Genomic DNA, 57,671 nt, shown 5'->3' with positions numbered 1-57,671 from the left:
GATAAAAATGATGAAGACACACTTTGGATACGTACTTATTATTCTGAATGGGATCGAGTAGAAATAGACAATAGTTTAAAGAAAATATACATGATGTTGCTTTCTGATGGAAGTGATGCGACACTACCTTTTTTAAATGTAGATGCTATAGATTTCTGTACGTTTGGGAATTCTAAACCCTTTAGAATTAAAGTAAGAAATATTTTAAATGATAATTTTACCTATTTCTATGTAAAAAAAGCAGATGCTTCTCGTGTGTATGGTTTAGAATTAGAACACATATTATCTCCACATAATATCAATTTTCTGGTGTATAAAGACACATTAATAGAAGAGCATATTGTAGGAATTCCGGGAGATGATTTTATCAAAAACTTCCTACCAAAATGTACAGAGTCAGAAAAATCTCAAATCGCCAAAGAATTTGTAAAGTTTAAAGAACGTTGCTTGGTACGTTTGCTAGGAGACATGCGTTCTTACAATTATGTGGTTACGCCAACACACGATTTTTTTAGCATCATTTATAAGATTAGGGCCATCGATTTCGATCAACAATCTTTTGAAGGGAATTTAAAAGTTTACAACCTACAATTTATGAAGGAAAACTTTAAAATGGTAGAAATGGTAAGTAAAAAGTTACAAAATAGTTCTATAGAACAATATAAAATAGAAGAACGCTCCTTTATGGCAAAACGTATGATTACAGCGCCAAGAAGAACAGAATTTTTAATAAGATGTATGAAAAACGATACCATTTCTTATCCAGAAAATGTAGCGTTATTAAAGAAGCAATTAATGAAATATGTGGGAGATGTAAAGTTTAAAGACTGTACTAATATGGGAGAAATCTTAGAAGCCATTCTTTCTTTTGTGAAACGTAATTATTTAGACATTAGTAATAAAGAATTGTTTTAGAAGCTATTTCCAGCTTTCCGTTATATCTTTTTTTGAAAAAACAAAAAAAGGATGCCACTTCAATCTGGGCTAGACTTGTTTGTATACTTTTTTACTTAAAGAATTTCAAACATCAATATAAGAAAGGTTTTTAACTGAAAAAAAGGACGGAAAAATTAATTTACGTCCTTTTGCTTTTTATCTAATATTTAAAAAGAAATTTAGTTAAAAAAGACCAATATAAGATGCGTCTGTAGTACCTGTTTTTAACGTAGCTCCTTTTGTAAAACCATTTGCCGTAGCGTCTTCAGGATTAAAAATATATACATTTCCTTCACCACCTAAAGAAGTTAAAGCCATGTATAATTTACCATCAATTACACTTGCCCATTGGTATTGGCGCAACCATAAATCTAAAGGAATATTCATGGTAATTGCGGTTTTGTTATAGATATCTACACGAACAACATCCCAATTAGAACTTGCATTATCACCTTTATCAGTATTTAATACAGGAACATATCCAATTCCGTTACCAACATAAAACCAACCTGTATTGGCTTCTGCACCATGTCCTAAAAGAGATTTAATGTCAAATTTACCATAAGAAGTATCATAAGTGCCATTTGTAATTTTCATCATAGAAACATCACCATTTGTAACCAATTGATAAGTGTCTCCATTTTCATCCTTATGTGCAACAGGAGTTCTATATCCGTTTGTAGAACCTTGTGCTAAAGTAGAAGTAATTGTTGTTTCATTATCTAAAGTTGGGTAATCTACCACTAAAGTCTCTATATTCTCATAAACCATTGTACCTTTTTCTCCTGTTGTTGCATCGTAAAAACTTTTAGCAACCCCATAGTATAGTTTTCCATTTGTTACAACGGGTGCATCAATTCTAGAAACATAAATACCGGCTGCAGCTTCTGTTTCACTTATCGGAAATTTAAAAGAATTGTCTTCTAAAATAGACATTGTTTTTAAGTCTACACGCGCTAAAGTAATGGTTGCTTCCGTTTTTAAGTATGTAGAAGTTTCATCATTTGGGTCTTCATAAATGTTTTCTGTACTTACGTTTTGTAACATGGCGTAATTTTCATCAATTTTAGTCCAACGAGGATATGCAGTTCCCATAACAGCTTCAACTTGCGTTGTTGCAGTTAAATTATAGTTTTGACCACTTAAATAATCATACTTTGTAACGGTACCACCACCATAATTTAAATTGTATAAAACATTTCCATCATTAGAAGCGTATACTCTTGCAGTACGTGTAGAAGGTATTTCGTATCCAAAGCCACTAAATGTAAATGTTTTGTTAGGGTTGTTAAGTTCTGTAACAGTTGCTCCTTGTGCATATGTTGCAGAGTTGCCTGTAGAGCTAGAACCTAATACTAAATGATAGGTGCGTTCTGTTGATGGATCTGGAGTTAAGGAGCCTTCATCATCATTACTCGTACAAGAAAAAGTTGATGCTGTTAAAGCCGATAAACAGGCTAGTTTTAATAAAGATTTAAAATTGAAATTCATAATACTTGTTTTTAATAGTTGTGGTTATAAAATTGAAAATGTAAGTTTTGTATAAAACCCTCTTCCAGGTTTTTGTAAAGCGTAATTATCAAAGAGTTGATTATCAAATATATTTTTAACATCAAAACTTAGTGTTACTTTGTTTTTAGGAAAAGTGTATGCAAAACCAGCATTTAAAGATTTTTGAGTTGGTATGGTTGTTTTGTTTGCGCCACCAAGTTTAGTTCCGTGGCGTAGAAAATCGTGCACATACAAAAAGTTGGTAATTAAAGAGAAGTTAGATCCTTTTTGTATGAGGTCTTTTTTAATAAACCTCACATTATAATTCATAGTAAAATAAGGTGTGTTTTTAAGTCTGTCATAAGATTCTAAAATAGCTTTTCCATCTGTATTAAAAGTAGTTGTGTATTCTCTAGCATTAAAAAAAGAGGTATTACCATTAAAGAATAAAGCTTTATTGTAATTGTAGTTTAACTCAAAATCGAAACCTCTTGTTTGTACTTTTCCGATGTTGGTACTTTCAAAAAACTCTTCATCGTTTCCTACGGGAAATTTCATAATTAAATCTTTGGTATCACGTATAAACAGGTTAGAGGTTACACCAACGGTATGTTTTTTATAAGTAATATTGGTAACGGAAACTCCTAAGTTGTAATTATTACTGTGCTCTGGCTTTAGGTTTAATGCGGCATATTCTCCTGCAGCAGCATTACCAAAAACTTCATCTTCATTTGGTAAACGAATGGCTTTTTCTGCAGAACCAAATACTGTCAGTTTAGGAGAAATTGTATAAGAAATTGCTCCTCCATACCCAAAATTGTTAGATTTTATATTGTTTTCTTCAATTTCTATGGTTGCGCCTGATGTGTTTGAAGTTCGGGTGCGTATTTTAGAAGTTCTATCCATAAAATACGACTTTGCAAAAGCAGTTGTACGTAATTTTTTTTCAAAAGATAAATTTTCAAAAGAAAGAGCTGTAATGTTTTTGGTATATTTCCGTTCTTCTTTTAATGCACTTTCTGCAGCCGGAAGTATTGGGTCGTTAGAATCTCTATTAAATGTATTTAGTAAATTGTTTAATTGCAATGTATTGTTTTCTTTAATTTTGTAAGCTAAATTAACTCGCGAGTTAAAGGTTTGGTCAATGTCTTTTTGTAACGTAGGTTTACTAGCTTCTGCACCTTCTGTCCATTCTGTAATTTGGTTTTTATCATTAACAATTGGTGTGCCTAACCAATTAAATTGTGTAGCAATTGTGTCAATTACTTTTCTGTTAAGAGTAGATAAAGAAGCAAAAGCACTAATGTCTAAATTTTTAAAAACATCTTTCTTAGCATATTCTAAACTATACATATTAGTGTGCTGTTCTGTAAATCTGTTACCGTAAACAATTTCCATAGTAGCACCTGTTTGTATTTGCTTATCCATGTTAGACAGTAAAGCGCCAAATAAAAATTTGTCTGCCCAATCTACGTTGGTATACCCAATTTCTGCTTTTCCGCCTTGCGACCTGTATCTGTCATGAAAACGTTTTGCTTTTATTAAAACACTAGGACCTTTATAAACTGGGGTTACCCTTACTTGGTCTCCCCAAACCTTATAATCGTTATCTGCATAATTAACAAAGGCAGAACCTCTTGCCGTAAATCCGTTTTTATTATTTCTGTAACCACCAATTACGTCTGAGCGATAGGTGCCAAACGAACCCGCAGAAACGGAAGCTCGCAATTCATTTTTTGTAACTCCATTTAATACAATGTTTATGGCGCCTCCCATTGCATCATCTGACAAATGAGGAGGAACTACTCCTTTGTAAACTTCAATACGCTTTATTAATGATGGAGGAATGCTGTTTAAAGAAAACGAAGGGCCAAAATTTCTGATAGGAACACCGTCAATAAATATTTTAACAGAATTACCTGTCATTCCGTTTAAATTGTAATGAGTATGAGAACCTAAACCACCAGATTGTCTAACTCTTACACCTGCAGATTGGTCTAAAAGTTCATTAACTTGAATAGATTGTACGGCTACTTTTTTGGTTTCAATTACATTTACGGCAAAACCCTTTTCTTCAATCTTCTTTTTTCTTGTTTTAGATACAATAAGAACTTCGTCTAATTGGTTTGCTGTATAATCGAGTACTACATTTACTTCTTTTTGTGGGGAGTTTAGAGTAATATTAATTTTTTTAATTTTTGAATTTAAAGAGGTAAAGTGAATTGTATAATCGCCAAAAGGAACTTTTCTTAAATAAAAATCACCATTTATGTCTGAAGTTGTTTCCTTAAAAAAATCTTGACCACTTATTACAATGTAAGCATCAACTGCAATTTCATTATTATTAAATTTTACTTTTCCGTAAAAATCTCCTTCTTGACCAAAAGTAGTGTATGATATAAATAGTAGTATAAAAGTTTTAAAAAAAGAAGGCATTTGTTTTTATTTTTCGGCAAATATAAGAACTATTTATAATTGGTCTAAATAAACTTAATAAATTTTACAAATTATTTTTCAGGATGATTCTAAGAGAAATAGGGTTCTTTTTTAGTATTAAGATGTGGAATTATTAAAAATAAGTCTATTTTATTAATGATTGTGTAAAATAAGAGTTGTGAGTTTGTCGTTTTTTAGGAGGGTTATCTTCTAAAAAAAACAGTTAATGATGTATTTTAGGAGATGCCTACAATAAGAAAACTAAATTAGTTGGGTAGTAATAGCTAGTTAAGTAATTTTACTTTTTACTTCTAATACTTTCAATTATAACTGTAGATAAAATTAAACCACCACCAATAAAAGTATTAAAACTAGGTATCTCGTTTACAAAAAGATAGGCAATTATAATTCCAAAAATTGGTTGAACACTACTAATAATACTAGCGGTAGCAACAGAGAAATGTTTTAGAGAGTGTACCATCATTGTATGTCCAATAGAAGTGGTTAGTAAGGCTACTAGTATTAAAAGCGGAATTTGACTTTGTAGGTTTGTAAAATCACTAAAAAATAAAGTAGGAATTAAAAGTACTGCAACTACAACCATTTGATGTAGCATTAACATACTGCCATCATACTCTTTTACGTGTTTTTTTATGGTAAGGTTTCTAAGTGCATAACAGAACGCAGAAAAAATTCCGAATAAAATTCCTTTTAAATGATCATTTTCTAAAGAAAAATCAGGTACTAGAATGTACACGCCAATTAAAACGATAACGGCTAAAAATACATGCACAGGATTTAATTTTTGTTTAGAGAAAAAAGGTTCTAAGAAAGCTGTAATTACAGGGAAAGTATAAATAGAGAGCATTCCTAGAGCTACGTTAGAGAGTTTTAGGGCGATAAAATAAGTAACCCAATGGGCTGTCATAAAAAAACCACTAATGATAAAAGAAATAAAATCTGCTCTCGATTTTATTTTTAAATCTATCTTTTTAATTTTACAAAAGATAAAAATAAAAATAGTTGCTAAAATAGCTCTGCAGAAAATGATAGCTTCTGCTGGTAAAGCAATATATTTTCCTAATACACCAGAAGTGCTTACAAAAAGAGTTCCTAAAAGTAAAAATGATAAATTTTTGCCGTGTGAGTTTTCCATTTTTATTTTTGGGGGTGGGGTAAGAAAGTGGTGAGTGGTATTTAAGTTATTGTTTCCATTCTAAAGTTTCTATTAAGCGTAAAATATCTTCTTTAATATAACTTACAGCAGGTAAAATAGAATCGTAGTTTGGTTTTGCGTAAAAATACAAAGAACCTTTTATAAAGTTTTTGGTACTATCTGTTAAATGAAATTGAATTTGAGAGGCGGCATTTCCAGTAATGTCATAAATACTTCCAAAAACTCTTTTTTTTGGGTTTATAAAATCTTTTGGAATAATTTGATCTGCTTTTATAGTGTGTTTAAAAACTAGTTTTTCTGCCTCCGTTAACAGTTCTTTAATGTTATTTTCTACCGGTCTGTAAGTAATATCAATAGAAGCTTTTAAATTTGGGTATTTAATAGTTAACCAATTATTTGCTTCATTAATAACTTGGGTGTTTTCTAAAACATCAAAAGAGTAAGGTCTTTCTAAATCTAATTTTTTGTAAGATTTTGTAGGATACGTTAAACTTAAGTATCCTTTTGGTTTTGGTAAAATATCATCTTTACATGAAAGAAAAAGTATTGTAAATAGTAAGGGTAAAATGTTACGCATTTCTAGTAGCTTTAACTTGTTTAATGCGTTTTTTATCTAACGCTTGTATTGTAAACGTGTAATTCTTGAAATTTATTTTCTCCCCTTTTTTAGGGAACTTACCAGAAATTTCTAAAATAAAACCAGCTAAGGTTTCGCTCTCGCCTTTTTCTTCTTCAAATATTTCTTCATCTTCATCATCTAAAACCCTACAAAAATCTTTAATAGAAGTTTTTCCTTCAAAAATATAATTGTTTTCATCAATTTTAGAGTACGATAAATCTTCATCATCAAACTCATCATTTATATCGCCAACAATTTCTTCTATTACATCTTCTAAGGTAACTAATCCGCTTGTTCCTCCATATTCATCAACAACGATGGCTAAGTGATTTTTTTTCTCTCTAAAGTCGGCTAATAAATCATCTAACTTTTTATTTTCTGGCACAAAAAAAGGTTCTCTTACTAATTCTTGCCATTTAAAGGTTTTTTTATTTAAATGAGCAAGTAAATCTTTGGCATACAAAACCCCAACTATATTGTCTATGTTGTCTTTATAAACAGGGTTTCTAGAATAGCCGTTTTTTAGAATTTTGTTTAAAACATCTTCGTAAGATTCGTCGTCAGAAAGTGCAAATATATCTATACGAGGTACCATAATTTGTACCGTTTCTGTGTTTCCAAAAGTAACAATGCCTTCTAGTATTTTTTGTTCATCTTTTGTGGTAGCGCCTTCAGAAGTTAATTCTAATGCTTGTGATAACCTTTCTACAGAAAAATTAGAATTTTTACTACCCAGTTTGTTCTCAATCCATTTTGTAAGGGTTATTAAGGGCAAACTAAAAGGTGTTAGCAAAATATTTATTGCATGTATAAATTTAGACATTGTTTTAGAAAAACGAAGCGCATTTCTAGAAGCGTAAACCTTTGGTAATACTTCACCAAATAAAAGGATTAAGAAGGTTACTAAAACAATTTCTAATAAAAAACGAATAGGAACTGTAAAGAAATAAAGATTTAGTTGATAGTTAAAATTGCCAAACATTGTATCTGCCAAGGATGCAAATAATAAAACAATTAAAATGTTTATAAAATTGTTGGTTATTAATATTGTAGCTAATAATTTTCTGGGTCTTTCTAATAAAGATACAACTATGTTTTGTTCTTTTCCGTGGTTAGAAAGTTCATTTAAATCTGTCTGAGAAAGAGAGAAAAAGGCAACTTCTGCTCCAGAAACTAATGCGGAACTTACTAGTAAAACAATTAGAAAAACTGCATTTAAGGTAGTTACAAGATCTATTGAAGCAAAAAATAAAAATTCGGGATCTGGGTCCAATTGTTATAGGTTAGATTAATTAAAATGGTAAATCATCGTCTTCTTCTGGGGCAGCAGCTTTTGGAGCAGGAGCAACAGGTTTTGGGTCTTGTTGTGGTGTAATTGGTGCTACATTATCTGCATTCTTTTTGGTAGACAACATGGTCATTTCATTTACATGAATTTCTGTAGCATAACGTTTAACACCATCTTGTTCCCATTGTCGGTTTCTTAATTTACCCTCAACATATACTTTATCTCCTTTAGATAAGTATTTTTCACACACTTTTGCCAATCCATTTCTTACCACAAGGTTGTGCCAATCGGTAGAGGTAACTTTTTCTCCGTTTTGTTTGTTTGTATAACTTTCACTAGTTGCTATTGGAAATCTACCAATACAGTTTTGATCATCAAAATAATGCATTTTAACGTCATCACCTAAATTACCAATTAAAATTACTTTATTTATAGTTCCTGCAGCCATCCCTTTTTTGTTGTTAGATCTTGCGTAGTCTAGATCTATTGGTTTTAAACTCCCGAAAAACTACGTTCTTACTTTCAGTCAAATTATATTTTTGATTTCAGTATTGTTCGAGGAGGTAAATATATTATGCTCAATAATAATACCTCAAAAGTACTAAAAATATCAATTACTTTTTAGCTCGAAAAGTTTCTAAAAAATTTGCAATCAAAATAGGAACAGGATATTTTTCAATTTCACTCCATTTTATAGTTGTTTCGGTAGAATTTGCAGTTTCTACAATCCAAAATTGGGTATATAAATGTTGATGAGATAATTTATGTACAATCTCTTTTGGATTAAAAAGTGATATGGTGGTTTCTAAAGGGAATAGATTGATAAATTCTTTGGATGCAATTAATTGATCTTTATTAATAATTGTATCACTTTCTATTAATGGAAACTGATACAAACCTTGCCAAATCCCTTTTCCTTTTCTTTCGGATAAAATAGTTTTATCATCATTGGTTTTTATCACAAGAAAATTAAAATAACGTTTTCTAACTTTTATTTTCTTCTCTTTTACGGGTAATTCTTTGGTTAACTTTTTTTCTACTGCCACGCAGCTATCTGCAAAAGGACAGGTTTCGCATAACGGATTTTGAGGTTTACAGTGCAGTGCGCCAAAATCCATAATAGCTTGGTTATAAGTTCCGGGTTGCGTTTTGTCAATTAATGATTGCGCTAATGTTTTAAACTCTTTAATTCCTGCGGATGAGTTAATAGGTGTGTTTATACCATAATAACGAGAAAGCACTCTGTAAACGTTACCATCTACAACTGCGGTTGGCTCGTTAAAGCAAATAGAGGCAATTGCAGAGGCGGTATAATCTCCAATTCCTTTTAGTTTTATAATCTCTTTATAGGTAGTAGGGAATTCGCCATTAAGTTCGTTTGCAATTAGTTTTGCAGAAAAGTGAAGGTTTCTGGCTCTGGAATAATATCCTAACCCTTGCCACATTTTTAAAACGGTACTTTCATCCGCTTTAGCGAGGTTAAAAACAGTTGGAAAATCTGTGGTAAATTTTAAATAATAAGACAAACCTTGGGCAACTCTTGTTTGTTGTAACATGATTTCTGACAGCCAAATAAAATATGGATTTTTGGTTTTTCGCCAGGGTAAATCTCTGTTATTTTGTAAGTACCAGTATATTAGTGTTTTATGAAATTTCAATTTTTATTAAATTTTATGTTAAAATATGGTTTTATCTTAAAACACATGTGGTATTTTAGTTAATTTGGCAATTTTTGGTAATTATCACTAATTATTTTGTTAAAATTAACATTTGTCTTGTTTTATTGTCAGTAAATTATGATGTTTACGGAAATTAATTCAAACAAGATATAAATGAAATTAAAAACAAACTTTATTTTAACGCTATTTTTGGCGTTTGTAGTGCAAGTTACTTTTGCGCAAGATAAAAAAATCTCTGGAACTGTTTCAGATAAAACAGGTGTTCTGCCAGGGGTATCGGTGATTTTGAAAAGCACCAATAAAGGAACGGAATCTGATTTTGATGGTAAATATTCGATCTTTGCGAAAACTGGCGATGTATTGGTGTTTAGGTATTTGGGAATGAAGACTTTAGAAATAAAAGTTGGGAGTGGAAGTATTGTTAATGCAGTACTTGAAGAGGATTCACAAAGTTTAGATGAGGTTGTAATTACTGGTATTACTACAACAGACAAACGTTTATTTACTGGTTCTGCTACATCTATAAAAGCTTCTGAAGTGAAGTTAGATGGTGTGCCAGAAATTGGTAGAGCCTTAGAAGGAAGAGCGGCAGGAGTTACTGTGCAAAATGTTTCGGGTACTTTTGGTGCGGCACCAAAAATTAGAATACGTGGTGCAACTTCAATTTATGGTAGTTCAAAACCATTATGGGTTGTAGATGGGGTAATTATGGAAGATGTAATAGAATTAACTTCAGATGATCTTTCTTCTGGAGATGCGACTACTTTAATAAGTTCTGCTATCTCGGGTTTAAACCCTGATGATATTCAGAGTTTTGAAGTTTTAAAAGATGGTTCTGCAACTTCTATTTATGGAGCAAGAGCAATGGCTGGTGTAATTGTTATTACAACTAAAAAAGGTAAAGCAGGTGTAAGTTCTTTTAATTATACAAATGAAACTACCTTTAGAATGAGACCTTCTTATAATAATTTTAACATTATGAATTCTCAAGACCAAATGTCTGTGTACGAAGAAATGCGTTCTGCAGGTTGGTTAAATTATTCAGATATTGGAAATGCATCAGAAAGTGGGGTTTATGGAGAAATGTATAAAGGGTACAATGAGTATAACTCAAGTGGAGCTCCGCTTGTAGAAAATACTCCTGAAGGAAGAGCTGCTTTTCTTAAAAAAGCAGAACTTAGAAATACCAATTGGTTTAAAGAGTTGTTTAATATTAATGCAATGCAAAGTCATTCTATTAGTATGTCTTCTGGTACGGATAGAGCAAATTATTATGGTTCTGTAAGTGCTTTGGTAGATCCGGGTTGGACTAAATCTAGTAGCGTAAATCGTTATACAGCTAATTTTAAATCGATATTTAAAATAACAGATAAGTTAACTTTAACAGCTATCAGTAATGCTTCTTTTAGAAAACAAAGAGCTCCAGGAACTTTGTCTCAAGACACAGATGTGGTAACGGGTGAGGTTAAAAGAGATTTTGATATTAATCCATATTCTTTTGCTTTAAACTCTTCTAGAGCTTTAGATCCAGATAAATTTTACACAAGAAATTATGCAGATTTTAATATCGTAAAAGAGTTAGAAGAAAATTATATTGATATTAATAATACCGATTTAAGATTTCAAGGGCAGTTAAACTATAAAATTAATCCACAAATGGAAATTTCTGTTTTAGGTGCTGTAAAATCTCAAAATACTTCTATAGAGCATAATACTACAGAATTCTCTAACCAAGCAAATGCTTATAGAGCAATGGGTAATGAAGTTGTAAGAGATAGTAATCCTTTCTTATACTCAAATCCGGATGATGAATTTGCTGTACCTGTTAGTGTTTTATCAGAAGGAGGTATATATAGACGTACAGATTACGATTTATTTGGGTATGATTTTAGAGCAATGTATTCTTATAAAAATATATTTAACGAAGACCATACTGTTAACTTTTATGGGGGTGCCGAATTAAATGCTGTTGATAGAAAAAATACAAATTTTACAGGTTGGGGATTACAATACTCTTTAGGAGAGATTCCTTTTTATGATTACAATCTGTTTAAACAAGGTATTGAAGAAAACAATTTGTATTATGGAATGGAAAATACAAGAAAAAGAAATTTAGCTTTTTATGGTAATGCGTTATATTCTTGGAAAAGACGTTATACTATTTTAGGGACATTACGTTATGAAGGTTCTAATAAATTAGGAAAATCTACTAGTGCTAGATGGTTGCCTACTTGGAATGTTTCTGGTGCTTGGAATGCTCATGAAGAAGAGTTTTTTGAAAATTTACGACCAATTATAAATAGTTTCACTTTAAAAGCTTCTTATAGTTTAACAGCAGATAGCGGACCATATTACGTTACAAATTCTATAGCAGAAATTAAGAGTGAAAATCCTTGGAGACCTTCTGCTGGTTCAAAAGAAAGTTCTTTGTATATCAGTTCTTTGGCTAACGGAGAATTAACTTATGAAAAGAAACATGAAATTAATATTGGAGCTGAAGCATCATTTTTAAAAGGTGATCGTTTAAGTGTAGCTGTAGATTGGTATAAGAGAGATAACTTTGATTTGATTGGTAGAGTAAATACCCAAGGTATTGGTGGTGAGTTAACAAAGTATGGAAATGTAGCTTCTATGACTTCAGATGGGCTAGAACTATCTATTTCAGCGGTACCATTTAAAAATGACGATTTTAGCTGGCAAACAAGTTTTATTTATTCAAAAATAACAAACAAGGTAACAGAATTAGAAACAAGACAAAGAGTTATCGATTTAGTTACAGGTAATGGTTTTGCAAGAGAAGGTTACCCAGTTAGATCTATATTTTCAATACCATTCGAAGGTTTAAATGCAGAAGGGTTGCCTACTTTTAAAGACCAAGATGGTAATGTTACTGTAGGAGATATCTATTTTCAAGAAAGAGATAAATTAGATTTCTTAAAATACTCTGGTTCTGCAGACCCAACAGATGTAGGTAGTTTTGGAAATATTTTTAAATATAAAAACTTAAGTTTAAATGTATTTACTACGTTTTCTTTTGGAAACGTTGTAAGGTTAAATCCTGTTTTTAGTTCAGAATATTCAGATCTTGCGTCTTTACCAAAAGAATATCAAGATAGATGGGTTGTGCCAGGAGATGAAAACACAACAAATGTACCTGTAATTGCAACGCAAAGACAAGAGTATAATTATGGTAACACTGTTTTAGCTACAGCGTATAATGCATATAATTATTCTGATGCACGTATTGCAAAAGGAGACTTTATACGTTTAAAACAAGTTTCTTTAGCATATAATTTTCCTAAAGATGTTGTAGAGAGCTTAAATGTAAATAGTTTGTCTCTTAAATTGCAGGCAACAAATTTATTTTTATTGTATTCGGATGATAAACTAAATGGGCAAGATCCTGAGTTTTTTAACTCTGGAGGTGTTGCAAGTCCTTTAGCTAAACAAATAACATTTACATTAAGATTAGGTCTGTAATATAAAAAATATATAAAATGAAAAACAATAAAAAAATATTATTTACAATCTTCTTTTTATCTCTGTTTGCTGTTTCTTGTAACGATTTTTTAGATGAATTACCTGATAATAGAACAGAAGTAGATAATCAGAATAAAATTAGAAAACTGTTAGTTTCTGCATATCCATCAACAGGAGAAGATGTAGTAGCAGAAATGTCTTCAGATAACTTTCAAGATTTAGGGGATACAAACCCAGATTGGGAAAGAGTGCATAAACAAATGGTTTATTGGGAAGATGTTACAGAAACAGATAATGACGGACCAGATTCAGTTTGGGAAGGTTGTTATGGCGCAATTGCTGCAGCTAATCAAGCCTTAGAAGGAATTAATTCTGTTGGTGACGTAGATTTTTCTGCAGAAAGAGGAGAAGCTTTAATAACGAGAGCGTATGCACATTTTATTTTAGTTAATGTTTTTAGTAAGCATTATAATGAGCAAACTAGTGATTCTGATTTAGGAATTCCTTATTTAGAAGCTCCTGAAATAAGCTTAAACCCTCAGTACGAAAGAGGAACAGTAAAAGATGTTTACGAGAAAATTAATAAAGATATAGAAGAAGCATTGCCATTAATTAGAGATGATATTTACGATGTTCCTAAATACCATTTTACATCTAAAGCAGCTTATGCTTTTGCAGCAAGGTTTAATTTATATTATCAAAATTGGGAAAAGGCAAGAACCTATGCTTCTGTGGTGTTAACACAAAACCCATTAAGCGTCTTAAGAGATTGGGCTGCTCAGGGGTTAGTAAATAGAGATCAAGATCCATTAACAAATGCTTACATAAATGATAATAGTAGTCTTTTAAATGTAACGTCTGCCTCTAATGCTGGTTTAATATTTGGGCCATACAGGGTAGTTACACGTTTTAATCATACGCGTAATATTGCAGATACAGAAACCATGTATGCTCCTTTGCCTTTTGGTAATGTAAGTTCTGCTAATTATAACTACCGTCCATCAAATTATTCAGCAAGTAATTTTGATAAAGTAGTATACTTTAAAATGCCTTATTTATTTGAGTATACCGATGCAGTAGCTAAAATTGGTTTTAGAAGAACGGTATATGTACCGTTTACAACAGATGAAACTTTATTGGTAAGAGCAGAGGCAAATGTAATGTTAAAACAATATGGAGATGCTATAAATGATTTAAATACATGGACAAGGAATTTTTTCAGAAATAGCGAAACTACAGTGGCAGATGTAAATACTTTTTATGATGGCTTAGCATACTCGTCAGAGGATGTTCCGAATCAAAAGAAAACCTTAGCGCCTAAATTTACTATAGAAGCAGGTACACAAGAAAATATGATTCATTACACACTTCAGTGTAGAAGAATTTTAACTATTCATGAAGGGTTAAGATGGTTTGATATTAAAAGATATGGAATTACTGTACCTCGTTATAAAAGTGATTTGGTTGGAAACATTAGTGTAGTAGATGTATTAAAAGCAGATGATGCTCGTAAAGCTATTCAATTACCTAAAGATGTTATTTCTGCAGGATTAACACCAAACCCTAGATAAACTAATTAAAAGAATTATGAGAAAAATAATATATATATTCATAGCAGCAATGTGTTCTACGGCTATTTTTACTAGTTGTGAAGAAACAGATTTGCCGTCGCCAGATAAAAGTGTAATTAAAGTAGAGAATGGTATTGAAAACCAATTTGATGTTTTTTTAAGAAAAGAGTTTGTATCTCAGTATAATGTAGAATTGCTATATAAATTACCAGATATTGAATCGGATTTAAATTACTATGTAGTGCCATCAGATTATGAGAAATCTATAAAGATGGCCAATTTAATAAATTACTACTTTTTTGAACCTTTTAAAGAAGTAGGTTCGTTAGAGTTTATTAAAAAAACAACACCTAAAATGTTTGTTTTGGTGGGGTCTGGAGCATATAATAACAATGGTACAGTACTTTTGGGTACTGCAGAAGGTGGTTTAAAAGTTGTTTTATATGATATAAATAACATAGATGTAACAGATATAGAGCGTTTAAATGATCGTTATTTTAGAACTGTCTATCATGAGTTTGGGCATATTTTACATCAAAATAAACCATATACAAGAGATTTTGAAAAAATTACAGGTACTACTTATGTTCAAGATGAATGGAATACAATTTGGGATGCAGGAGAATCTTTAGAGGCAGGGTATATTAGTGATTATGCTAGTAATCAACCAAATGATGATTTTGTAGAATTGATAGCGCATTACTTAACTAAATCATCTACAGAATGGTCAGATATCATTACAGCTGCAGGCGATGAAGGTGGTCCAATAATTACACAAAAATTGACAATTGTAAAAAATTATCTAAAAGAAAGTTGGAATATTGATATGGATGATTTACGAGATAATATTCTAGTAAGACAGCAAAACTTAAATAACTTAGATTTAGATAACATAAATTAATTTAATATGAAAAAATATATAATAAAGTCTTTTCTACTTATCTTCATTAGCATTCTAATTACTTCATGTGAAGATAATGAAACAAGAGTATTTGATACATCTCCCTCTGAAAGAATAGATGCATCAATTGATCAATATTCAACCTTACTAAACTCATCAGAGAATGGTTGGGTGTTAGAATATTATCCAGAATCTAACCAGCAATTTGGGGGGTTTAATTATGTTGTTAAATTTGAAGAGAATGAAGTGTCAACTGTTTTTTATGAAGGAGCAGATGATATCACAGAATCAAAATCCTCTACGTATGATATAATTGCTTATGGTGGTGCTGTTTTAACTTTTAATACATATAATGAATATATGCATGAGTTTGCAAACCCTAGTGGTTCTTTATATCAAGCGAAACAAGGAGATTATGAATTTGCTTTTCAATCAAACGAAAATGATGAAATTACTCTTAGGGGAATAAAATCTGGAAATACAATGAGAATGTTAAGACTTACAGAATCTCCAGAAGAGTATTTAACAAAAGTAAATGATGTTGAATACACTATTTCACTTGCTTCTGGTATTGCTGTTAATGGAGAGGATTACTCTGTAAATTTAGCGAACCGTCATATTGCTTTTTCAATAGAAGGAGAGGAAGATATTAATATGGCATATATTTTTACTACTACTGGTATTAAATTGTATGAACCTATTACTTTTGATGGTAATGAGGTAAAGGGATTTACTTTAGATAAAACTCTAAACCAATTAATATCTCTTGATGGAACCATTGTTATTGATTTAATTGTAGCTCCTTTTAATGTAAATCAAGATTGGAGTATTGATACAACTGATTTTTCTGCTATTTCTGTAGGCTTTTTTAATAAATATGTAGAAGTATATAATGCTAACATTGCACTTGGAGAAACTTTGCAAAGATCTATTTCAATTGGAACTATTAGTAGCGGTAGCGGTATCGGATTTTATTCATTAGCACCACCTACACAGATATGGACTGCAGAATATAATTTAGCTTTTTCTCCTATTATGGGTGAATCAGATCAGTTAGCTATATCTCCTGTGGGTGAAGGTTTAAATTGGTCTTATTATAGACACCTTAACCCATTGCTTATTTATATTCTTAATAATGCGCCATATATAGCAGAGCCAAATACACCAACAAATCCAACCGAAGTTAAATTAACTAGTACTGTTGATGCAAATGCTTGGTTTGTAATTAAATTATAATCTAAATAATACATAAATTATAAGTGAAAAAATCTAAGATTTTAATCTTAGATTTTTTTTCGCTTAATACTTTTGTTTTTTTTACTTTTAATTACTTGGAATTGATTAATTATCATATATTTGCATCCGCATTTTTGAAAGTAAATTAATAAAAATATAGTAAAAATAGAGACATGACGAAAGCAGATATCGTATCGAAAATATCAGATAAATCAGGAATCGAAAAGACAGATGTATTAGCAACTGTAGAGGCATTCATGACTGAAGTGAAAGATGCATTAGAAAATGGTGATAACGTTTATTTGAGAGGTTTTGGTAGTTTTATTATCAAAACAAGAGCAGAAAAAACTGGTAGAAATATTTCTAAGAATACTACAATTAAGATTCCAGCGCACAATATTCCAGCCTTTAAACCGGCAAAAACTTTTACAGAAGGAGTAAAAAGTAAAGTAGTAGTTAAGTAAAAACACACAATATTAATCTAAATCTTAACGGATTTAAAAACAAATCGAAATTATGCCAAGCGGTAAAAAAAGAAAGAGAGCAAAGATCTCTACACACAAAAGAAAGAAAAGAGCTAGAGCAAATAGACACAAGAAAAAGTAAGCATCCGCTTACTTTTTCGTTTATTGTATAGCGAAAAAACAAAAAGTTCATTGACATAAGAGATTAAACAATCTCACACGGTATTACAAAATACCTGACAATATTAATCCCATCTGCACAATTATGTGTGGAGTTAAAACCATTTCAGCATGAAAACAGAATTAATAATTCGTTCAAATTCATCTGATATTGATTTTGCCTTATTAAGAGATGGAAAACTTATTGAATTAAATAATGAAACTAGTGATAACAAATTCTCGGTTGGCGATATTTTTTTAGCCAAAATAGGAAAAGTTTTAACTGGTTTAAATGCAGCCTTTGTAAATGTAGGATACCCAAAAGATGGGTTTTTACATTATCATGATTTAGGTGCGCAAGTAAACTCATTAAATTCGTTCATTAAGAAAGTAAGCACAGGTAAGTATAAAGAATTCACTTTAAAGAACTTCCAAAAGGAAGAAGACATTAACAAAGACGGTAGTATTAACCAAGTACTAAAAACAGGGCAAAACCTATTAGTACAAATAGTAAAAGAACCAATTTCTACAAAAGGCCCAAGATTAAGTTCAGAGTTGTCTATAGCAGGTAGATTTTTGGTTTTAGTTCCTTTTTCTAACCGAGTTTCTGTTTCTCAAAAAATAGCAGACCCAAAAGAAAAAGAACGTTTAAAAAGATTAGCAAAAAGCATTAAGCCAAAAGGGTTTGGTGTTATTTTAAGAACTGTTGCCGAAGGCAAAAAAGTAGCAGAACTAGATAAAGATTTGCAAAACTCATTAGAACGTTGGGTAAGAATGTGTAAAAGTATACCAAATACAAACACACCAACAAAGATTTTAAGCGAGTTAAACAGAGCATCTTCTATTTTAAGAGATGTAATGAATGATTCCTTTACTAGTATTGTAACAAATGATGAAACTTTGAAAGAAGAAATAAAAGAGTATTTACAAGAAATATATCCTGAAAAGGAAAAAATTGTAAAATTACACAAATCTGATACTCCTATTTTTGAAAAATACGGAATAGAAAGACAAATAAAAACATCTTTTGGAAAAACAGTTTCTATGAGTAAAGGTGCCTATTTAGTGATAGAGCACACAGAAGCATTACACGTTATTGATGTTAATAGCGGAAACCGTTCTAATAAAGCTGGTTCTCAAGAAGATACTGCATTAGAAGTAAATCTAATTTCAGCTACAGAAATAGCTCGCCAATTACAATTACGTGATATGGGAGGAATTATAGTTGTAGATTTTATAGATATGCACAAAGCAGAAAACAGAAATAAACTGTTTCAGCACTTGAAAGATCAAATGGCTTTAGATAGAACAAAGCACAAAATATTACCTCCAAGTAAATTTGGATTGGTACAAATTACAAGACAAAGGGTAAGACCAGAGTTAAGTATAAAAACTACCGAAGCCAACCCAAATAAAAATGGAGAAGTAGAAGCACCTATTGTTTTGTTAGACAAAATAGAAGCAGATTTAGAGAAATTTATGTCAAACTCTAAAGAAGGAAAAGTACAATTAAATGTACACCCTTTTATTGCAGCTTATCTAACAAAAGGCGTGAATTCTATACGTTTTAAATGGTATTTAAAACACAAAAAGTGGATTACAATTATACCTCGTGACGCTTACACATACTTAAACTATAAATTTAAATCTATATAGAGATAAATTAATAATTTAAAGGCAATAATTTTTTATCAAAAAACCCCGAAACGTCTATGTTTCGGGGTTTTGTGTTTTATAAAGTTTTCTTAATTCTTTTGGGCGTTACCACAAGGGTCAGGCTTTCGCACTCGCTTTTTTTATTCAGAAAAAGAATAAAAAAGAGCTCAAACATTGAGCCTGTCTTGAGCGTAGTCGAAAGGCTCTATCCTTAACGCGTATAGAGAACTAGAAAAGGAAGTTATTTTAGAGTAACATAGACACCTCAAAGGTTTTTAAAACCTTTGAGGTCTTTAAAATTAACCACCCAACTTGTCATTTCGAAAGTATTGAGAAATCCCATAACAGTGATACCACACCACCACCCAAACTTTATGAGATTTCTCTCAAAAGTTCGAAAAGACAAACAGAGCGCAAAAAAAAACACAACCGTGTCATTTCAAAGTTAGGAGAAATCCCATAAAGAAGCTAACACAAAACTGAGTAACTTCATGAGATTTCTGCTAAGTTTATATTGAGCATAGTCGAAATAACAAACTGAATGCTAAGAATAACAATGTAATTCTGAATACTATTTAGCTTCTCTAATCAAATACAGATAAACAGGATAATGGTCAGAATAACCACCCGTGTAACCACCGTTAGAAAAACTTCTAAAAGGATATCCTTTATATTTCCCTTTTTTAGTAGTTAAAAAGCGCTTGTTAAAAATCATTGCTTTGTACATTTTATACGTAGAAAAATCTTTTTCTCCCTTGTCTAAAAGAGGAGAGGTAAAGAAAATCATATCAAATAAATTTATTTTATCTCTGTATTTTAACGTATTAAATCCTCTTCGAAACATATCTTCATAAGGATTGTATAAATCTCCTTCGTGTACATCTTTTTTTCTACTCTTAGTTTTTAAAACATTTTTAAAACTAGAATTATTAGGGTCATCATTAAAATCTCCCATAATTAATATTTTAGCCTTGGCGTCTTGCTTTCTAACCTGCTCTATTATTTTAGTGTTCTGGTAGGCTGCTTTTTCTCTATTAGGCCTGCTCGCAGCTTCACCACCCCTTCTAGAGGGCCAATGGTTTACAATAACGTGTATTAATTCATCATCTAAATAACCAGAAACTAATAATTGATCTCTAGTGTAAACAGGATAGTTATCTTTAAATATTTTTGGATTAAATGCTTCATGATGAATGGGATTAAAATATTTTTTCTGATACAATAACGCAACGTCTATCCCTCTTTTGTCCGGAGAATCATAATGTATAATGCCATAATCATTTTTAACCAAATGTTTAGAATGTATTAAATCTTCTAAAACACTTAGGTTTTCAACTTCAGAAACACCAATAATAGCAGGACTTGTCTTCGTTTTATCCGCTCCTATTTGAGCAATTGTACTACTTAGTTTTTCAATTTTATCCCAATAAACCTTAGATCTATTCGTTTTTAATTCCATCATTGGGCTCGCTTCATCATTCTTATTTACATCGTTAATTGTATCAAACAAGTTTTCTAAGTTGTAAAAAGCAATGGTTCTAATGTTATATTTTTTTCCATTTTTTTGAGAATTACATGCTGTAATTGTTAGCGAAAAAATAAAAATAAAAAATAATTTCTTATTCATTTTAGTGTTTTTATTGTTCTACAAAAGTAAGAAACTAAAGCAATTTTATGTGTTAAGATAGCTTGAAATTCAATGATTTAATTTTTTTTGACTAACTTTAAGAGCAAAGAAAAAGGAAATTTAAAGTACAATTTACTAATTATGAAAAAAATTGTTATGGCAACTTGCTTGCTATTGGCCTCGTTTTCGGTGGTTAATGGGCAGAGTATAGTGAAGGGAATCGTTTTAGATAACGATTCTAAAAAACCGATTAAAGATGTTTTAGTTAAAATTAAAAACACGTCTAAAAATCAATTTACAGACTTAAATGGTAATTTTATAATCAGGAATTTCCAAAATGGAAAAGTCATTTTAGAATTAAAATTGGTTGGATACGAAACCCAAAATATTCCAATTGAAACCTCCGGTAAAACTTTAAATTTAGGCAGTATCTTTTTATTTAAAGAAGTTATAGAAAATCAAGATTTAAGCTTAATTACACTTACGGATGATGAGTTAAATGATGACGCTAGTTCTGCAGATAATATTTCTGGACTACTACAATCATCAAAGGATATTTTTCTTAGAACTGCCGCTTATGAATTTAGTTCGTCTTTTTTTAAGATAAAAGGATTGGATTCGGGTAACGGAAAAGTGTTAATTAACGGCATAGAAATGAATAAGGTCTATGACGGTAGAGCACAGTGGGGAAATTGGGGAGGATTAAATGATGTGTTAAGAAATCAGGAATTTAGAAATGGTTTAACACCTTCAGACGTTACTTTTGGAGGTCTTTTGGGTTCTACAAATATGAATACGAGAGCATCCGAACAAAGACCAGGAATAAAGATAGCTTATTCTTCTTCCAACAGAAGTTATCAACATAGAATGATGGCTACTTATTCTAGCGGAATGTTAAAAAATAACTGGGCATTTACTTTTTCTGGAAGTAGAAGAATAGGTAATGAAGGTTTTAATGACGCAACTTCTTACAATGCATATTCCTTTTTTACCTCCATAGAAAAAAAGTTAAGCGATAAAAGTAGCATTAATTTTACAGGAATTTATACACCAAATAGAAGAGGTAAATCATCACCTAACACACAAGAAGTATTCGATTTAAAAGGAATAAAGTACAATGATTATTGGGGTTTTTTAAATGGCAAAAAGAAAAATTCTAGAATTAAAGAAGTTAGTGAGCCCATTTTAATGTTGAATCATTATTGGAATCTTTCTAAAAAGACCGCTATAAACACAAGTATTGCCTATCAATTTGGGAAAATTGGTAATAGTAGAATAGATTATAATGGAGGGTCGAATCCGAGTGCCGCTTATTATCAAAATTTACCGAGTTATTTTTTAAGATATGATGATTTTGAAGGTGCTTATGATGCAGGAAATAATTTTAAAAACGACGGACAAATAAATTGGAATCGGATTTTTGATGCCAATAATACCAATAAAAATTCAGGTTTAGAAAATGCCTATGTTTTGTATGAAGATAGAAATGATGACAAACAATTAACCATAAATAGCATCTTAAATACTGAGATAAATGAAAATATTTCTATCAACGGAAAAATAGAATATAAACAATTGCGTTCTCATAATTTTGCATCTGTTATTGATTTGTTAGGAGGAGAAGGTTATTTAGATATTGATCCTTTTGGGGCAAATGAAGAAGAGAAACAAAACGATCTCTTAAACCCGAATAGAATAGTGAAAGAAGGAGATGAGTTTAAATATAATTTCAATCTAAATTCTACTATAATAGCAGCTTTTACTCAAGCTCAATTTAGGTATAACAAAACAGATTTTTATGCTGCTTTAAATGTTTCTAATACAACACATCAGCGAGAAGGTTTATATAAAAATGGAAGTTTTTCTGAAAGTTCTTTAGGAAAATCAGAAGCACAGAAATTTATGAACTATGGTTTTAAAACGGGTGTGACTTATAAGTTTACAGGAAGGCATTTGGTAGATCTAAATGTTGCATATATATCGGCTGCACCAACAATTAGAAACACCTTTTCTAACTCAAGAGAAAATAACAATGTTGTTTTAGATTTACAAAGCGAAAAAATACTGTCTACAGATATTAGTTATGTTTTTAGAAGCCCAATTATTACCTCTAAAGTAACCGCATATTACACATCTGTAAAAGATGCAACGGAGATTTCTTTTTATTTTGCTGATGGTGTTGGTGGAGATAATACGGCATTTGTGCAAGAAATACTACATGGAATTAACAAAAAGCATTTGGGCTTAGAATTGGGGTTAGAAGCCCAAGTTACATCAACCATAAATTTAAAAGGAGCCGCTGCTATTGGTCAGTTTACGTATGATAATAACCCGAATTTATATTTAACCACAGAAGCAGATACGGAATCTTTGGTTGCTGGTTTTGTAAATGGATTTAAAGATTTTGGGAAAACAAATCTCAAAAATTACAAATTAGCTGCAGGACCACAAAAGGCATATTCCTTGGGTTTCGAATATAGAGATCCGGATTATTGGTTAATTGGAGCTACACTAAATTTTTTCAGTAATACATTTATTGATGTTTCTCCTTTAAATAGGTCTCAAAATTTTTACACAGATGATGATGGTTTGCCCTTTTTAGAATATGATAATGAGATTTCAAAAGGACTTTTAGAGCAAGAGAAATTCGCTAATTATTCGGTTGTAAACTTAATTGGCGGAAAATCTTTTATCATTAAAAAGTATTACATCAGTGTTTTTGCAACGGTAAATAATTTATTAAATAAAATCTATAAATCTGGCGGATTTGAACAAGGAAGAAATGCCAATTACAGACAATTATTAGAAGATAAATCTTTAGATAAACCTGTTTTTGGCAATAAATATTGGTATGGTAGAGGCGCAACTTATTTTATGAATGTAAGTGTGTCGTTTTAAGAAAAAGAAAAAAAAGAAAGATGAAAAAGAATAGAATAATCACAATAGTTTTGGCGCTTATAGCAAGTATCTCTTTTGTAACTTGTGTAGACGATGCAGATTTTACAGTACCAGAAAGTTTAGGAAATGAAGAAAATGAAGCTGTTAATAAAATTATAGACAGTATTTCTTCTGGCGCTCTTCAATTAAAAACGATAAAACAGCTTAAAGAGCTCTATATAATTGGAGATGATCCATTAGAAATTGTCTCTGATATTGTGGTAAAAGGATATGTTATTTCTTCGGATAAAAATGGGAATTTCTATAAGGAGTTTTATATGCAAGACGAATCAGAAAACCCAACAGCAGGCATAAAAGTTGCTTTAAATTTAAGTAATAGTTACAATAAATTTAATATTGGTAGAGAAATTTATATTCGTTTAAAAGGTTTATATGTTGGTGAAACCAATTCTGGAGATGGAAATATTACCATTGGCGGAAAAATAAGTGCGACAGATCTTACAGAGATTGAAAACGTAACTACAAATCAAATTCCGAATCATATTTATAGAACAGAAACTACAGAAGAAATTGTGCCAAAAGTAATTGATTTTGCAGGTATAAACGAAACAGATATAGGAACCTTTGTAGCTTTAGAAAACGTGTTTTTCGATGCTAAACTAGCTGGTAAATCCTATGTAGATCCCATAGAAGATTTTGATACGCAACGTAAAATTCAAACTTGTTTAGGGTTGGGGTATGATGAATTATTAGTAGAAACGAGTTCGTTTTCTCGTTTTTCAAACGAAACTTTACCAGAAAATGCAGGTACAATAAAAGCCATTGTTTCTAAAGATTATGGAGGTGATTTAATTGTACTGGTTTTAAATGATACCAATGATGTTACTATGATTGATGAAAGGTGCACACCGTTACCTGCGGAAGAATATTCGACAATTTTATTATCAGAAAATTTTGATAATGAATCTGGAGATATTGATGTTTTTAATTGGATAAACTATAGAGAAGTAGGGACGAAGTCATGGAGATCTTATACGGATACTTATTCGCAAAGTAAAGCGGCAAGAATGGGGTCTAGTAGTTCTGGAGATGAAAGTACGGTTACTTGGTTAATTACCTCGGGGATTGACTTAGATATAACATCACAAGAATTTTTGTCTTTTGAAACTTCTAATAGTTTTGGAAATGGTAGCGAATTACAAGCTTTAATTTCTACCAATTTTGATGGAAATGAAAATAATATCAATGCTGCAAATTGGAGTATTTTACCCGCAAAAATAGTTTCTAATGGAGAGAATTATAAGAGTTGGATTCATTCTACTTATATCGAATTGTCAAATTATTCAGGAACTGCTTTTATCGCTTTTAAATATATAGGTAATGGGAATGTGAATTTTGATGGAACTTATGAGTTAGATAATATTGTTATTAATGCTAAACCATAACAAGTAATAAGTTGTTAAAAAGGAAGTATTTTTTGTTAATCGGGTATTTTTCCTCTTTAAGTAATTTGTTTAAATGTATATTTTTGTAAAAAAAAAGGCTATGAATAATGAAGGATTAGAAAAATCAGCTATAAGTAAATGTAGTTTTACTTTAAATGCAGAATTGAGCGAACTTTCTGTAAATGGAGTTGTTAGATTTCAAAATAATGGCAATAATAATATTCAATCTTATTGGAACAATAAAAAACTAACAATCCCTGTTTATGGAGTCTATAAAGTTTCTTGGGGTTTTCATCAGAATTCAATAAGTACTTTTTATAGAAACTCTAAAACAGAATTAGGATTGGTAATAAACAATAGAATTTATGCGGATAAAGCAAAAATAACTAAAGAATCTGCCAATATTCAAACTGTAAAATCATCTCATAAAACACTTACTTTATTGTTAAGAGAAAACGAAACAATAGCATTAAGTGCAGAAATTTTTAATGCTAATAGTTTAAACATGACAGATGTTTATCTAAAGGTAGATAAGCTAAATGTGGCTTAAAATAATTTAATTATAAAACCATAAAAAAAGAATTATCTGTTTACAATAAAAACGTTTCAATTTAGGATGAAGCGTTTTCTTTATTTTTACAAAATGAAAAAAATAGAACACATTGGCATTGCCGTAAAAGATTTAGAAAAGTCAAATGATTTGTTTGCTTCACTTTTTGGCAAGCCGCATTATAAAACAGAAGAAGTAGTTTCCGAAGGTGTAAAAACATCCTTTTTTAATTCCGGTCCAAATAAAATAGAATTATTAGAAGCCACAAACCCAGAAAGTCCTATTGCCAAATTTATAGAAAAAAAAGGAGAAGGTATTCATCATATTGCCTTAGCTGTTTTAGATATAAAAGCAGAGATAAAAAGGCTTGAAAAAGAGGGGTTTATCATTTTAAATAAAGATCCAAAAAAGGGAGCTGATAATAAATTAGTCGCTTTTTTACACCCAAAATCTACGAATGGAGTCCTTATAGAATTATGTCAAGAAATAGATTAGTTAAAATACTGCTAACAGTTACGGAAACTGCATTCTAATTATTATCTTGCCAACTCTTAAAACCATTTTAAAATATGTCATCTAGCTTTGATTCTTATCAAAAACGACGACTGCTATCTTCTTACTTTTCAGTAGTAGTAAGTATAGCTTTAGTGCTTTTTATGGTCGGTATTTTGGGGTTGGTTTTGTTAAAATCTACCTTTGTTGCTAATAAAGTAAAAGAAAAAGTTGCAATAACGTTGTTCTTAAAAGACAATGTTTCTACTAAAAATAGGAATAATTTTAAAGAATCTTTACTGAAAGAGCCGTTTACTAGAACTATTATTTATACAAGTAAAGAAAAAGCAGCCAAAACTTATAGTAAAGAAATTGGTGAAGATTTTCTGAAGTTCTTAGGAGAGAATCCTTTAAAAAATGGAATAGATATTTATTTAAAAGCAGATTTTGTAACTCCAGAAAAAATGCAAGAGTTAGAACAACGTTTCCTTAAAAATGCCTATGTATCCGATGTTTCTTATGATAAATCTTTAATTAATTTATTAACTAAAAACATTAAACGAATTAGCTTTTGGCTATTAGTTATCTGTGGTTTCTTTGGTTTAATAGCTATGATTTTAATTAATAGTTCTATTAGATTATCTATATATTCTAAACGATTTAATATTAAAACGATGCAAATGGTTGGAGCCACCAAAGGTTTTATTAGAAAACCTTTTATTTTGCAAAGTATTAAATTGGGTATTTTAGGAGCCCTTGTTGCGCTTGTAGGTTTAGGTATTGTTATTTATTATGTAGATCAAATGGCACCTAGTTTACACTTAATTAAAGATTATGTTACCCTAGGTTATTTAGTTGGAGGCGTTTTAATTTCGGCCTTTTTAATTACTTGGATTAGCACTTTTTTTGCAACACAACGTTTTTTAAACTTACAAACAGACGAACTTTATTATTAATACAATGAAAAACGAAAACACAGAACAACCAACTTTTCTATTTGGTAAAAAGAACTATACAATCATGATTGTTGGTATTATCGTTATTGCTTTAGGTTTTATATTTATGGCAGGAGGAGGAAGTGATAATCCTGAAGTTTTTAATGAAGAAATCTACAATTGGCAACGTATTCGTTTAGCGCCAACATTAGTAATTATAGGTTTAGGAATTGAAATTTATGCTATTTTAGCAAATCCCAAAAAATAAAAATGAATTTAATAGAAACAATCATTTTAGCTGTTATTGAAGGAATAACAGAATATTTACCTGTGTCATCTACTGGACACATGATTATTGCATCGTCTTTTATGAAAATTGCTACAGACGATTTTACCAAACTTTTTACAATTGTAATTCAATTAGGAGCCATTTTATCTGTAGTTGTTTTATACTGGAAAAGATTCTTTCAGAGTATCGATTTTTACTTTAAATTATTAGTAGCATTTATTCCTGCCGTAGTTTTAGGTTTATTATTAAATGACGTTATTGATAGTTTACTTGAAAGCCCTGTAACCGTGGCAGTTTCATTAATAATAGGTGGTTTTATTCTATTAAAAGTAGATGATTGGTTTAAATCTAATGAAGTCTACGATGCAGAAAACCCAACAGCACATACAGAGATAAGCTACATGACTGCTTTAAAAATTGGTTTCTTTCAATGTTTAGCAATGATTCCTGGAACTTCTAGAAGTGGTGCAAGTATTGTGGGTGGTATGACGCAAAAAATCAATAGAAAAGCTGCTGCAGAATTTTCGTTTTTTTTAGCAGTACCAACAATGTTAGGAGCTACTGCCTATAAAATGTATAAATATTATAAAGCAGGTTTTGAGTTGTCTACAGACCAAGTTAATTATTTAATTATTGGTAATGTTATTGCTTTTGTAGTAGCGTTAATTGCTATTAAATCTTTTATAGATTATTTAAGTAAAAAAGGGTTTAAAATATTTGGGTACTATAGAATAGTATTAGGGATTTCTCTGTTAATTATTCACTTTTTCATTTATAGATTAACTATATAATTTTTGTTGATGACAGAAGAAGACTATAAAAACGGTCAAGTTTTATTAATAGATAAACCTTTAAACTGGACTTCATTTCAAGTAGTAAATAAACTTCGTTGGGAAATAAGACAACGTTTTAATATTAAAAAGATTAAAGTTGGTCATGCGGGTACTTTAGACCCTCTTGCTACTGGTTTGTTAATTATTTGTACCGGTAAGCAAACTAAAGAAATACATGTCTATCAAGGGCAAGAAAAAGAATATACAGGTACATTTACAATTGGGGCAACTACACCTAGTTATGATTTAGAAACAGAGGTTGATAAAACATATCCTACAGAACATATTACAGAAGAATTATTACGTGAAACTACCAAACAATTTTTTGGTGATATTCAACAAAAACCACCTATTTTCTCTGCAATAAAAAAAGATGGTAAACGCTTGTACGAGTTAGCAAGAAAAGGTGAAACTACAGAAATTCTGTCTAGAACTGTAAGTATTACAGAATTTGAAATCACAAAAATAAATTTACCTGAAGTAGAATTTAGAGTGGTTTGTAGTAAAGGAACATATATTCGTTCTTTAGCATACGACTTTGGGTTAGCTTTAAACTCAGGTGCACATTTATCAGCATTAAGAAGAACTAAAATTGGTGATTTTACTGTAGAAAATGGAGTCTCTGTAGAAGGTTTTATTGAAAATTTAAAAGAAAATTCTATAGAATCTTAACAAAAAAATATTTATTTAAGCATAAAAAAACCCAAGCTACTGCTTGGGTTTTTGTTTTATAAAGAAAAGTAAAAATTTATTTTTTAGCTAATAAATCTCTAATTTCTCCTAATAAATCTTCTTGACTTGGTCCTTTTGGAGCTTCTGGAACAACTTCTTCTTTTTTCTTCATTTTGTTGTATTGTCTAATCATCATAAACATTACAAAACCAACAATAATTAAATTGATAATAGAATCAATCCAAGCACCATAAGTAATTGCATTTTCTGGACTAGTAACTTTTCCTGCTGCATCTAATACAGCTTCAGTTAAAACATATTTTTGATCAGCAAAACTAACACCTCCTGTAAATAAACCTACAACTGGCATCACAATATTACTCACAAATCCTTTTACAACTAGGCCAATTGCACCTGCCATAATTACTGCTACTGCAAATTCAATTACATTACCACCGGTAATAAACTTTTTAAATTCTTTTAACATCTTATTTTAATTTTAATTAAATATTAGATTGCAAAAGTAATAAAAATAACTATCACTTTAACACTTTATTAACACGTTGAGAGATTGCTGTTAATGTTTCGTACGGAATGGTCTCAGAAACATCAGCAATATGCTGTATCATAGCTTGATTATTAAAGATAATTACTTCATCACCTTCTCTACAATCAATTTTTGTAATATCTACCATAATCATATCCATACAAACATTACCAATTATATATGCTTTTTGATTATTAATAAGTACATATCCTTTCTTATTACCTAATCTTCTAGATAAACCATCTGCATGACCAATGGGTATTGTTGCGGTTTTACTTTTTTTAGTAGCTGTATATGCTCTATTGTAACCCACTGTTTCTCCGGGTTCTATAATATGAATTTGAGAAATAATAGATTTTAAATTATGTGTATTTTTAAGTTGAGCTGTTTCTTTTTCTTCATTACCAAAACCGTATAATCCTATACCAATTCTAACCATATTAAATTGTGCTTTTGGATAGTTTATTACTCCGGAAGTATTTAAAATGTGTAGCATAGGTTCATAACCTAAATGTTTGTAGAATTGCTGAGCAATATAAGCGAAGTTATTTATTTGATTGATCGTAAAATCTTGTTCTTCTAAATCTTCACTTGCTGCTAAATGAGAAAGCAAAGAAGCTACTTTTACGTGGGTTGTTTCTTTTAAACTAGCTATTATATTAGGAATATCGGTATGCCAAAACCCTAATCTATTTAGGCCTGTATTAAATTTTAGATGTACAGGGTAATTCATTAACGGAATTTCATCTGCCAGTTGCAAAAAGGCGTTAAAAATTCTAAAATTATACAAACAAGGTTCCAGCCTATATTCTACAACAGAGGCAATGTTTTGAATATGAGGATGAAGCACTAAAATGGGTGCTTCTACACCAGCTTCTCGTAAAGCTATCCCTTCTATAGCATATGCTACAGCAAAATAATCTACCTTGTCTTCTAAAAATTTAGCAATTTGTACGGCATCACTACCATAACCAAAAGCTTTAACAACTGCCAAAACTTTTGTTTCTGGTTGTAATTTTCCTTTAAAATAATTTAGGTTATGCAACAATGCATCACCATCAATTTCTAAAACTGTAACATGGTTATTCATTTATTCTGAAGTTGAATCAGAATCTTTTTGGGTTAAGATTCTTTGTTTTTGTATTGCTTTGTAATATGCAGCTCTACTTAAAGGCTCATATTCTTGAGTTTCCCCTAACATTACCAAATCATCATTTTTCGCTTTTCTAAAACTGTAATGCGCCAAGTTTCCGGTGTGTGTGCAAACGGCATGTACTTTTGTAACGTATTCTGCAGTTGCCATTAAAGCAGGCATTGGCCCAAAAGGATTTCCTTTAAAATCCATATCTAAACCGGCAACAATTACCCGAACACCTCGGTTTGCTAGATCGTTACAAACGGCAACAATTTCATCGTCAAAAAACTGAGCTTCATCAATACCAACAACATCAACATCAGTAGCTAATAGGCGAATGTTAGATGCAATAGGCACAGGTGTAGAGCGAATTCTATTATCGTTATGAGAAACCACTTCTTCTTCATCGTAACGAGTATCAACCGCAGGTTTAAAGATCTCTACACGTTGTTTTGCAAATTGAGCACGTTTTAATCTTCTAATTAATTCTTCTGTTTTACCAGAAAACATAGAGCCGCAAACTACTTCAATCCAACCAAATTGTTCTGAATGATTTACTGTATTTTCGAGAAACATTTTGTAATTTTAGGCATTAGAATGTTAAATTTGATGTTACTTTGAATTTCAACAAATTTAGGAATATTTACGAGTAAAAAATAACTTCAAGAAACAACTTATGCACAAAAAATTAGAAGCTGATTTAATCAGTTTAGCACACAGTATTTTACAATTAAAAAATAAAGAAGATGTGTTTGCTTTAAAAGAAAAATCGAAAGAAATTTATGAAAAATTATCATTATTGGCTTTTGTAGAAGAATATGTAAATACAACTCCAGGTTTAGAAGAAACAAAAGAAGAATTAATTATTAAGGTAGAAAAAGGATTAGAGTTAAAAGAAGAACAAAAAGTTGTTTCTGTTGATATTAAAGAGGTTAGCGAAGTTGCGTCTGTTGAGGAAGAAATCGTAGAGCTTTACGAAATCGAAGAAGAGGAAGAGATTGCTTCTGTTGATGATGAGGAGATTGAAGAATTTGAATCAGTTAATGACTCTATTGAAGAAGAAATAGTAGAACTTTATGAAATTGAAGAAGTTGTATTGGAGGAAGCAGTAGAGGTAAAGAAAGAAGAGGAGAAAGTAGCCGTTGTAGTAGAAGAAATTATAGAACAACCTTTTGCGGAGTTAGAAGAAATTATGTTTGCGGAACCTAAATCTGTAGAAATAAAGGAAGAGGTTAAAGTAACAGAAAATAAAGTATTGTCTTTAGAAGAAGAGTTAGAAGACACTATTTCTGTGGATGAAATGGCTACTTTATTTGATATTCCTGTTACTGCACCAAAATCTTTAAACGATAGGTTAAATACAAACATTCAGATTGGTTTAAATGATAGAATTGCGTTTGTTAAGAATTTGTTTGAAGGCAGTCAAGAAGATTTTAACAGAGTAGTTTCTCAATTAAATACCTACGGAACAGAAAAAGAAGCTAAAAAGTTTCTTAATAAGATGGTAAAACCAGATTACGATTGGTCTAAACAAGAAGAATTAGAAGCTCGTTTTATAGAAATTGTAGAGCGTAAATTTGCTTAAAGAATACTGTTTACTTTATTGATTATTTGCTCGGTAGTAATACTGTCTGCACAATTAATATATTCTTGCGGGTACTTATTACCATAAATAGAAGTTGGCACTAAAGGATATTCTTTAGTGTCAGCTAATAAAGCATTTTCTTTTGGTTGATTAAAAGGTGCAAACCCAGCAAACGGATGCGTAACTCCCCAAATAGTAATTACTTTTACGCCATACATTGCTGCTAAATGAGCGTTTCCAGAATCCATAGACAACATACAGTCTAGGTTAGAAATGGTATCTAATTCTTCTGTAAAACTTAGTTTTCCTGCGGCTAAATAAATATTTTGGTTTGTTTTAAGCGTTTCTAATTGTGCAACATCACTTTTACCACCAAATAATAATAGGGTATAATTTTTAGAAAGTTGTGCTACAACAATTTTCATCTTTTCTAAAGAATACATTTTGCTTTTATGAGCAGCAAAAGGGGCAATTCCTATTGTTTTACGCTCGCTATTAATAACGTTTTTAAAAATATTAGGGATTGGTTTTTTTTCTGGAAAAACAGGATTTGATAAATCAATAGTAAAACCTAATTTTCTAAAAACATCTGCATAACGTTCACTAGAGGTTTTTAATTGCTTAAAGTTTTCTTTAGAAATTAACTCTTTTTTCTCTTTTCTTCCTTTATGAATCTGAATACATTTTTTATTGAAGAACAACAGTTTTAAAACATTACTTCTTAAAACATTATGTATATCTGCAATTGCAGTAAAATTAAAAGGTTTTAATTCTTTGTATAGTCTAAATAATCCTAAAAAACCTTTGTGCTTTCCTTTTTTATCAACCGGATAAACAGTAACGTTTTTAAAGTCTTTAAATATAGGAGTAAAAAATTTCTGAGTTAAAATAGTAACGTTAACCTCTTTATTTTGTTTAAATAAAGCATTTAAAACAGGTACTAAAATAGCTACGTCTCCCATTGCTGAAAGACGTATTATTAAAATATTATTTTTAGAATTAGACAAGAGTGGTGTTATTTAGAGGCTCTTAAAACAGGGTTTAATTCAGCGTCATTATACATTTTCATTTGTTTGTACACTTTCATATATTTTTTACCGTTTTCAATATCTTCTAGTAAATCATCAATAGCAGTAGATAAATCTGTACGTTGTTCTAAAAGAATAGCTAATTTTTTAGAGCAACTAGCTTTGTGTGCTTCAGAAGCGTCTTCTCTAACTGTTTCTAAATGCATGTGATAAATTTTTAAAGCTAAAATTGACAATCTATCAATTGCCCAAGCCGGACTTTCAGAATTTATTTTTGCGTCTTTAGAAACGTTGATGTCTTTATATTTATCTAAAAAATAACTATCAATAAATTCAACATTATCAGTTCTAACTTGGTTAGAAGCATCAATTTTTCTTTTTAAAACAAGTGCATCTTCTGCATTTATATTTGGGTCTCTAATAATATCTTCATAAGCCCATTGTGTAGCATCTACCCAACATTTTTCAAACAAAAGAAAATCGATTAAATCACTTTTTTTATCAAAAGGATTTATGCAAACTTGCTCTACTTCTGTGTTTTTTTTATAAGTTTTTATACAATTATCAAAAATCTCGTTGGCTTTTTTAGAAAACATATACTTTAAATTTTAGAATGCAAAATTACAAAATTAATGTTAGGTTTTAGGTGATATAATTTCTTAAAATAAAACGTGTATTGTAACATATGTAGTTCGTAGTCGTCTTCAATTTAAAACCCACTAACATGAAACATTTAGCAACCATTTTATTCGCATTTTTTATAACTTCTATTTCTGCACAAGATGCAGCATTCGAAAATTTCTATAGCGTAAATAAAGAGAAATCTACTTTTTCTATCAATTTATCAGCTTCTTTGGCGGGTTCATTTTTAGATAATGAAGACGATGATGATTTAATGAATATTATTAGAAAATCGAGCGATTTTAAATTAATGATTTTCAATAATGAAGATAGCAATCTTTCAAAAGACTTTAGAAAATTCAGCAGAAAAAACAACCTAAAAACATTGGCAAGAGTAAAAGAAAACGGAAGTAAAGCCGAATTGTTTTTTATAGAAGAAGGGAAATATATTAGAGAAATAATTATTAGAGCAAACAGTGATTCAGATAAAATGGTGCTTTTTGGGGTAAAAACTAAAATTACACACGATGAACTAGCAGCTATGATTTCTTCTTCGGATGTAAAGTATTCTTCAAATTAAAATTTTTAAATTGATTAAAAAATGTCTATATTTACTAAATATGGACATTTTTATTTTTATATCAAATGAATATTAGTTTTACAAAAAAGCAAGAAGAATATATTTCGGAACAAGTGGAGACTGGCGAATATCAAAATAACAGCGAGGTTATTAGAGATGCTTTGAGATTACATAGTATTTATAGAGATAAAGTTATTAAAGATTTAAGAAATGAAATAGAAAAAGGTTGGTCTGGGGAACCAAGTAAAAGGTCTGTTTCAGATATAATTAACTTTAAGAAAAAAAGATAAAGCGGTATTGGTCTAATGAAATTACTTCACTACAACTTATCCCAAGAAGCAGATTTTGACATAGAAAAAATATTTGATTATACAGAAAAAGAATATGGTTTTAACCAAGCTGTAAGTTATCTAACAGATTTAGAAGCTGTTTTTAATAATTTAGTAATTCACCCAGAAATTGGGCGTCAAAGAAATGAAATAAAACAAGATTTGTTCTCAATTACAGAGCAACAACACATTATTTTTTACAGGCTATTAAATAACCATATAAGGATTGTTAGAGTTTTACATGGTAGTAAAGATATTCCTAGAAACTTTAAATAATTTCGATATTTTCACAAAAATATAAAAAGAGAAGGTTTAACCAATCTTCTCTTTTAAAGCTTCAATTACTTTCTTACTATTTCCAATAAAAATTTCTTCATCAACTATAAAAACCGGACGTTTTAAAAATGTGTATTCATCCAAAAGAAACTGTCTATAATCCGCCTCAGACAAAGTTTGGTTTTTCAAGTCCATAGATTTATACAACTTTGCACGCTTATTAAAAAGTGCTTCGTAACTACCAGAAAGTGCATACATTTCTTCTAATTGAGCTGCAGTTATATTGTTTGTTTTAATTTCTTGTCGTTCAAAACCATCGGTATTTACCTCTTTTAAAATTCTTCGGCAAGTATCACAAGTTTGTAAAAAATAGACTTTCTTCATTTTTATAGATTATATTTACATCATCAAAATTACACAAAAAAATGAACATACAATTCGATCTTTTAAGAACATCTCGCACACTAGTTTTAAAAGAATTAGAGGGCTTAACTTTAGAGCAAATCCATACAATTCCTGCAGGTTTTAAAAATAATATTGCTTGGAATGTTGCGCATTTAGTGGTTACACAACAGCTTTTAAACTACAAATTAGCAGGGTTAAACTGTTTGTGTCCAGATGAGTTAATCGAAGATTTTAAAAAAGGAACAGTACCAACAAAAACTTTTACAGAAGAGGAGTTTGAAGAAGTTAAAGAGTTGCTTTTAGGTTTACCAGACACTTTGCAAGAAGATTACGAAGCAGGTATTTTTGAAAATTTTGCAGAATATCCAACCAGTACCGGTTTTGTGCTTAATTCTATAGAAGCAGCCATTTCTTTCAACAATTTTCACGAAGGAATTCACTATGGAATTATAAGATCTATCAAGAAATTTTTATAGGTTTATTAGAAGCTGTTTCCAGCTTTCACTACTCGCTTTTTTTGAGATGCTAAAAAACAGCATCTCAAAAAAGAGCTCAAACAGACCGTTCAATCTGGGCTAAACTAGTTTGCCAACTTATAGCAATAATAAAATCATCAACACATTTTTAACGATGAAATTCAATACCAAAACAATTCACGGAGGTCAAAAACCAGAAGAAACTACCGGAGCAGTAATGCCACCAGTTTTTTTAACATCTACTTTTGCTAAAACAAGTCCTACAGAACACAAAGGATTTGAATATTCTAGAGGAGGAAACCCAACAAGGGCAGCCTTAGAAAACAGTTTAGCATCTTTAGAAAATGGAACACATGCATTTGCATTTGCATCTGGTTTGGCAGCAATAGATGCTGTTTTACGTTTATTAAACCCAGGTGATGAAATTATAGCCGGAGATGATTTATATGGAGGTAGTTATAGAATGTTTACCAAGTTGTTTCAAAAATACGGATTAGAGTTTTCTTTTGTAAACATGGACGATGTTAAAAACATTACAAATGCCATTACAGAAAATACAAAGTTAGTTTGGATAGAAACACCAACAAATCCGTTAATGAAAATTGCCGATATAAAAGCAATTTCATCAGCCGTAAAAGATATTGATGCTGCTATTTTAATAGGAGTAGATAATACATTTGCTACGCCTTATTTACAGCAACCTTTAGATTTGGGAACCGATATTGTAATGCATTCTGCAACAAAATATTTAGGTGGTCATAGCGATTTAATTATGGGAGCCTTAATTGTAAAGGATAAAAAGCTAGCAGAAGACATTCATTTTATTCAATACGCCGCAGGAGCAATTTCTGGACCAATGGACTCTTTTTTAGCATTAAGAGGCATAAAAACGTTACATATAAGAATGCAACGACATTGTGAAAACGGAATTGTAGTAGCTCAATTTTTAGAAAAGCATCCAAAAGTTAGTCAAGTTTATTATCCTGGTTTAGAAAAGCATCCAAATCATAAATTGGCAAAAAGTCAAATGAAAGACTTTGGAGGAATGGTTTCTTTTAGACTAAAAGAGGAATCTCAAGAAGCTGCATATGCATTTTTAAAAAACACTAAAATATTTACGTTAGCAGAATCTTTAGGCGGCGTAGAAAGTTTATCTAATCATCCAATAAGTATGTCTCATGGTTCTATTCCTGTACCAGAAAAAGAACGAATGGGTATTACAAATTCCTTAATTCGTTTAAGTGTTGGTATTGAAGATATAGAAGATATACTTGCAGACTTAGAACAAGCATTAAAAGTATAAAAAAAAAGAGCCAATTGGCTCTTTTTTTTGTCAATCTGAATTTATTTTAGATTCTTATGGTTTTTAAATTTTAGTTATTTTAGATACTGAAACAAGTTACGTTTGACGATTTCAGTAATAAGCTATATATCAGTTAATTATTACATTTTTTCAAATTATAAAAAAAACTCCACATACCTGTCACTTCGACCTTTTGGGAGAAGTCTCATAAAGAAGAGAACGCAAAATTGAGCAATATTATGTGATTTCTCCCTTGGGGTCGAAATGATAAAGCTGTACGTCATCATTAATGCTTGAGAATTTTTTTTGTCTTGTGCCTCAGCATGACAAGTTTTTAAACTTATTCTGGGATTTTAACAGTAAACACATTTCCATCTAAATAATAATTTGCTCTTACTTCTAATTCTTCAGAATAATAGATAATTTTTTCTGGTTGTTGTTTTAGTAAGTAGTTACCAGTATCCCATTTATTATTTTTGTTTTCATCAACAATAGCTCTTATATAGTACTTTTTAGGTTCTAAAAGATTGTATTGTATTTGCCCGGAACCAGAAATAAACTTTGTTTCTATAAGCTTGTCTTTGTCTTTTCCTTCTAAAAGTTCAATAATTAAATGATTAGAAGTTTCATTTACAATATCCATTGTTATTCTTCCGTAATCTTCAATTTCTTTTGTTGTAAATTTATAATTTAAGGTATCATTTTTTTGTTCAAATATGTCGGAAATAGCTTCCGGCATCATTTTTAAGGCATATTTTTGTTGTGGTTTTTTATTAAAAACCAAAGCTATTTTATTTTCTTTATCAGAAATAAAACTAACAAAAGGAATCGTTAACGTGTCTTTATCTACAAGGGTAATTTTACTCGTATCAATTTTCACAAGCGGGTTATTTCCTTTCATAAAAAAAGTATCTCTAAGATGAAGCGTCCCTTCAGTAGAAGCGCTTAGAATTAAGGAGTCAATCTTTTTCTTACGAAGTTTTACGGTAACGGTATCTATAAAATTGTCGTTGGTAACTATAAAGTTTAAAGAATCTGCTTCAAAAGGTTTGTACCAATAGTTTAGGGTGTCTTTGTCTATTTCAAATTTAGAAACACTCTTAAAGTCATCAGGAGTATCAGAAATAATTTTAACTTTTAGATCTTTTATTTCGCCCTCATAGCCAAATTCAATTTTACCTCTCGTAATTTCTTTACCACGTTTAAATTGATAAGGTTGCGTTTCTTTAAATAATACAATTGGTTTTTTAATAATACTATCTCTAGGTAAAGTTATGGTGTCTGTAAAAAAACCTATTTTATCTTCCTTTGGATTAAAAAGGTAATCGTTGGTAGTTTCTTTTAGGGCAATCATTAGATACTTACCTTCTTTTAAATTAGTAAGATTATATAGTGAGGTATCTAAACTGTTTGTTACATAATTTGGTTTGTTTTTAAAAACGATAGAATCTGTAAAAGAACTATCTATTTTATATAACAGCACATTAATATTTTTCTGACTTTCATCTGAATATGCATCTTTAATTTTACCAGAAGTAGACAGTGAATCGATATATTTCCCTGTAGAAAAAACATATTTAAAACTTTCTAATTTATTTCCTTCATTATTATCTTCAATAGCATTACCAAAGTTTATAATATAGGTGGTGTTTTTAATTAAAGTATCAAGAATTTGTATGTTTAAAAATTTGCTTGCGGTACTTTGTGGGGTTACCAATAAAGGTGTTTTTAAAGGAGGAGAAACAATAAGCTGTTTGTTTAAATCCTTTAATTTTATATACTCATTAAAATTTAACTCTATTTCTTTTGCGTCAAAATTAATAGTTTCATAAGCCGGTTTAGAGGTTACAAACAAAGGTGCATCCTCATCTTTAGGCCCACCTTCTGGGTTTCCTGTTCTTGCGCAGTTGGTTAAAATTACAATTGAAATGCTAAAAAAAATAAATCTAAAAATGGGTTTCACAAAAAGTAAATTTGATACAAATTAACAATATATTTTTGACTTAAAAAGCATAAATTTTATTCGGTATATGCCATTGTTAAAATACTGATTTTTACACCTTCGGTTTTTTGCAACTCTTTTGCACAAGCTTCTAAGGTTGCACCCGTTGTAATTACATCATCAATTAATAAAATGTGTTTGTTTTTTAAGGCAGTTAAGTTAGATAACTGAAATTTTGTATCGTTATTATTAAAACGCTCAAAACGAGCTTTAAAAGTTTGGGTTTTTGATGTAGATGTTCTCAATAAAACTGTTTCTTCAAACGGTTTTTCTAAGTGATTGCTTAACATGTTTCCAAATTTCGAAACCTGATTATACCCTCTTTGCCTACGTTTTTTAGGATGCAACGGAACTGGAATAATAATATTGATGTCTGAAAATTCATTATTTTCTTTTAAAATTTCTCCTAACCAATTACCAAAAAAGATGCCTATTTCTTCATTTCCTTTGTATTTTAATTCGTGTATTAACTTTTTTGTGATGCCTTCTTTTCTATAAAACAATAAAGAATATGCTTTTTCTATGGCAACTCGTCCATAGAAAGTTTTAGATATTTTGTTTTCTGTGTAGTTTATAAAATTGGTTAAAGGCAAGTCGTGCCTACAGAATGTACAGATTACATTTTCGTTCTGTGTTAGTTGGTCGTCGCAATTAGCACATAATTTAGGATAAAAAAGATTGAATAAGTCTTTTAAAATTCGCATTTTTACAAAGTCTTTTTTTAGAAAGATAATAATATAATTTAAGAACGAGATTTGATTAGCAGGTTAAATTTTTTGAAAGAGTCAATTAAAAATCTAAAAACATTAGGAACCGTTACGCCTAGTTCTCGGTTTTTAGCAGAAAGAATGCTAAAAAAAATAGATTTTTCTAAAGTGGAGGTTTTAGTAGAATTTGGACCAGGAGATGGAGTAATAACTAAATTGATCTTAGAAAAATTACCTAAAAATGCTACTTTAATTTGTTTTGAGATCAATGATAATTTTTACGATCAACTATCAGACATAAAAAATAAACAGCTTGTTGTGGTGAAGTCTTCTGCAGAAAAAATTGGAGAAGAGTTAAAAAAATTAAACTTTGATAAAACCTGTCATATTATTTCTAGCTTGCCGTTAACCATCATTCCAGAAGAAGTTACAAATGAAATTTTAGAGAAATCTTTTGATGTTCTAGAAGATAATGGAACATTTATTCAGTTTCAGTATAGTTTAACATATTTCAAAAAACTTAAAAGTGTGTTTAATCAATCTATATCTTTAGGTTTTGAGCCCTTAAATTTTCCTCCAGCCTTTGTTTATCATTGTAAAAAAGTAGGTTAAATTTTTATTGATAAATTTTTAAAAAAGTTTCTTTAACTCTTTCTGATAGTAATAAATAAGGAACAATAATTCCTGTAGAAATAAAGCTTTTTATCAATTGCTTTTCCTCTAAACTTGTTAAACTATTTACATCTGTTAAAGCTGTTGCTATAAAAGAATCCGATACTATAAATATAAAATAAACGATTAAAAAGATTGCATATGTTTTAGGGAAACTACTTCTCTTTTTTATGAATAAAACAATAATTAGTGGTAAAAAGACTAAAACTGCTGCGTTAAACAATGTTTCTAAAATCAATAATAGTCCTATAGAAAAACTAAAGTCTTCGCTTCCAAAATACACCAACCAATCTCCATTTAAATAGATCTCTGTATTCAATAAATCTATAAAAACTCTTATTGGAGAGATAAAAAGTCCAATACCAATTAAAATTAGCCAACCACCAATAGGTTTATTTTCTTGATAATGAGATTCCATTTTTGGTGTTACATCGTATTGGTAAAGTTTAAAAGCTAACCAAGTAAAAAATGCTAGAAAACAAACAAACATAAAAATACCTACATATTTTAAAGACGAACTAGTTGAGGTAGAACTGCCTCCTGTATTATAGGAAATGTTGTAGTTTAACTCACTTTCTAGTTTTTTTAAGTCATTATAAAATGCAGGGAATTCGGCTATACTTACAAAGTCCTTTTGTATTTTAAGTAAATGTTTTAAAGTTAATATGTTTTTAGATTTATTATATAATACATCAAAATCGTAAAAAATATTTGGAGAACTCAAGTTGAAGTTATCTTCATCAACATTCCATTCTTCTGGTAACTCTACATTAATGGTGTGGCTTCTTGTAATGGGATAACTAAGTTCGAAAGGTGTTTCTCTTTCAATTTTAGAAGGCATTGAAAGTACATTTGTTATTGTGTAAGGTGTAAAATCTATAGCAATCTGGTTTTCCATGTATGATGGTTGCCAAATACTATCAATCTTATAAGTTTCATTTATTGTAAATGTGTTTGTTTTAAGATTGTCTGTATATTCTGGTTTGCCTAAACTTTTTATATTAGCATGATAGTCTGAGTAAAATTTTTCAAACTCTTTTTGGATATTGATAATACTATTGTTTTTAAAATAAAAACGAATATTATCGGCTTCTGCTTCACTATAAATACTAGTTATTTTTAAGATTGCACCTTTGCCAACTTCCTCTAAAACATAATTATCTGTAATGTCGATGGTGTTTTCTGCAAACGGAAAAATTTCTTCGAAGTCATTATTTCCTTTTTTAAGAACTAATCCAAATCTATAATCAGGAAAAACAACTTTGTTAAAAGTACCACCTTGGTTTGTAATTGTAGGGTCGTACCAATGCTCACCTTTATTGTCATCAATAACTTTTACTACACAATGATTAAAATGAGCTGGATTTGGCAATAAATTGGTAACTGTTTTCTTTAAGTAAGTGCTCACTAAAACAGGATATGCTTCAATGTTCATTTGGTTAAGTATAGTTACTAATAATAGACTTTTGTCTTTACAGTCACCAAATCTTTGGTCATAAACTTTGTTTGGAGACGAAGGTTTGTAGGCGCTAATTCCGTTTTCTAACCCTAAATATCTTACTTCATCTTGTACAAATCTTAAGGCGGCTTCTATTTTTTGACCTTTAGTATTGTTTTCTTTATCAATTTCCTTAATTTTTTTTAATAGACTAGTAGATAGGTTGTCTTTAACTTTAAAAAGCTGAACACCCCAATCAATTAAATTCTCCCAAGATTTGTAATTACCTATTTCTATAAAGTTAGCGTCTAGAAACCACGAAGGTGTGTTGTCTTCAAAATGTGTAGCGCTTATGTTTTCTTCTAATAAAGAATACGTGTATTTGTTATTATTAAAAGTTTCTTTAAATTTTAATTGGTTTTTAAATGACTTTACTTCAAGTTTGTTTTTAGAGTTAATTTTGATGTTTATTTTACCTATCGGATGGGAGTTATCTAAATTATAATATTCTGCAAAATAATTTTTATGAATAGGGTTGTAGCCCTTTCGTGTAAAACTATAAGCTATAATATCTCCAACTCTTACATCACTTATATGGGTTACTGCAGACAAACTACCGTCATATATATAATTTTCTGCATCTAACTCTTGTCTTATAGTTTGAAACTCTGAACTGTTGAGTTTACTGATAGTTTGGCCGTTTCTGATAATATCAATTTCATGAAAACTAAGGTTTTGATAACTTGGGTCAAAAGAAATATTAATACTCGATGCTTCTTGTATACCTACATTTTCCGTAATTTTTGTAACAACTTTAAAATAATTCTCTTCGCTATCTACTTGTGTTTGTTGATCGTATAAGAGTATTAAAGTTCCTTGTGTTACTTCATCAAAATTAATATTTGGCTCGCTTGCATATTTTTGCATGTCAACCCATTTAGGTGTTGGTGTTTTTTTAATCTGAGCAAAATTTAAAGAGATAAATAGGAAGGAGAAAACAACCGTAAAAAGGCTTTTTAACATGTTATAAAAGTTTTAACAAAAGTAATTTTTAATATATAAAAAATTCATATAAATAATTTATTTTTGCTGCATGGCAAAACAAGAAGATCAATTTAAAAAAGTATTATCGCACGCTAAAGAATATGGTTATGTATTTCAGTCTTCTGAAATTTATGACGGTTTAAGTGCGGTTTACGACTATGCTCAAAACGGAGTTGAGCTAAAGAAAAATATTAGAGATTATTGGTGGAAAGCAATGGTGCAAATGCACGAAAACATTGTGGGTATAGATGCTTCTATTTTAATGCATCCTACAACTTGGAAAGCTTCTGGGCATGTAGACGCTTTTAATGATCCATTAATTGATAACAAAGATTCTAAAAAACGTTATAGAGCCGATGTTTTAATTGAAGAATATTGCGCTAAAATTGAAGGAAAAATAAATAAAGAAGTTGCTAAAGCGGCAAAACGTTTTGGTGATGCTTTTAATAAAGAAGAATTTTTGGCTACCAACGGAAGAGTAGTTGGGTATCAAGAAAAAATAAATACCATTTTAGCAAGAATGGGTGCTTCTTTAGAAAAAGAAGATTTAGCCGATGTAAAGTTGTTAATTGAAGAATTAGAAATTGCAGATCCTTTAACAGGTTCTAGAAATTGGACAGATGTTAAACAGTTTAATTTAATGTTTGGTACTAAATTAGGTGCTTCTGCAGAAACTGCAATGGATTTATATTTACGTCCGGAAACGGCACAAGGAATTTTTGTAAATTTCTTAAACGTGCAAAAAACAGGAAGAATGAAAATTCCTTTTGGTATTGCGCAAACTGGTAAAGCGTTTAGAAATGAGATTGTTGCAAGACAGTTTATTTTTAGAATGCGTGAGTTTGAACAAATGGAAATGCAATTTTTTGTAAAACCAGGAACTCAAAAAGAATGGTATGATCAATGGAAAGAAACGCGTTTAAAATGGCATTTATCTTTAGGGATGGGCGCAGAGAACTACCGTTTTCATGATCATGATAAATTAGCACATTACGCAGATGCTGCTGCAGATATTGAATTTAACTTTCCTTTCGGATTTAAAGAATTAGAAGGAATTCATTCTCGTACAGATTTCGATTTAAAAGCACATGAAAAATTTTCTGGTAAGAAATTACAGTATTTCGATCATGAAGAAAATAAAAGTTACACACCTTATGTGGTGGAAACATCTATTGGTTTAGATAGAATGTTCTTAGCTGTTTTTTCTCACTCTCTAGTAGAAGAAGAGCTAGAAAACGGAACTACAAGAACGGTTTTAAAATTACCATCGGTTTTAGCACCGTTTAAAGCAGCTATTTTTCCTTTAGTTAAAAAGGATGGTTTGCCAGAAGTAGCGCGTGAAATTATGGATGAATTAAAATGGGATTTCAACGTTTTTTACGATGAAAAAGATGCTGTTGGTAAACGTTACAGACGTCAGGATGCTGCAGGAACACCATTTTGTATTACCGTAGATCATGATACTTTAAACGATAAATGTGTTACTATTAGACATAGAGATACGATGGAGCAGAAAAGAGTTGCTATTGCAGATTTAAAAGAAATTATAAAAGCAGAAGTAGCTGTAAAAACTTGGTTACAGAAAATGTAATTAAAGTTAAGGCATAAAAAAAAGCTGAATCTCAATTGAGATTCAGCTTTTTTTTTGATATATGATTTTGTTGTTAACTTTTTAAAAAAGTTATTCTTTTGATGAGATAGAAGCTTTGTAAAGTTCTCCACCAGCAATTCCGCTAACAAAAGAAGCTAAATCTTCTTTAGAAGTGGTGTTTGCATCAAACTGAATATTGGCAATACTATCTGTAAAAATTACTTTAGCATCTATAACACCTTCTTTTTTAGATAATTTAGATTGAATAGTTTTTGCACAACCAATTTCGCAGGTCATTCCAGAAATTGCTAAAGAAACACTTTGTTTGTTAACAGGAAGTACTTCTTTTTTTGCTTCACTTTTACAGCCAATTAAAACGAAACAAGCAAGTAGAAAAGAAAATAATATTTTTTTAATTTTCATAAAAATAGATTTAGAATATAAATATTTGAGTTAAAAAATAATTTGAATAACCCCTTAACGAATTGCATAAGGTTAAATTGTAAAATTATTATGCAAATTTATCAATAAAAGTACTGAAATTTAAACTTTTGTCGGATTTTTACATAATACTTTTTTAGTCAATGAATAATCAGCAACAAAAATGGTTTTACCTTATTATTTTATCAATAGTTTGGGGTAGTTCATTTATCTTAATGAAGAAAGCTCTTTTAGGGGTAACTCCTATTCAATTAGGAGCGTTAAGAATGATTTTTACGGCTATCTTTTTACTTTCTTTCGCTTTTCCATCCATAAAAAAAATAAAGAAAAGACATTGGAAATATATTACATACACAGCAGTTGTAGGTACATTTATACCCGGTTTTCTATTTGCTTTTGCAATTACCAGTATAGATAGTGCTATTGTGTCTATTCTAAATTCTTTTACACCTTTTAATACTTTAATTTTTGGAGCAATTGTTTTTGGTTTTGCTTTTAGAAAAGCTCAGTTGTATGGAATTTTGATTGGTTTAATAGGTACTCTAATTTTAATATTAGAAGGAGCAGATGTAAACCCAAATCAAAATTATTGGTATGCTTTCTTAATTATAATTGCTTCTGTTGGGTATGCTTTTAATGCCAATATGGTAAAAAAGTATTTGTATGACTTGGATGCATTGGCAATAACAACCGGTAATTTTTTATTATTGATTATTCCTGCAACCTTTGTTTTAAGTTTTACAGATTTTTTTAATACGTTTGATACAGATAATGAGGTTCTCATGCATTCATTGGGTTATTTAGCTATTTTATCTGTTGTTGGTACGGCTATTGCAAAAACAATTTATAATAAGTTAGTTCATATTTCTTCTCCAGTTTTTTCATCATCAGTAACTTATTTAATTCCTATTGTAGCTATTTTATGGGGAATGTTAGATGGTGAAAAGTTAAGTTTCATTCAGCTTATTGGAGGTGTAATTATACTTTTAGGTGTATACTTTGTAAATAAGACAAAGTAGTTTTTTATAAAGAAAAGGTATTCTCTTGATTTTGATAGAATTATTTATAAAAACTATATTGGTTAGTTCTAAAAAAGATGTATATTTGCACCCGCATTTTCATTAGGAAACTGCAAAAATAATTAGTAATAAACGCAAAACAAATAGTATGTACGCAATCGTAGAGATGGCAGGGCAGCAGTTTAAAGTTGCAAAAGACCAAAAAGTTTACGTTCACCGTTTACAAGGAGAAGTAGGATCAAAAGTTACTTTTGATAATGTACTTTTACTTGATGAAAAAGGTAATGTAACTATTGGCGCCCCAGCTATAGAAGGAGCTTCAGTAACAGCTCAAATTTTAAGTCACTTAAAAGGTGATAAAGTAATCGTTTTCAAGAAGAAAAGAAGAAAAGGTTACATTAAGAAAAACGGACACAGACAATTTTTAAGCGAGATTCTTATTGAATCTATTGCTGCTTCTGGTTCTAAAAAAGCTGCTCCTAAAAAAGAAGCTGCTCCAAAAGCAAAAGCTGCTCCAAAGAAATCTGCTAAAGCAGACGACTTAAAGAAAATTGAAGGTGCAGGACCTAAAGCTGCAGAAGCTTTAGTAAATGCAGGTTTAGATACTTTTGCAAAAGTAGCAAAAGCAGATCCAGCAAAATTGAGTGAAATCTTAACTGAAGCAAGTTCTAGATTATCTCATTTAGTAACAACTACTTGGCCTAAACAAGCTGGTTTAGCTGCAGAAGGTAAGTGGGATGAATTAAAAGAATTACAAGATAGATTAGACGGAGGTATTGAAAAATAATTCCTAAAAATTTAACTTTAACCTATAAAAACTCAATAAGATGGCACATAAAAAAGGTGTAGGTAGTTCGAAGAATGGTAGAGAATCAGAATCGAAACGACTAGGAGTAAAAATATTTGGAGGACAAGCTGCAATTGCAGGTAACATTATTGTTCGTCAAAGAGGAACAACTCACAATCCAGGAGAAAACGTTTACATGGGTAAAGATCATACTTTACATGCAAAGGTTGACGGTGTTGTAGAATTCCGTAAGAAAAAAGATAATAGATCATATGTATCTATTACTCCATTTGAAGCTTAAGAAATTTAGCTTTTAAAATTTAAAAACGCTCAAACATGTAAATGTTTGGGCGTTTTTTTGTTTTAGGAAAAATCCGTTTTGTATTTTTACATTTATGAAATTTTTATATGATCTTGTTGTTTTTAAAGCAATTTTTCTTTTACCAATTGTAGCTCTTTTTAATAAAAAAATAAAACTTTTTATTGATGGAAGAAAAGAAACGTTTTCTAAAATAGCTTCCTTAAAAAACGAAAATACAATTTGGTTTCATGCTGCTTCTTTAGGGGAGTTTGAGCAGGCAAGACCAATTATCGAAGAAATTAAAAAAGAGTACCCAACTTATAAAATTTTAGTCACTTTTTTTTCCCCTTCTGGGTATGAAATTAGAAAAGACTATAATTTAGCAGATGTTATTTGTTATTTGCCTTTAGATTCTAAATCGAATGCAAGAAAATTTGTAGAAATTGTAAACCCAAAGCTAGCAGTTTTTATTAAATATGAATTTTGGCCAAATCTTTTAGGTGAATTAAAATCAAAAGAAATTCCTACTATTTTAGTTTCTGGTATTTTAAGAGAGAAGCAACTTTTCTTTAAAAGTTATGGCGGTTTTATGAGAGATTCATTACAGGCCTTTCATTACTTTTTTGTGCAAGATGAAAATTCTAAAAAATTATTGAATTCAATTAATTTTAAGAACGTTACCATTGCAGGAGATACTCGTTTTGATCGAGTTTCTAAAATACTAGAACAAGATAATTCGTTAGATTTTATCAATCAATTTAAAAACAATAAATATACAGTTGTAGCAGGAAGTACTTGGCAAGAAGATGAAACGTTATTGGTAAATTACATTAATAATAAAGCATCTGAAGATGAAAAATTTATTATTGCGCCTCATAATATTAAGAATGATGCAATTTTAGAATTACAGAAATCGATAAACAAAAAAACTGTTTTATTTTCCGCAAAAGCGGATAAAAACCTAGCTGAATACCAGGTTTTTATTATTGATACGATTGGTATTTTAACCAAAATTTATGCTGCGGCAGATTTGGCGTATGTTGGTGGAGGTTTAAAAACAGGTTTACATAATATTTTAGAACCTGCAACTTTCGGAATTCCTGTTATTATTGGTGATAAGTTCGACAAATTTAAAGAAGCTGTAGATTTAGTGAAAATTGGAGGTTGTATTTCAATCAAAAATCAAGAAGAATTTACATCAAATTTTATCAGTTTAAAAAATGATGAAAACTTTAGGAAATTAACAGGAGTCATTAATAAAAGATATATTCAAGATCATCTTGGAGCTACAAAATTAATTATGAATTATTTAAAAGATAAAATTTAAAATGAATTTTATATTACAACCTTGGGCTTGGTATGTGGGAGGCCCACTTATAGCTATTTCGCTATTATTATATTTTTATTTTGGTAAAAACTTTGGCGCTTCAAAAAATTTTGAAACGCTTTGTACTTTGGCAGGTGCCGATAAGTTTTCCGATTATTTTAAGAAAGATTGGAAAGATAGAGATTTTGCATTGATGTTTGTAGTTGGGTTAATTATTGGAGGTTTTATTTCTGCAAAGTATTTAATTCCCAATCAAGATATAGATTTGAACCCGCAAACGGTTAAAGAATTAACAGATTTAGGGTTTGCCAATATTGGAAATCAATATTTTCCAGATGAAATTTTTGGAGCCGAATCCTTTTTATCCATTAAAGGTTTTTTAATTTTACTAGTTTCAGGAATTCTAGTAGGTTTTGGAACACGTTATGCTGGTGGTTGTACTTCTGGACATGCAATTACAGGTTTAAGTAGTTTGCAATTACCGTCTTTATTGGCTGTAATAGGCTTTTTTATTGGTGGTATTATTGCTACTTGGGTTATAATTCCAATTTTATTTTAGGTATGAAAAATATTAAATTTTTAGTATTAGGAATCTTTTTTGCTATTGTTCTTAGTAAATCACAGGCCATTTCTTGGTATCGTTTTTACGAAATGTTTAAGTTTCAATCTTTTCATATGTATGGAATTATTGGGGGTGCAGTTGTTATCTCTGCAATATTTATGCAATTGTTTAAAAAAGGAGTTATAAAAGATATTGATGGTAATAAAATTGTTCCAGAGAAAAAGAAAAAGGGGGTTATAAGTACTCTTTTAGGAGGAACATTTTTTGGTTTAGGTTGGGGAATTTCTGGGGCTTGTGCAGCACCAATTTTTGTAATTCTTGGGTTTAAATTATTACCGGCAATTATTTTATTAGTTGGTGCACTTTTAGGAACATTTATCTACGGAATTTTAAGTAAAAAATTACCTAATTAAATGAGCAAACTCGTAGACAATTTTGGACGTCAAATGGAATACGTAAGATTGGCAGTAACTGATCGTTGTAATTTGCGTTGCCAATATTGTATGCCCGCTCATGGAATAGACATTGTTCCTAGGCAAGAACTACTTACTTTTAAAGAAATGTATCGCTTAATTAGGGTGTTAACAGAATTGGGTGTTAATAAAGTCCGTTTAACTGGTGGAGAACCTTTTGTTCGTAAAGATTTTGTTGGTTTTTTAGAAATGTTGTCTTATAACGATTTGTTAGAAGCAATTAATATTACTACAAATGGAGCATTAATTTCTCATCATATTGATAAAATTGAAAAGCTAAAAAAAGTAAAGAACATCAATTTAAGTATTGATAGTTTAGATAGAGAAAAGTTTGCAAAAATTACAAGAAGAGATGTATATCCAGAGGTTTATAAAACCTTTGAGTTACTTGAAAAAAGTAGTTTGAATTTAAAACTGAATGTAGTAGTGCAATCTGGTTTTAATACGGATGAAATTGTAGATTTTGTAAGATTGACAAAAGACAAAAATGTTGCGGTTCGTTTTATTGAAGAAATGCCTTTTAATGGAAAAGGACAACGCGATATGAAAGAAAATTGGACTTTCAATAAGATTTTAAATGAAGTAAAAACGGAGTTTGATGTAAAGGAAATCCAATCAGAAAAATCATCAACTTCTAGAAATTATAAAGTAGACAACCACTTAGGAACTTTTGGGATTATTCCTGCATTTACCAGAACTATTTGTAATGATTGTAATAGAATAAGAATAACATCAACAGGAACATTTAAAAATTGTTTGTTTGATGATGGCGTTTTTAATTTAAGAGATTTTATAAGGAAAGGAGCTTCTAATGACGATTTAAAAGAACTGTTTTTAGGTTTGGTAAAACAGAAGCCTGAAAATGGTTTTATAGCAGAAGCGAATAGAAAGGATGGTGGTGCTTCAGAAAGTATGAGTACCATTGGAGGATAGCAAAAGTGTAATCGTGTAAGTGTTTAATTGTGTAAACTAGGTTTAACAATTACACGATTAAGCATAAGAAAAATACAGATTTAAAATAATGATTTCAGTAAAAGAAGCTTTACAAACCGTTTTAAATTCAATACAAAATTTTGATTTTGAAGAAATTCCGTTTATAAAATCTGTAGGTAGAATTTTAAAAGAAACTATTGTTGCAGACAGAGATTTTCCACCATTTAATAGAGTTTCTATGGATGGAATTGCAATTGATTTTTTACAATTTAAAAACGGACAACGAGATTTTAAAATAGAAGGGATTCAGGCTGCAGGAAGCATACAAATAGCACTTCAAAATTCTGAAAACTGTATTGAGGTAATGACTGGTGCCGTTTTGCCAAATAAAGCAAATACGGTTATTAGATATGAAGATGTAACGATAGAAGACGGAATTGCAACTATAAATATTGATACAATTAATGATGCCCAAAATGTTCATCCGAAAGGAAAAGATGGAAAAGTTGGAGATGTGTTGATTACAAAAAATACAATAATTTCTGCTGCAGAAATTGGTGTATTAGCAACGGTTGGTAAATCGACAGTAAAAGTTGCAAAACAACCCAAAGTAATGATTGTTTCTACAGGTGATGAATTGGTTGGTGTTGATGAGATTCCGCTCGAACATCAAATTAGAAGAAGCAACGTGTTTACATTAGTGTCTTTGTTAGAAAGATTGAATATTCCTTCAGAAACAGCTCATATTGCAGATGATAAACCTATTTTAAAGTCGAAAATAGAAAGTTACTTACAAGAATATGATGTATTGCTTTTTAGTGGAGCCGTCAGTAAAGGGAAATATGATTTTTTACCTGAAGTTTTTGATGAATTAGGCGTAGAAAAACTGTTTCATAAAGTTGCTCAAAGACCAGGAAAACCTTTCTTTTATGGTAAAACGGATAGCTGTAATGTCTTCGGGTTTCCTGGGAATCCAATTTCTACTTTTGTAAATTGTTTGGCGTATTTTTATCCTTGGTATTATAAATCTATAGGAATAAAGATGGAAGCTGAAACAGCAATATTAAATGCTGATGTTTCTTTTAAACCTAATTTAACGTACTTTTTACAAGTAAAATTAAGTTCGAAGTTTGGGCATTTAATTGCCACTCCAATTAATGGAAATGGTTCTGGAGACTTAGCAAGTTTGGTAAAAACAGATGCTTTTATTCAATTACCAAATGATAAAATAGAGTTTAAAAAAGGGGAAGTTTTTCCGGTTTTAAAGTATAGGTAATTATAGCTTTTTATACACTGTCGGTTCGAGGGGATTTTGAGGTACGAAAAATTTGAATCGAGAACCTTTTTAGAAGGTGGAGATTATAAATAATTAACAAAACTTCTCGATACAAAATTCTTGAAAAAAGAATTTCACTCGAAGTGACATTGTGTTTATCTGTTTGTAATTGAAATACTGTCAGTTCGAGTGATTTCAATTTTTTATCGGAATTGTATCGAGAACATTTTAATCTAAAACCATGAAAATCTATTATGTTTATATTTTGAAATGCTCGGATAACACCTATTATATAGGTTTTACTTCAAATCTAGAGAAACGTTTTTTTGAACATCAACAAGGAAAGCATATAGAAAGTTACACATACAAAAGACAACCTTTAGAATTAGTCTTTTGTTGCGAATTTACAGTTGCTGGATTTGCAATTGACACCGAAAAGCAAATAAAAAAATGGTCTAAGGCTAAAAAGGAGGCATTAATTAATGATGAGTATGAAAAACTTCCTAATTTAGCAAAGAAGAAATTTAAATAATAAAAAGCTTCTCGATACAATTCCGATTTTTCATCGGAATTGTATCGAGAACATATAGATAAATAATGAGTGATTTTACCCACATAAACAAAAAAGGAAATCCTAAAATGGTAAATGTTTCTGATAAGAAAATTACCAAAAGAACGGCAATTGCAAAAGCAACGATGTTTTTAGGAAAAGAAGTTATTGCTCATTTTACAAATGATGAGTTATTTACTAAAAAAGGACCTGTTTTTCAAACGGCAATTATTGCCGGAATTCAAGGTGTAAAAAAAACATCAGAATTAATACCAATGTGCCATCCGCTATTGATTAATGGGGTAGATATTGATATCAATATTATAGATTCAGAAAGAGTTGAAGTTCTTTGTGAAGTTACAATTACAGGTAAAACGGGTGTAGAAATGGAGGCTTTAACAGGTGCAAATATTACGTGTTTAACTATTTATGATATGTGTAAAAGTATTAGTCAGAAAATGGTAATTAAAGAAGTAAAGTTATTAGAAAAAACAGGTGGTAAGTCTGATATTAAAAGCGCTTCTTAATCTTCCCGAAGGGACGAAACACTCTTATGTTATTTTTGATATAAAAGTGAACTTGTAATTCCGAAATGAGACTTTTTAGTCGATTGAGGAATCTAATTTTTAAAGTATATATTGTAACGGTTAACTAATTCGGCACAGTTTTGTTGTTTCTTCTTAAGGGGAGACCGCATAAGATTACCAAATTTTGGAGTTCTAAATGATGAGATTTCTCAATCGCTTAAAAAAAAGCTCGTTTCTAAATGACAATTGTTTTAGAAACAATAAAAGAATAAAATGAAAAAACATAGCAAACATACCAATTTAGAAAGAAGAGATAATGATAATTTTGCGCCCAATGAAATTGCAATTTTGGGTACAAATTGCGGTAATATTTCTGATTTAGTTCATAAGGTTTCTCAAAATTTATCTGATTATAATTTAGCCTATTTTGATGCTTCTCACGCAAAAGATGTTGCAAAAAATAAGTTGTCTGAATATGTTTTTCATCACGAAGGAAATTTACAAATAACCACTTCTGGAAATATAAATAAGTTTCAGCAACGTTTAGATTTTGCACCATTCGATTATGTTTTTATCAACGGAAATCATTATCAAGGAGCAAAGCAAATCCTAGTTTTAGACGAAGCTAAAGAAGCTTCTGTATTAAAAAGATTAGAACAATTAGATCGTATTCAGTTTGTAATAAAACTAAATTCGGAATCTAAATATTTTGATTTTTTAGAGGACAAATATCCCCAGATAAAAAATATTACGTGTTACACTATTGATGAAGTTGATGCAATCTCAAATCATATTAAGAACCTAATTCAGGAAAAAATTGCGCCCGTTAAAGGATTGGTTCTCGTTGGTGGTAAAAGTACACGAATGGGGCAAGATAAATCTAAATTGGACTATTTTGGAAAGCCTCAGAAAGAAATAGTAAAAGAATTGTTAGAAAGTAACAATTTAGAAACGTTTTATTCCGTTAAACCTTTAAACGAGTCTCGAGGTGATACCGAAAAAGAAGGTGAAATCTCTGATAAGTTTATAAATTTAGGTCCGTTTGGCGGAATTTGTTCTGCTTTTCAAAAAGATCCAAATACAGCCTGGTTTGTATTGGCAACCGATGTTCCTTTTATAAATGCAACGCTTATTCAATTGCTTCTAAAACATAGAGACCCCAGTAAAGTTGCGACAGCAATTAAGGGGAAGGATAAAGATTTTCCAGAGCCTTTAATTACAATTTATGAGCCAAAAGCGTATTCTGTTTTATTACAATATTTAGCACAAGGTTATTCTTGTCCTAGAAAAGTGCTAATTAATTCGGATGTTGAAATTTTAGAAATTGATGATGATTTTATCAGAAACATAAATACTCCAGAAGAGTTTAAGGAAGCTAAAAAAGAGCTAAATTAGTTGTAAATTAGATTCTTTAAATTTTTTAGTTTACAGAACCTTAATTTTGAATTAAAAATGAAAACAAAAACTTTATTTTTCTGCACTCTTTTTGGAATTCTTTTTATGAGTTGTGAGCCTGAACTTTCTACGAAAGATTTTATGGTAGATAGTTGGGAAACTACCTATTTAAAAATAGAAATGTATACTGTTAATAAAACAGACTCTTTGCAGGTTTATGAAGATAAATTTGATGATAATCCGGAATTAGTAGCCCAATCTAAATATAATAAAGATGGTACTTTTTCGGCTTGGTTTAAAAATAAAAAAGGAGTGCAAGTTTCTAGAGCTGATGGAAAGTGGGATGTTATAGGAGATTCTTTAAAAGTAGCTTTTACTTATGGAGGTAGAGATATGAAAGTGAGTTATCATATAACAAAAACGAATGAAGGTTTTATAGGGAAAAGTAAGTATGATTGGGATGAAGATGGGGATTATGATGATTTGTTAACAATGAAAACCAAGAGAATAAAAATAGACTAGATTTGGCAATTTTAAAAAAGATATCTTTAAGAATACGTATTTTTTTATCAATGATTTTATTGGTGTTGTTGGCATCCGTATTAATTTTGGTAGTCACTATTTATCAATATGATGAACAGACAAAAGACTATAATATTCAACGTTTTGAACGTAAGGAAGCAACCACAAAAGAAACGATTGAATTAGAACTTAAAAATAAAACAACCTATCCTGTAAATACAGAAAATTTATCTAAAATATTTCAGGAGCGTATTTTTGAAATTTCGTCTATAAACAAATTGAATATTTCTTTTTACGATTTACAAGGTAATTTATTAAAATCATCCACTGCAAGTGCCTTTGAAAAAGTGGATTCAAATCCTATTCCGGTGAATGTTTTAAAGGAATTGGCAAATAATTCTAATCATAAAATATTAAAAACGAGTGAAGAAGATGGGACCGGTTTTCAATCGTCATTTTCTTTTATTCATGATCCAAAATTTAAAAGAATAGGAATATTAGAACTCCAGTTTACACAAGATAACTCAGAGATAGAACACGAATTAAGAGAATTTATGTTGAGATTAGGGGTGGTTTATATACTTATGTTCTTGATAGCTATTGCAATAGCTTATTTTTTATCAAGTTATATTACAAGGTCTATAAAAACCATTTCAGAAAAAATGCAGCAAACCCGTTTAAATAAACGGAATGAAAAAATTATTCTAGACAAGGCGAGTTCGGAAATAGAAATTTTGGTAGAGGCATACAATCACATGATTGATGAATTAGGAGAAAGTGCTGCTAAATTAGCAAAAAGTGAGCGAGAACAAGCTTGGAGAGAAATGGCAAAACAAGTAGCTCATGAAATAAAGAATCCGCTTACCCCAATGCGCTTAACGGTTCAGAGTTTTGAGCGAAGATTTGATCCTTTAGATGAAAAGGCAAAAGAGAAGTTAAAAGAATTTTCCCAAACCTTAATACAGCAAATAGATGTAATGAGTTCTATAGCTTCCGCTTTTTCTGATTTTGCAAAAATGCCAACTCAAAAGAAAGAACAAATAGAATTAATTAGTGTTGTAAAGTTTGCGCTAGATATTTTTACAGAGCGCTATATAAAATATTATCCACAAGAAGAAGAGTTATATGCTAATTTAGATAAAACTCAATTGATAAGAGTGGTAACTAATTTAGTTAAAAATGCTATTCAGGCTGTAGATAAGGAAGAAAATCCTTTAATTGAAGTCAAAATTTTCTCGGAAAATTTAAATATAATAATTACAGTTTCAGATAATGGAAAAGGAATATCTGACGATTTAAAAGATTTAATTTTTGAGCCTAAATTTACAACCAAATCAAGCGGAATGGGATTAGGTTTAGGTATGATAAGGAATATTATAGAGGCTTATGATGGATCTATCTCTTTTACATCTAAAGAAGGATTAGGAACTGTTTTTACTGTAGTCTTACCAAAAAGTTAATGTTAATCATCACCTAGAAATGAATAGATAGGTAACTAAATTTATAAGTAATGAAATTTGAAAATATTTTAGTTGAGAAAAAAGATAGTTTAGCTCAAATAACTATCAACAGACCAAAAAAATTAAATGCTCTAAATAAAGCTACAATTGTTGAATTAAATGAAGCTTTTGAAGATTTAGAAGATGACGAAAATATAAGAGCAATTATTTTAACGGGTAGTGGAGAAAAAGCCTTTGTTGCAGGTGCGGATATTTCTGAATTTGCAGATTTTTCTGTAGATGAAGGAGCTAGATTATCTAAACTAGGGCATCATACTTTATTTGATTATGTAGATAACTTATCTACTCCGGTAATTGCAGCTATTAATGGTTTTGCATTAGGAGGAGGTTTAGAGTTGGCAATGTCTTGTCATTTTAGAATAGCATCAGAGAATGCAAAAATGGGGCTTCCAGAAGTTTCTTTAGGTGTGATACCTGGTTATGGTGGTACGCAACGTTTGCCTCAATTAGTTGGTAAGGGTAAAGCAATGGAAATGATTATGACTGCTGGTATGATTTCTGCTGAAGATGCATATAGATGTGGGTTGGTAAATCATGTTACTGCACAAGAAGAATTAATACCGTTAGCAGAAAAAATTGCAAGTAAAATTACAAGAAATTCTTCTGTGGCAATTTCTGCAGCAATTAGAGCAATTAATGCTGGTTTTGAGGATGGAATAAATGGTTTTGATGTAGAAATAGATGAGTTTGGAGAATGTTTTGGTACTGATGATTTTGTTGAGGGTACTTCAGCTTTTTTGGATAAGAGAAAGCCAAATTTTTAAATTGGTTATAAATAAAAAAGCGAGTCTAAATTAGACTCGCTTTAAACATCAAAGTATGGCAGTAGTTTGATGAAGAAATTTATGATCATTTTATATTCTAAAGTTTTTTACGTAAGACCTGTTATCAGTAAAAATTACAACTTTATATGCACCTTTTTTAGTGTCAGATAACTTATATACTCTGTTTATAAGTTTATTACCTTCAACTTTTTCAGAAAGAATAACATGGTTGTCATAATATAAAGTTACTTTTAATGGTTCTTTGTTAAAAGCAATTTTAGAAATTAATACCAGATCTCCTTCCGTTCTAATTACTGGTTTAAAAATTGTTTTGTTTTCTTCTTTTAAAAAGGTAACAAAGCCCTCTTTTACCTCAATTTTCTTAACAATAATTTCAAAGTCTTTGTCTAGTTCTGTGGTGTAAATTCCATCTTCTAAATTTGTTAAATCGAATGTTTTAGAATAGGTTCCAGAACTTTGAATGACTTGTTTATATATTGTTAATCCATATTCATTTTTAATAGTTAAAGCATGGCCTTTTTTTACAGCTTTGTATTCAACTTTAACTCTTTTTACAGCTACTTCGTTAGTAGATTTTGTGTCGTTGTTTGCGTAACTAATTAATGTTCCAAACATTAATGTTACTACTAAAATTGTTTTCATTATTGTTCTCATCTTTTCTTTTTTAAAGGTTAGTAACA

Annotated in this window: 56 protein-coding genes (1 of these 56 running past the window's edge); 37 read left to right on the top strand and 19 right to left on the bottom strand. The window is 30.2% G+C overall.

Going from position 1 to position 57,671, the window contains the following annotated elements; genetic code table 11:
- Window positions 1–915 carry the 3' portion of a hypothetical protein gene (locus MPF19_RS00280; protein ID WP_203393265.1) on the top strand. Its footprint begins 153 nt before the window's first position, so only the last 915 of its 1,068 coding nucleotides appear in the window; the start codon falls outside the window, past its left edge; its stop codon occupies window positions 913–915.
- A gap of 204 nt (window positions 916–1,119) precedes the next feature.
- On the opposite strand, the gene MPF19_RS00275 is transcribed toward MPF19_RS00280, so the two are convergent.
- The 7 genes from MPF19_RS00275 to mutY form a co-directional block, all read right to left on the bottom strand.
- Window positions 1,120–2,427 carry a hypothetical protein gene (locus MPF19_RS00275; protein WP_249986327.1) on the bottom strand — a complete coding sequence of 436 codons (1,308 nt, stop codon included), beginning with the start codon at window positions 2,425–2,427 and terminating at the stop codon, window positions 1,120–1,122.
- A gap of 24 nt (window positions 2,428–2,451) precedes the next feature.
- A complete protein-coding gene (locus MPF19_RS00270; protein ID WP_249986326.1) occupies window positions 2,452–4,863 on the bottom strand; it encodes a TonB-dependent receptor in 2,412 nt (803 codons plus the stop codon).
- Between the two features lie 298 nt (window positions 4,864–5,161).
- On the bottom strand, window positions 5,162–6,019 hold the full coding sequence (locus MPF19_RS00265; protein WP_249986325.1) for a DMT family transporter: 858 nt from the start codon (window positions 6,017–6,019) through the stop codon (window positions 5,162–5,164).
- Window positions 6,020–6,065: 46 nt separating this feature from the next.
- Complete coding sequence (gene gldD / locus MPF19_RS00260) at window positions 6,066–6,617, bottom strand: gliding motility lipoprotein GldD (protein ID WP_249986324.1); 552 nt, start codon at window positions 6,615–6,617, stop codon at window positions 6,066–6,068.
- On the bottom strand, window positions 6,610–7,932 hold the full coding sequence (locus MPF19_RS00255) for a gliding motility-associated protein GldE (protein WP_249986323.1): 1,323 nt from the start codon (window positions 7,930–7,932) through the stop codon (window positions 6,610–6,612). Before MPF19_RS00255 ends, gldD begins: the two co-directional genes overlap by 8 nt.
- 19 nt (window positions 7,933–7,951) lie before the next feature.
- Complete coding sequence (locus tag MPF19_RS00250; RefSeq protein ID WP_203393259.1) at window positions 7,952–8,395, bottom strand: single-stranded DNA-binding protein; 444 nt, start codon at window positions 8,393–8,395, stop codon at window positions 7,952–7,954.
- Window positions 8,396–8,561: 166 nt separating this feature from the next.
- Window positions 8,562–9,605 (bottom strand): A/G-specific adenine glycosylase, encoded by a 1,044-nt coding sequence (gene mutY / locus MPF19_RS00245; RefSeq protein WP_249986322.1) that lies wholly within the window; start codon window positions 9,603–9,605, stop codon window positions 8,562–8,564.
- 174 nt (window positions 9,606–9,779) lie between these two features.
- Here mutY and MPF19_RS00240 point away from each other — a divergent pair, with 174 nt between their 5' ends.
- From MPF19_RS00240 to MPF19_RS00215, 6 genes are all read left to right on the top strand, one after another.
- Entirely contained in the window at window positions 9,780–13,106 is a 3,327-nt protein-coding gene (locus MPF19_RS00240) for a SusC/RagA family TonB-linked outer membrane protein (RefSeq protein ID WP_249986321.1), read from the top strand.
- Window positions 13,107–13,123: 17 nt separating this feature from the next.
- Entirely contained in the window at window positions 13,124–14,677 is a 1,554-nt protein-coding gene (locus tag MPF19_RS00235) for a RagB/SusD family nutrient uptake outer membrane protein (protein ID WP_249986320.1), read from the top strand.
- Window positions 14,678–14,693: 16 nt separating this feature from the next.
- Window positions 14,694–15,578 (top strand): zinc-binding metallopeptidase, encoded by an 885-nt coding sequence (locus MPF19_RS00230; protein ID WP_249986319.1) that lies wholly within the window; start codon window positions 14,694–14,696, stop codon window positions 15,576–15,578.
- A 6-nt stretch (window positions 15,579–15,584) separates the two neighbouring features.
- Entirely contained in the window at window positions 15,585–16,814 is a 1,230-nt protein-coding gene (locus MPF19_RS00225) for a DUF4302 domain-containing protein (protein ID WP_249986318.1), read from the top strand.
- A 173-nt stretch (window positions 16,815–16,987) separates the two neighbouring features.
- Complete coding sequence (locus MPF19_RS00220; protein WP_036824254.1) at window positions 16,988–17,278, top strand: HU family DNA-binding protein; 291 nt, start codon at window positions 16,988–16,990, stop codon at window positions 17,276–17,278.
- Window positions 17,279–17,569: 291 nt separating this feature from the next.
- Window positions 17,570–19,093 carry an Rne/Rng family ribonuclease gene (locus MPF19_RS00215; protein ID WP_203393253.1) on the top strand — a complete coding sequence of 508 codons (1,524 nt, stop codon included), beginning with the start codon at window positions 17,570–17,572 and terminating at the stop codon, window positions 19,091–19,093.
- A gap of 571 nt (window positions 19,094–19,664) precedes the next feature.
- Here MPF19_RS00215 and MPF19_RS00210 read toward each other — a convergent pair.
- Complete coding sequence (locus tag MPF19_RS00210) at window positions 19,665–20,720, bottom strand: endonuclease/exonuclease/phosphatase family protein (RefSeq protein ID WP_249986317.1); 1,056 nt, start codon at window positions 20,718–20,720, stop codon at window positions 19,665–19,667.
- Window positions 20,721–20,861: 141 nt separating this feature from the next.
- Here MPF19_RS00210 and MPF19_RS00205 point away from each other — a divergent pair, with 141 nt between their 5' ends.
- The 8 genes from MPF19_RS00205 (at window position 20,862) to truB (ending at window position 28,834) form a co-directional block, all read left to right on the top strand.
- On the top strand, window positions 20,862–23,618 hold the full coding sequence (locus tag MPF19_RS00205; protein WP_249986316.1) for a carboxypeptidase-like regulatory domain-containing protein: 2,757 nt from the start codon (window positions 20,862–20,864) through the stop codon (window positions 23,616–23,618).
- A 20-nt stretch (window positions 23,619–23,638) separates the two neighbouring features.
- On the top strand, window positions 23,639–25,063 hold the full coding sequence (locus tag MPF19_RS00200) for a DUF5689 domain-containing protein (RefSeq protein WP_249986315.1): 1,425 nt from the start codon (window positions 23,639–23,641) through the stop codon (window positions 25,061–25,063).
- Window positions 25,064–25,163: 100 nt separating this feature from the next.
- Window positions 25,164–25,613: a hypothetical protein gene (locus tag MPF19_RS00195; RefSeq protein ID WP_203393249.1), complete on the top strand. Its 450-nt coding sequence runs from the start codon at window positions 25,164–25,166 to the stop codon at window positions 25,611–25,613.
- 93 nt (window positions 25,614–25,706) lie between these two features.
- Window positions 25,707–26,108, top strand: a complete 402-nt coding sequence (gene mce, locus MPF19_RS00190; RefSeq protein WP_249986314.1) for a methylmalonyl-CoA epimerase — start codon at window positions 25,707–25,709, stop codon at window positions 26,106–26,108.
- Window positions 26,109–26,182: 74 nt separating this feature from the next.
- A complete protein-coding gene (locus MPF19_RS00185) occupies window positions 26,183–27,061 on the top strand; it encodes a cell division protein FtsX (protein WP_249986313.1) in 879 nt (292 codons plus the stop codon).
- Between the two features lie 4 nt (window positions 27,062–27,065).
- A complete protein-coding gene (locus tag MPF19_RS00180; protein WP_249986312.1) occupies window positions 27,066–27,308 on the top strand; it encodes a DUF3098 domain-containing protein in 243 nt (80 codons plus the stop codon).
- Between the two features lie 2 nt (window positions 27,309–27,310).
- Window positions 27,311–28,120 (top strand): undecaprenyl-diphosphate phosphatase, encoded by an 810-nt coding sequence (locus MPF19_RS00175; RefSeq protein WP_249986311.1) that lies wholly within the window; start codon window positions 27,311–27,313, stop codon window positions 28,118–28,120.
- 9 nt (window positions 28,121–28,129) lie between these two features.
- The gene (gene truB, locus MPF19_RS00170) at window positions 28,130–28,834 is read left to right on the top strand and encodes a tRNA pseudouridine(55) synthase TruB (RefSeq protein WP_249986310.1); all 705 of its coding nucleotides are present in this window, start codon (window positions 28,130–28,132) and stop codon (window positions 28,832–28,834) included.
- A 76-nt stretch (window positions 28,835–28,910) separates the two neighbouring features.
- Here truB and mscL read toward each other — a convergent pair whose 3' ends face one another.
- Genes mscL through MPF19_RS00155 form a run of 3 tightly spaced genes read right to left on the bottom strand, consistent with a single transcriptional unit; the run spans window position 28,911 to window position 31,092 of the window.
- Window positions 28,911–29,321 (bottom strand): large conductance mechanosensitive channel protein MscL, encoded by a 411-nt coding sequence (gene mscL, locus MPF19_RS00165; RefSeq protein WP_249986309.1) that lies wholly within the window; start codon window positions 29,319–29,321, stop codon window positions 28,911–28,913.
- A gap of 52 nt (window positions 29,322–29,373) precedes the next feature.
- Window positions 29,374–30,471: an alanine racemase gene (alr, locus tag MPF19_RS00160; protein ID WP_249986308.1), complete on the bottom strand. Its 1,098-nt coding sequence runs from the start codon at window positions 30,469–30,471 to the stop codon at window positions 29,374–29,376.
- A complete protein-coding gene (locus tag MPF19_RS00155) occupies window positions 30,472–31,092 on the bottom strand; it encodes a thymidine kinase (protein WP_203393241.1) in 621 nt (206 codons plus the stop codon). It abuts the gene before it with no gap.
- A gap of 100 nt (window positions 31,093–31,192) precedes the next feature.
- On the opposite strand from MPF19_RS00155, the gene MPF19_RS00150 reads away from it, so the two are divergent.
- Window positions 31,193–32,101, top strand: a complete 909-nt coding sequence (locus MPF19_RS00150) for a DUF8457 domain-containing protein (protein ID WP_249986307.1) — start codon at window positions 31,193–31,195, stop codon at window positions 32,099–32,101.
- Here MPF19_RS00150 and MPF19_RS00145 read toward each other — a convergent pair.
- Together MPF19_RS00145 and MPF19_RS00140 are read right to left on the bottom strand one after the other, a co-directional pair.
- On the bottom strand, window positions 32,098–33,108 hold the full coding sequence (locus MPF19_RS00145) for a glycosyltransferase family 9 protein (RefSeq protein WP_349666049.1): 1,011 nt from the start codon (window positions 33,106–33,108) through the stop codon (window positions 32,098–32,100). The genes MPF19_RS00150 and MPF19_RS00145 overlap by 4 nt on opposite strands.
- Window positions 33,109–33,116: 8 nt before the next feature.
- Window positions 33,117–33,725: a DUF4254 domain-containing protein gene (locus MPF19_RS00140; protein ID WP_203393239.1), complete on the bottom strand. Its 609-nt coding sequence runs from the start codon at window positions 33,723–33,725 to the stop codon at window positions 33,117–33,119.
- Window positions 33,726–33,853: 128 nt separating this feature from the next.
- Here MPF19_RS00140 and MPF19_RS00135 point away from each other — a divergent pair, with 128 nt between their 5' ends.
- The 3 genes from MPF19_RS00135 to MPF19_RS00125 all read left to right on the top strand — a co-directional run bounded on the left by MPF19_RS00135 (window position 33,854) and on the right by MPF19_RS00125 (window position 34,935).
- Complete coding sequence (locus MPF19_RS00135) at window positions 33,854–34,330, top strand: DUF4252 domain-containing protein (protein WP_249986306.1); 477 nt, start codon at window positions 33,854–33,856, stop codon at window positions 34,328–34,330.
- 65 nt (window positions 34,331–34,395) lie between these two features.
- Entirely contained in the window at window positions 34,396–34,620 is a 225-nt protein-coding gene (locus MPF19_RS00130) for a type II toxin-antitoxin system ParD family antitoxin (RefSeq protein WP_249986305.1), read from the top strand.
- A 15-nt stretch (window positions 34,621–34,635) separates the two neighbouring features.
- Window positions 34,636–34,935 (top strand): type II toxin-antitoxin system RelE/ParE family toxin, encoded by a 300-nt coding sequence (locus MPF19_RS00125; RefSeq protein ID WP_249986304.1) that lies wholly within the window; start codon window positions 34,636–34,638, stop codon window positions 34,933–34,935.
- 36 nt (window positions 34,936–34,971) lie between these two features.
- Here MPF19_RS00125 and MPF19_RS00120 read toward each other — a convergent pair whose 3' ends face one another.
- Window positions 34,972–35,319 carry an arsenate reductase family protein gene (locus MPF19_RS00120; protein ID WP_249986303.1) on the bottom strand — a complete coding sequence of 116 codons (348 nt, stop codon included), beginning with the start codon at window positions 35,317–35,319 and terminating at the stop codon, window positions 34,972–34,974.
- Between the two features lie 41 nt (window positions 35,320–35,360).
- On the opposite strand from MPF19_RS00120, the gene MPF19_RS00115 reads away from it, so the two are divergent.
- Window positions 35,361–35,816: a DinB family protein gene (locus MPF19_RS00115; protein WP_203393234.1), complete on the top strand. Its 456-nt coding sequence runs from the start codon at window positions 35,361–35,363 to the stop codon at window positions 35,814–35,816.
- A gap of 154 nt (window positions 35,817–35,970) precedes the next feature.
- A complete protein-coding gene (locus tag MPF19_RS00110) occupies window positions 35,971–37,119 on the top strand; it encodes a cystathionine gamma-synthase (protein ID WP_249986302.1) in 1,149 nt (382 codons plus the stop codon).
- A gap of 340 nt (window positions 37,120–37,459) precedes the next feature.
- On the opposite strand, the gene MPF19_RS00105 is transcribed toward MPF19_RS00110, so the two are convergent.
- Together MPF19_RS00105 and MPF19_RS00100 are read right to left on the bottom strand one after the other, a co-directional pair.
- Window positions 37,460–39,082 (bottom strand): Ig-like domain-containing domain, encoded by a 1,623-nt coding sequence (locus MPF19_RS00105; protein ID WP_203393232.1) that lies wholly within the window; start codon window positions 39,080–39,082, stop codon window positions 37,460–37,462.
- Window positions 39,083–39,138: 56 nt separating this feature from the next.
- Window positions 39,139–39,825, bottom strand: a complete 687-nt coding sequence (locus MPF19_RS00100) for a ComF family protein (protein WP_249986301.1) — start codon at window positions 39,823–39,825, stop codon at window positions 39,139–39,141.
- A 72-nt stretch (window positions 39,826–39,897) separates the two neighbouring features.
- On the opposite strand from MPF19_RS00100, the gene MPF19_RS00095 reads away from it, so the two are divergent.
- Window positions 39,898–40,440: a class I SAM-dependent methyltransferase gene (locus tag MPF19_RS00095; RefSeq protein WP_249986300.1), complete on the top strand. Its 543-nt coding sequence runs from the start codon at window positions 39,898–39,900 to the stop codon at window positions 40,438–40,440.
- 4 nt (window positions 40,441–40,444) lie between these two features.
- Here MPF19_RS00095 and MPF19_RS00090 read toward each other — a convergent pair whose 3' ends face one another.
- Window positions 40,445–42,961: a DUF2569 family protein gene (locus tag MPF19_RS00090; RefSeq protein WP_249986299.1), complete on the bottom strand. Its 2,517-nt coding sequence runs from the start codon at window positions 42,959–42,961 to the stop codon at window positions 40,445–40,447.
- A gap of 70 nt (window positions 42,962–43,031) precedes the next feature.
- Here MPF19_RS00090 and MPF19_RS00085 point away from each other — a divergent pair, with 70 nt between their 5' ends.
- Complete coding sequence (locus MPF19_RS00085) at window positions 43,032–44,573, top strand: glycine--tRNA ligase (protein ID WP_203393229.1); 1,542 nt, start codon at window positions 43,032–43,034, stop codon at window positions 44,571–44,573.
- A gap of 90 nt (window positions 44,574–44,663) precedes the next feature.
- Here MPF19_RS00085 and MPF19_RS00080 read toward each other — a convergent pair whose 3' ends face one another.
- Window positions 44,664–44,996, bottom strand: a complete 333-nt coding sequence (locus MPF19_RS00080) for a heavy-metal-associated domain-containing protein (protein WP_203393228.1) — start codon at window positions 44,994–44,996, stop codon at window positions 44,664–44,666.
- A gap of 161 nt (window positions 44,997–45,157) precedes the next feature.
- Here MPF19_RS00080 and MPF19_RS00075 point away from each other — a divergent pair, with 161 nt between their 5' ends.
- The 14 genes from MPF19_RS00075 to MPF19_RS00010 all read left to right on the top strand — a co-directional run bounded on the left by MPF19_RS00075 (window position 45,158) and on the right by MPF19_RS00010 (window position 56,970).
- On the top strand, window positions 45,158–46,033 hold the full coding sequence (locus tag MPF19_RS00075) for a DMT family transporter (RefSeq protein WP_249986298.1): 876 nt from the start codon (window positions 45,158–45,160) through the stop codon (window positions 46,031–46,033).
- A 148-nt stretch (window positions 46,034–46,181) separates the two neighbouring features.
- Window positions 46,182–46,820 (top strand): 50S ribosomal protein L21, encoded by a 639-nt coding sequence (gene rplU / locus MPF19_RS00070; RefSeq protein WP_203393226.1) that lies wholly within the window; start codon window positions 46,182–46,184, stop codon window positions 46,818–46,820.
- 40 nt (window positions 46,821–46,860) lie between these two features.
- The gene (rpmA, locus tag MPF19_RS00065; protein ID WP_036782547.1) at window positions 46,861–47,121 is read left to right on the top strand and encodes a 50S ribosomal protein L27; all 261 of its coding nucleotides are present in this window, start codon (window positions 46,861–46,863) and stop codon (window positions 47,119–47,121) included.
- Window positions 47,122–47,215: 94 nt separating this feature from the next.
- On the top strand, window positions 47,216–48,448 hold the full coding sequence (locus MPF19_RS00060) for a 3-deoxy-D-manno-octulosonic acid transferase (RefSeq protein ID WP_249986297.1): 1,233 nt from the start codon (window positions 47,216–47,218) through the stop codon (window positions 48,446–48,448).
- Between the two features lies 1 nt (window position 48,449).
- Window positions 48,450–49,007 carry a YeeE/YedE family protein gene (locus tag MPF19_RS00055; RefSeq protein ID WP_249986296.1) on the top strand — a complete coding sequence of 186 codons (558 nt, stop codon included), beginning with the start codon at window positions 48,450–48,452 and terminating at the stop codon, window positions 49,005–49,007.
- A 2-nt stretch (window positions 49,008–49,009) separates the two neighbouring features.
- Complete coding sequence (locus MPF19_RS00050; protein WP_249986295.1) at window positions 49,010–49,423, top strand: YeeE/YedE thiosulfate transporter family protein; 414 nt, start codon at window positions 49,010–49,012, stop codon at window positions 49,421–49,423.
- On the top strand, window positions 49,424–50,416 hold the full coding sequence (moaA, locus tag MPF19_RS00045) for a GTP 3',8-cyclase MoaA (RefSeq protein ID WP_249986294.1): 993 nt from the start codon (window positions 49,424–49,426) through the stop codon (window positions 50,414–50,416). It abuts the gene before it with no gap.
- Window positions 50,417–50,504: 88 nt separating this feature from the next.
- Entirely contained in the window at window positions 50,505–51,692 is a 1,188-nt protein-coding gene (locus MPF19_RS00040) for a molybdopterin molybdotransferase MoeA (protein ID WP_249986293.1), read from the top strand.
- Between the two features lie 241 nt (window positions 51,693–51,933).
- The gene (locus tag MPF19_RS00035; RefSeq protein ID WP_249986292.1) at window positions 51,934–52,224 is read left to right on the top strand and encodes a GIY-YIG nuclease family protein; all 291 of its coding nucleotides are present in this window, start codon (window positions 51,934–51,936) and stop codon (window positions 52,222–52,224) included.
- A 65-nt stretch (window positions 52,225–52,289) separates the two neighbouring features.
- Window positions 52,290–52,769, top strand: a complete 480-nt coding sequence (gene moaC / locus MPF19_RS00030; protein WP_249986291.1) for a cyclic pyranopterin monophosphate synthase MoaC — start codon at window positions 52,290–52,292, stop codon at window positions 52,767–52,769.
- 273 nt (window positions 52,770–53,042) lie between these two features.
- A complete protein-coding gene (locus MPF19_RS00025) occupies window positions 53,043–54,164 on the top strand; it encodes an NTP transferase domain-containing protein (protein WP_249986290.1) in 1,122 nt (373 codons plus the stop codon).
- Window positions 54,165–54,221: 57 nt separating this feature from the next.
- Window positions 54,222–54,686, top strand: a complete 465-nt coding sequence (locus MPF19_RS00020) for a hypothetical protein (RefSeq protein WP_203393218.1) — start codon at window positions 54,222–54,224, stop codon at window positions 54,684–54,686.
- 50 nt (window positions 54,687–54,736) lie between these two features.
- Window positions 54,737–56,146, top strand: coding sequence for a sensor histidine kinase (locus MPF19_RS00015; protein WP_249986795.1), 1,410 nt, complete (start codon window positions 54,737–54,739; stop codon window positions 56,144–56,146).
- Window positions 56,147–56,196: 50 nt separating this feature from the next.
- Window positions 56,197–56,970 carry an enoyl-CoA hydratase/isomerase family protein gene (locus tag MPF19_RS00010; RefSeq protein ID WP_249986289.1) on the top strand — a complete coding sequence of 258 codons (774 nt, stop codon included), beginning with the start codon at window positions 56,197–56,199 and terminating at the stop codon, window positions 56,968–56,970.
- A 90-nt stretch (window positions 56,971–57,060) separates the two neighbouring features.
- Here the strand turns inward: MPF19_RS00010 and MPF19_RS00005 are convergent.
- Window positions 57,061–57,671 (bottom strand): T9SS type A sorting domain-containing protein (locus MPF19_RS00005; RefSeq protein ID WP_249986288.1); only part of this gene is annotated, 611 nt, incomplete at its 5' end.

The sequence above is a fragment of the Polaribacter sp. Z014 genome (assembly GCF_023555435.1).
Taxonomy (GTDB): Bacteria; Bacteroidota; Bacteroidia; order Flavobacteriales; family Flavobacteriaceae; genus Polaribacter.
Note: the sequence above shows the minus strand (reverse complement) of the source record. Positions and strands in the feature narration are given on the sequence as shown.

Excerpts from the sequence above, each read along its gene's own strand:
- MPF19_RS00275 (WP_249986327.1), bottom strand. The coding sequence starts at position 2,427 with ATGAATTTCAATTTTAAATCTTTATTAAAACTAGCCTGTTTATCGGCT.
- MPF19_RS00270 (WP_249986326.1), bottom strand. The coding sequence starts at position 4,863 with ATGCCTTCTTTTTTTAAAACTTTTATACTACTATTTATATCATACACT.
- MPF19_RS00265 (WP_249986325.1), bottom strand. The coding sequence starts at position 6,019 with ATGGAAAACTCACACGGCAAAAATTTATCATTTTTACTTTTAGGAACT.
- gldD (WP_249986324.1), bottom strand. The coding sequence starts at position 6,617 with ATGCGTAACATTTTACCCTTACTATTTACAATACTTTTTCTTTCATGT.
- MPF19_RS00250 (WP_203393259.1), bottom strand. The coding sequence starts at position 8,395 with ATGGCTGCAGGAACTATAAATAAAGTAATTTTAATTGGTAATTTAGGT.
- MPF19_RS00240 (WP_249986321.1), top strand. The coding sequence starts at position 9,780 with ATGAAATTAAAAACAAACTTTATTTTAACGCTATTTTTGGCGTTTGTA.
- MPF19_RS00235 (WP_249986320.1), top strand. The coding sequence starts at position 13,124 with ATGAAAAACAATAAAAAAATATTATTTACAATCTTCTTTTTATCTCTG.
- MPF19_RS00230 (WP_249986319.1), top strand. The coding sequence starts at position 14,694 with ATGAGAAAAATAATATATATATTCATAGCAGCAATGTGTTCTACGGCT.
- MPF19_RS00225 (WP_249986318.1), top strand. The coding sequence starts at position 15,585 with ATGAAAAAATATATAATAAAGTCTTTTCTACTTATCTTCATTAGCATT.
- MPF19_RS00220 (WP_036824254.1), top strand. The coding sequence starts at position 16,988 with ATGACGAAAGCAGATATCGTATCGAAAATATCAGATAAATCAGGAATC.
- MPF19_RS00215 (WP_203393253.1), top strand. The coding sequence starts at position 17,570 with ATGAAAACAGAATTAATAATTCGTTCAAATTCATCTGATATTGATTTT.
- MPF19_RS00210 (WP_249986317.1), bottom strand. The coding sequence starts at position 20,720 with ATGAATAAGAAATTATTTTTTATTTTTATTTTTTCGCTAACAATTACA.
- MPF19_RS00205 (WP_249986316.1), top strand. The coding sequence starts at position 20,862 with ATGAAAAAAATTGTTATGGCAACTTGCTTGCTATTGGCCTCGTTTTCG.
- MPF19_RS00200 (WP_249986315.1), top strand. The coding sequence starts at position 23,639 with ATGAAAAAGAATAGAATAATCACAATAGTTTTGGCGCTTATAGCAAGT.
- MPF19_RS00195 (WP_203393249.1), top strand. The coding sequence starts at position 25,164 with ATGAATAATGAAGGATTAGAAAAATCAGCTATAAGTAAATGTAGTTTT.
- mce (WP_249986314.1), top strand. The coding sequence starts at position 25,707 with ATGAAAAAAATAGAACACATTGGCATTGCCGTAAAAGATTTAGAAAAG.
- MPF19_RS00185 (WP_249986313.1), top strand. The coding sequence starts at position 26,183 with ATGTCATCTAGCTTTGATTCTTATCAAAAACGACGACTGCTATCTTCT.
- MPF19_RS00180 (WP_249986312.1), top strand. The coding sequence starts at position 27,066 with ATGAAAAACGAAAACACAGAACAACCAACTTTTCTATTTGGTAAAAAG.
- MPF19_RS00175 (WP_249986311.1), top strand. The coding sequence starts at position 27,311 with ATGAATTTAATAGAAACAATCATTTTAGCTGTTATTGAAGGAATAACA.
- truB (WP_249986310.1), top strand. The coding sequence starts at position 28,130 with ATGACAGAAGAAGACTATAAAAACGGTCAAGTTTTATTAATAGATAAA.
- mscL (WP_249986309.1), bottom strand. The coding sequence starts at position 29,321 with ATGTTAAAAGAATTTAAAAAGTTTATTACCGGTGGTAATGTAATTGAA.
- alr (WP_249986308.1), bottom strand. The coding sequence starts at position 30,471 with ATGAATAACCATGTTACAGTTTTAGAAATTGATGGTGATGCATTGTTG.
- MPF19_RS00155 (WP_203393241.1), bottom strand. The coding sequence starts at position 31,092 with ATGTTTCTCGAAAATACAGTAAATCATTCAGAACAATTTGGTTGGATT.
- MPF19_RS00150 (WP_249986307.1), top strand. The coding sequence starts at position 31,193 with ATGCACAAAAAATTAGAAGCTGATTTAATCAGTTTAGCACACAGTATT.
- MPF19_RS00140 (WP_203393239.1), bottom strand. The coding sequence starts at position 33,725 with ATGTTTTCTAAAAAAGCCAACGAGATTTTTGATAATTGTATAAAAACT.
- MPF19_RS00135 (WP_249986306.1), top strand. The coding sequence starts at position 33,854 with ATGAAACATTTAGCAACCATTTTATTCGCATTTTTTATAACTTCTATT.
- MPF19_RS00130 (WP_249986305.1), top strand. The coding sequence starts at position 34,396 with ATGAATATTAGTTTTACAAAAAAGCAAGAAGAATATATTTCGGAACAA.
- MPF19_RS00125 (WP_249986304.1), top strand. The coding sequence starts at position 34,636 with ATGAAATTACTTCACTACAACTTATCCCAAGAAGCAGATTTTGACATA.
- MPF19_RS00120 (WP_249986303.1), bottom strand. The coding sequence starts at position 35,319 with ATGAAGAAAGTCTATTTTTTACAAACTTGTGATACTTGCCGAAGAATT.
- MPF19_RS00115 (WP_203393234.1), top strand. The coding sequence starts at position 35,361 with ATGAACATACAATTCGATCTTTTAAGAACATCTCGCACACTAGTTTTA.
- MPF19_RS00110 (WP_249986302.1), top strand. The coding sequence starts at position 35,971 with ATGAAATTCAATACCAAAACAATTCACGGAGGTCAAAAACCAGAAGAA.
- MPF19_RS00100 (WP_249986301.1), bottom strand. The coding sequence starts at position 39,825 with ATGCGAATTTTAAAAGACTTATTCAATCTTTTTTATCCTAAATTATGT.
- MPF19_RS00090 (WP_249986299.1), bottom strand. The coding sequence starts at position 42,961 with ATGTTAAAAAGCCTTTTTACGGTTGTTTTCTCCTTCCTATTTATCTCT.
- MPF19_RS00085 (WP_203393229.1), top strand. The coding sequence starts at position 43,032 with ATGGCAAAACAAGAAGATCAATTTAAAAAAGTATTATCGCACGCTAAA.
- MPF19_RS00080 (WP_203393228.1), bottom strand. The coding sequence starts at position 44,996 with ATGAAAATTAAAAAAATATTATTTTCTTTTCTACTTGCTTGTTTCGTT.
- MPF19_RS00075 (WP_249986298.1), top strand. The coding sequence starts at position 45,158 with ATGAATAATCAGCAACAAAAATGGTTTTACCTTATTATTTTATCAATA.
- rplU (WP_203393226.1), top strand. The coding sequence starts at position 46,182 with ATGTACGCAATCGTAGAGATGGCAGGGCAGCAGTTTAAAGTTGCAAAA.
- rpmA (WP_036782547.1), top strand. The coding sequence starts at position 46,861 with ATGGCACATAAAAAAGGTGTAGGTAGTTCGAAGAATGGTAGAGAATCA.
- MPF19_RS00060 (WP_249986297.1), top strand. The coding sequence starts at position 47,216 with ATGAAATTTTTATATGATCTTGTTGTTTTTAAAGCAATTTTTCTTTTA.
- MPF19_RS00055 (WP_249986296.1), top strand. The coding sequence starts at position 48,450 with ATGAATTTTATATTACAACCTTGGGCTTGGTATGTGGGAGGCCCACTT.
- MPF19_RS00050 (WP_249986295.1), top strand. The coding sequence starts at position 49,010 with ATGAAAAATATTAAATTTTTAGTATTAGGAATCTTTTTTGCTATTGTT.
- moaA (WP_249986294.1), top strand. The coding sequence starts at position 49,424 with ATGAGCAAACTCGTAGACAATTTTGGACGTCAAATGGAATACGTAAGA.
- MPF19_RS00040 (WP_249986293.1), top strand. The coding sequence starts at position 50,505 with ATGATTTCAGTAAAAGAAGCTTTACAAACCGTTTTAAATTCAATACAA.
- MPF19_RS00035 (WP_249986292.1), top strand. The coding sequence starts at position 51,934 with ATGAAAATCTATTATGTTTATATTTTGAAATGCTCGGATAACACCTAT.
- moaC (WP_249986291.1), top strand. The coding sequence starts at position 52,290 with ATGAGTGATTTTACCCACATAAACAAAAAAGGAAATCCTAAAATGGTA.
- MPF19_RS00025 (WP_249986290.1), top strand. The coding sequence starts at position 53,043 with ATGAAAAAACATAGCAAACATACCAATTTAGAAAGAAGAGATAATGAT.
- MPF19_RS00020 (WP_203393218.1), top strand. The coding sequence starts at position 54,222 with ATGAAAACAAAAACTTTATTTTTCTGCACTCTTTTTGGAATTCTTTTT.
- MPF19_RS00015 (WP_249986795.1), top strand. The coding sequence starts at position 54,737 with ATGATTTTATTGGTGTTGTTGGCATCCGTATTAATTTTGGTAGTCACT.
- MPF19_RS00010 (WP_249986289.1), top strand. The coding sequence starts at position 56,197 with ATGAAATTTGAAAATATTTTAGTTGAGAAAAAAGATAGTTTAGCTCAA.